General features: G+C 42.9%; 37 protein-coding genes (2 of these 37 only partly in view). 5 read left to right on the forward strand and 32 right to left on the reverse strand.

The window, feature by feature from the left end; all coding sequences use genetic code 11:
• The 6 genes from ACT89M_RS16990 to ACT89M_RS17015 all read right to left on the reverse strand — a co-directional run.
• A protein-coding gene (locus ACT89M_RS16990) for an amino acid adenylation domain-containing protein (RefSeq protein WP_487344759.1) crosses the window boundary here: on the reverse strand, window positions 1–4,385 show its 5' portion. It extends 5,437 nt beyond the left edge of the window; only the first 4,385 of its 9,822 coding nucleotides appear in the window; it begins with the start codon at window positions 4,383–4,385; the stop codon falls past the left edge of the window.
• A 37-nt stretch (window positions 4,386–4,422) separates the two neighbouring features.
• The gene (locus tag ACT89M_RS16995) at window positions 4,423–16,386 is read right to left on the reverse strand and encodes an amino acid adenylation domain-containing protein (protein WP_487344760.1); all 11,964 of its coding nucleotides are present in this window, start codon (window positions 16,384–16,386) and stop codon (window positions 4,423–4,425) included.
• A 266-nt stretch (window positions 16,387–16,652) separates the two neighbouring features.
• Window positions 16,653–17,858, reverse strand: a complete 1,206-nt coding sequence (fabD, locus tag ACT89M_RS17000) for an ACP S-malonyltransferase (RefSeq protein ID WP_154890506.1) — start codon at window positions 17,856–17,858, stop codon at window positions 16,653–16,655.
• A gap of 199 nt (window positions 17,859–18,057) precedes the next feature.
• Window positions 18,058–18,912 carry a Cof-type HAD-IIB family hydrolase gene (locus ACT89M_RS17005; protein ID WP_186809721.1) on the reverse strand — a complete coding sequence of 285 codons (855 nt, stop codon included), beginning with the start codon at window positions 18,910–18,912 and terminating at the stop codon, window positions 18,058–18,060.
• 51 nt (window positions 18,913–18,963) lie between these two features.
• Entirely contained in the window at window positions 18,964–19,422 is a 459-nt protein-coding gene (locus tag ACT89M_RS17010) for an SMI1/KNR4 family protein (RefSeq protein ID WP_487344761.1), read from the reverse strand.
• A 17-nt stretch (window positions 19,423–19,439) separates the two neighbouring features.
• A complete protein-coding gene (locus ACT89M_RS17015; RefSeq protein WP_341180999.1) occupies window positions 19,440–19,961 on the reverse strand; it encodes a GNAT family N-acetyltransferase in 522 nt (173 codons plus the stop codon).
• Window positions 19,962–20,159: 198 nt separating this feature from the next.
• Here ACT89M_RS17015 and ACT89M_RS17020 point away from each other — a divergent pair, with 198 nt between their 5' ends.
• Complete coding sequence (locus tag ACT89M_RS17020; RefSeq protein ID WP_253493789.1) at window positions 20,160–21,320, forward strand: S8 family peptidase; 1,161 nt, start codon at window positions 20,160–20,162, stop codon at window positions 21,318–21,320.
• A gap of 135 nt (window positions 21,321–21,455) precedes the next feature.
• Here ACT89M_RS17020 and ACT89M_RS17025 read toward each other — a convergent pair whose 3' ends face one another.
• The 8 genes from ACT89M_RS17025 to ACT89M_RS17060 form a co-directional block, all read right to left on the reverse strand.
• Window positions 21,456–21,854 (reverse strand): RidA family protein, encoded by a 399-nt coding sequence (locus tag ACT89M_RS17025; protein ID WP_154890508.1) that lies wholly within the window; start codon window positions 21,852–21,854, stop codon window positions 21,456–21,458.
• Window positions 21,855–22,154: 300 nt separating this feature from the next.
• Window positions 22,155–23,597: a 6-phospho-beta-glucosidase gene (locus ACT89M_RS17030; protein ID WP_276539692.1), complete on the reverse strand. Its 1,443-nt coding sequence runs from the start codon at window positions 23,595–23,597 to the stop codon at window positions 22,155–22,157.
• Between the two features lie 63 nt (window positions 23,598–23,660).
• A complete protein-coding gene (locus ACT89M_RS17035; RefSeq protein ID WP_090916892.1) occupies window positions 23,661–25,574 on the reverse strand; it encodes a beta-glucoside-specific PTS transporter subunit IIABC in 1,914 nt (637 codons plus the stop codon).
• Between the two features lie 340 nt (window positions 25,575–25,914).
• Window positions 25,915–26,754 (reverse strand): BglG family transcription antiterminator LicT, encoded by an 840-nt coding sequence (gene licT / locus ACT89M_RS17040; RefSeq protein WP_090916894.1) that lies wholly within the window; start codon window positions 26,752–26,754, stop codon window positions 25,915–25,917.
• A gap of 156 nt (window positions 26,755–26,910) precedes the next feature.
• A complete protein-coding gene (locus ACT89M_RS17045) occupies window positions 26,911–27,216 on the reverse strand; it encodes a hypothetical protein (protein ID WP_154890510.1) in 306 nt (101 codons plus the stop codon).
• 75 nt (window positions 27,217–27,291) lie between these two features.
• Window positions 27,292–27,852 (reverse strand): AAA family ATPase, encoded by a 561-nt coding sequence (locus ACT89M_RS17050; RefSeq protein WP_154957495.1) that lies wholly within the window; start codon window positions 27,850–27,852, stop codon window positions 27,292–27,294.
• A 206-nt stretch (window positions 27,853–28,058) separates the two neighbouring features.
• On the reverse strand, window positions 28,059–29,147 hold the full coding sequence (locus ACT89M_RS17055) for an acyltransferase (protein WP_154890512.1): 1,089 nt from the start codon (window positions 29,145–29,147) through the stop codon (window positions 28,059–28,061).
• 126 nt (window positions 29,148–29,273) lie between these two features.
• Window positions 29,274–31,964 carry a family 78 glycoside hydrolase catalytic domain gene (locus ACT89M_RS17060; RefSeq protein ID WP_154890513.1) on the reverse strand — a complete coding sequence of 897 codons (2,691 nt, stop codon included), beginning with the start codon at window positions 31,962–31,964 and terminating at the stop codon, window positions 29,274–29,276.
• A gap of 137 nt (window positions 31,965–32,101) precedes the next feature.
• Here ACT89M_RS17060 and ACT89M_RS17065 point away from each other — a divergent pair, with 137 nt between their 5' ends.
• Window positions 32,102–32,983, forward strand: a complete 882-nt coding sequence (locus ACT89M_RS17065) for an AraC family transcriptional regulator (RefSeq protein ID WP_154890514.1) — start codon at window positions 32,102–32,104, stop codon at window positions 32,981–32,983.
• 34 nt (window positions 32,984–33,017) lie between these two features.
• Here ACT89M_RS17065 and ACT89M_RS17070 read toward each other — a convergent pair whose 3' ends face one another.
• From ACT89M_RS17070 to licT (ACT89M_RS17085), 4 genes are all read right to left on the reverse strand, one after another.
• On the reverse strand, window positions 33,018–33,590 hold the full coding sequence (locus ACT89M_RS17070) for a 5' nucleotidase, NT5C type (protein WP_487344762.1): 573 nt from the start codon (window positions 33,588–33,590) through the stop codon (window positions 33,018–33,020).
• Window positions 33,591–33,728: 138 nt separating this feature from the next.
• Window positions 33,729–35,192, reverse strand: a complete 1,464-nt coding sequence (locus ACT89M_RS17075) for a glycoside hydrolase family 1 protein (protein ID WP_487344763.1) — start codon at window positions 35,190–35,192, stop codon at window positions 33,729–33,731.
• Window positions 35,193–35,208: 16 nt separating this feature from the next.
• On the reverse strand, window positions 35,209–37,134 hold the full coding sequence (locus tag ACT89M_RS17080) for a beta-glucoside-specific PTS transporter subunit IIABC (RefSeq protein WP_154890517.1): 1,926 nt from the start codon (window positions 37,132–37,134) through the stop codon (window positions 35,209–35,211).
• A 124-nt stretch (window positions 37,135–37,258) separates the two neighbouring features.
• Entirely contained in the window at window positions 37,259–38,101 is an 843-nt protein-coding gene (gene licT / locus ACT89M_RS17085; RefSeq protein ID WP_090916914.1) for a BglG family transcription antiterminator LicT, read from the reverse strand.
• Window positions 38,102–38,368: 267 nt separating this feature from the next.
• Between licT (ACT89M_RS17085) and ACT89M_RS17090 the strand changes: the two genes are divergently transcribed.
• Window positions 38,369–39,385: a hypothetical protein gene (locus tag ACT89M_RS17090; protein WP_308721641.1), complete on the forward strand. Its 1,017-nt coding sequence runs from the start codon at window positions 38,369–38,371 to the stop codon at window positions 39,383–39,385.
• Window positions 39,386–39,443: 58 nt separating this feature from the next.
• Here ACT89M_RS17090 and ACT89M_RS17095 read toward each other — a convergent pair whose 3' ends face one another.
• The 4 genes from ACT89M_RS17095 to zwf form a co-directional block, all read right to left on the reverse strand.
• The gene (locus ACT89M_RS17095) at window positions 39,444–40,547 is read right to left on the reverse strand and encodes a metallophosphoesterase (RefSeq protein ID WP_308722000.1); all 1,104 of its coding nucleotides are present in this window, start codon (window positions 40,545–40,547) and stop codon (window positions 39,444–39,446) included.
• A gap of 281 nt (window positions 40,548–40,828) precedes the next feature.
• Window positions 40,829–42,247, reverse strand: coding sequence for an NADP-dependent phosphogluconate dehydrogenase (gene gndA, locus ACT89M_RS17100; RefSeq protein WP_154890519.1), 1,419 nt, complete (start codon window positions 42,245–42,247; stop codon window positions 40,829–40,831).
• 66 nt (window positions 42,248–42,313) lie between these two features.
• Window positions 42,314–42,979: a fructose-6-phosphate aldolase gene (fsa, locus tag ACT89M_RS17105; protein ID WP_090916923.1), complete on the reverse strand. Its 666-nt coding sequence runs from the start codon at window positions 42,977–42,979 to the stop codon at window positions 42,314–42,316.
• Between the two features lie 45 nt (window positions 42,980–43,024).
• Window positions 43,025–44,548: a glucose-6-phosphate dehydrogenase gene (gene zwf / locus ACT89M_RS17110; protein ID WP_154890521.1), complete on the reverse strand. Its 1,524-nt coding sequence runs from the start codon at window positions 44,546–44,548 to the stop codon at window positions 43,025–43,027.
• Window positions 44,549–44,660: 112 nt separating this feature from the next.
• Between zwf and ACT89M_RS17115 the strand changes: the two genes are divergently transcribed.
• A complete protein-coding gene (locus ACT89M_RS17115; protein ID WP_154890522.1) occupies window positions 44,661–45,566 on the forward strand; it encodes a LysR family transcriptional regulator in 906 nt (301 codons plus the stop codon).
• Window positions 45,567–45,683: 117 nt separating this feature from the next.
• Here ACT89M_RS17115 and ACT89M_RS17120 read toward each other — a convergent pair whose 3' ends face one another.
• The 5 genes from ACT89M_RS17120 to ACT89M_RS17140 form a co-directional block, all read right to left on the reverse strand.
• Complete coding sequence (locus tag ACT89M_RS17120) at window positions 45,684–47,690, reverse strand: chemotaxis protein CheW (protein ID WP_308723353.1); 2,007 nt, start codon at window positions 47,688–47,690, stop codon at window positions 45,684–45,686.
• Between the two features lie 14 nt (window positions 47,691–47,704).
• A complete protein-coding gene (locus tag ACT89M_RS17125) occupies window positions 47,705–48,130 on the reverse strand; it encodes a chemotaxis protein CheW (protein ID WP_154890524.1) in 426 nt (141 codons plus the stop codon).
• Between the two features lie 22 nt (window positions 48,131–48,152).
• The gene (locus ACT89M_RS17130; protein ID WP_154890525.1) at window positions 48,153–49,745 is read right to left on the reverse strand and encodes a methyl-accepting chemotaxis protein; all 1,593 of its coding nucleotides are present in this window, start codon (window positions 49,743–49,745) and stop codon (window positions 48,153–48,155) included.
• 566 nt (window positions 49,746–50,311) lie between these two features.
• On the reverse strand, window positions 50,312–50,986 hold the full coding sequence (locus tag ACT89M_RS17135; RefSeq protein WP_154890526.1) for a hypothetical protein: 675 nt from the start codon (window positions 50,984–50,986) through the stop codon (window positions 50,312–50,314).
• 171 nt (window positions 50,987–51,157) lie between these two features.
• Window positions 51,158–51,742 carry a cupin domain-containing protein gene (locus tag ACT89M_RS17140; protein ID WP_090916939.1) on the reverse strand — a complete coding sequence of 195 codons (585 nt, stop codon included), beginning with the start codon at window positions 51,740–51,742 and terminating at the stop codon, window positions 51,158–51,160.
• A 245-nt stretch (window positions 51,743–51,987) separates the two neighbouring features.
• Here ACT89M_RS17140 and ACT89M_RS17145 point away from each other — a divergent pair, with 245 nt between their 5' ends.
• Window positions 51,988–53,526: a hypothetical protein gene (locus ACT89M_RS17145; RefSeq protein ID WP_154890527.1), complete on the forward strand. Its 1,539-nt coding sequence runs from the start codon at window positions 51,988–51,990 to the stop codon at window positions 53,524–53,526.
• Between the two features lie 83 nt (window positions 53,527–53,609).
• Here ACT89M_RS17145 and ACT89M_RS17150 read toward each other — a convergent pair whose 3' ends face one another.
• From ACT89M_RS17150 to ACT89M_RS17170, 5 genes are all read right to left on the reverse strand, one after another.
• On the reverse strand, window positions 53,610–54,119 hold the full coding sequence (locus tag ACT89M_RS17150; RefSeq protein ID WP_154890528.1) for a hypothetical protein: 510 nt from the start codon (window positions 54,117–54,119) through the stop codon (window positions 53,610–53,612).
• Between the two features lie 85 nt (window positions 54,120–54,204).
• Window positions 54,205–54,576: a hypothetical protein gene (locus tag ACT89M_RS17155; RefSeq protein WP_308723354.1), complete on the reverse strand. Its 372-nt coding sequence runs from the start codon at window positions 54,574–54,576 to the stop codon at window positions 54,205–54,207.
• A gap of 23 nt (window positions 54,577–54,599) precedes the next feature.
• Window positions 54,600–55,343: a hypothetical protein gene (locus ACT89M_RS17160; RefSeq protein WP_308723355.1), complete on the reverse strand. Its 744-nt coding sequence runs from the start codon at window positions 55,341–55,343 to the stop codon at window positions 54,600–54,602.
• A complete protein-coding gene (locus tag ACT89M_RS17165) occupies window positions 55,343–56,650 on the reverse strand; it encodes an SPFH domain-containing protein (RefSeq protein WP_154983609.1) in 1,308 nt (435 codons plus the stop codon). Before ACT89M_RS17165 ends, ACT89M_RS17160 begins: the two co-directional genes overlap by 1 nt.
• A 273-nt stretch (window positions 56,651–56,923) precedes the next feature.
• A protein-coding gene (locus ACT89M_RS17170) for an ankyrin repeat domain-containing protein (RefSeq protein WP_308723356.1) crosses the window boundary here: on the reverse strand, window positions 56,924–57,671 show its 3' portion. It continues 320 nt past the right edge of the window; 748 of the gene's 1,068 nt are visible here — the last part of the coding sequence; its start codon lies beyond the right edge, outside the window; its stop codon occupies window positions 56,924–56,926.

Raw genomic sequence — 57,671 nt, forward strand, 5'->3', positions numbered from 1 at the left:
AGTGAAAGACACCAGCCATCCATTAAAATATGATGATAATTCCAAATGAAACGATAAGTTTGATCATCCGTCTGCAAAATCGATATCCGCATCAACACATCCTTGGACAAATCAAAACCTTTATGTTTATCTTTTCGAATATAAGCTGCCACATATGCGTCACGATCTTCTTCCTTCATTTCTCGCAAATCTTCATATAGAATCCCGTTTGGTTTATGACGGTAAACCACTTGCAGGGGACCGTGTTTCCATTGGCTATGAAAATTCGTTCTGAGAATCGAATTCCGCTCGATCAGTTGATCCAAACTTTTCGCAAATGCTTTCACGTCTAACAATCCATGAAGATCCAGTGTCGTTTGAAGCACATAAGCTTCAGAATTCGAATGCAGTAAACCATGAAATAACATTCCATTTTGCATCGGAGACAGCGCATATATGTCTTCAACTTCACCAATGAGTTCAATTTCGCGAACCAGACCTTCTAGCTCTTCAATGGTCATGCCTTTCAAGGATAGATCACTTGGTGTTAATTCCGGCTTCTCTTTGCTTAAGCAATGCTTGGTTAATTCTCGCATATGGTTCTTGAAATAGGCCCCCACTCGCCCCATCGTTTCTTTATGATATTGTGTACGGCTGAACTTCAAGGACAAGGACAATTTGCCATCCATAATCAAAGCATTAACATCGATAAGGACATTTCTTCTATGATTCTCGCTTGCTGCGGCTCCACCGGAATAAGGAGACATTTGCATCCCGCTATGTTGCAGGTCCTGATCGAATTGTCCCAAATAGTTGAAGCTAATTTCAGGATTCAAGGTAAATGGAGTCTCTTTCCGATGTGTGCTTAAATATCTTAAAATCCCGTATCCAATCCCTTTTTTAGGGATATTGCGAAGGACCTCTTTGTTGGTTCTAATGAGCAGAGATAGATTGGAATGTTCTTTCATGTTAAGCAAAACAGGGTATTGGCTTGTAAACCATCCGACCGTTCGTGTAATATCAAGATCCGGAATAATCGATTCTCTGCCATGTCCCTCTAGATTCACAAGAATTTGATCACTGCCCGTCCATTGATAAATAGACATACCTAATGCAGTAAGCAGAAGATCGGTAATCTCCGTATTATACGCACGATTTGCATGTTTCAATAGCTGTTCTGTTTCCGCTGGCGTCCATTCCAGCGTTAGTTCTTCGCTGTCTTTTTCCAGGGCATCGTTCGTTCTGAAATCGGTCGGTAATGGCGTAAAGGAGGTTTGTTCCATTTCTCTCCAGTAGTCCAATTCCTGTTTCATAACTTCGCTGTCCGCATACAACTGAAGCTGCTCCGCCCATAATTGAAACGATGCCGTTTTCTGTGGTAGCTGCATCGGTTTTTCAAGCATGAATTGTTCATAGCTCTTTGATATATCTTCAATCAGAATTCGCCATGAAACCCCGTCGATCACCAAATGATGGATCACAATCAATAGATGATCACCGTCTGCGCATTGAAATAAACACAACCTCATCAAAGGGCCGCGCTCCAAGCTGAGCAACCGTTGCAGTTCATTGGCTTTCTTCTCGATTGAATGAGATGGATCTGCTAACGACGTAAAATCCATCGTTTCAAACGTATAGAATGATTTTGGTGAGTCCAGCTCTTGATTCCACGGTTCATAACCTTGTTCGTTGTAATGATACTCCATGCGTAGTGCATCATGATGCTCAATCATTTTATCGAACACCTGGCGCAGAGCGGCCTCGTGAAAACCTTCTTGCCGATATAGCATAATGGACTGATTATAGTGATGGGGATCCACCTTGTACTGCTCAAAAAACCAATGTTGGATAGGCGTCAATAACACTTTGCCCGAAACGGTTCCCTGTTCTGATTTAATGCTTACGGGCTGAACATGCGGAATCAAGCTTGCAATGGTTGGGTTCTTAAACAGCTGTTCCATCTGTACCTGATAACCGTCCTGATATAACCTCGACGATACTTGAATGGATTTAATCGAATCCCCGCCCAGCTCGAAAAAATTATCCCGGAGTCCGATGTTTTGTACCCCCAGCACACTTTCCCAGATAGATACTAGCTGTTGTTCCATGATGGTACGCGGCGCTTCGTATTGCATTCCCTTCAGCATATGTTCTTTGGGAGAAGGCAGTGCTTTGCGATCCACCTTTCCATTGGACGTAAGCGGCATCTGATCCAGCTGTACAAAATAGGATGGAATCATGTAGCTTGGCAAATGCCAAGCTAACTCTTCCCGTAGCTCCGCAATGGTCATTGCTTCGGCTCCTACGAAATAGCCACATAATTGCTTTGTTCCCGCCTCATCTTCAATAGCGATCACGATAGCCTCTTGAATCCGGTTTATTTTTAAAAGGGCACCCTCCACTTCACCAAGTTCAATCCGGTATCCACGAATTTTCTCTTGATGGTCCATTCTTCCGATATATTCGATATTTCCATCGGGCAGCCATCTTGCAAAGTCACCCGTCTTGTACATCTTCGCTCCAGGTACAAACGGATCATCGACAAACTTCTCTGACGTCAGGTCAGGACGATTCAAGTAACCTCTGGCAATTCCCGCTCCCGCAACACATAATTCTCCTTGTACTCCAACAGGCTGCAATTCACGGCGTTCACTTAAAATGTAGACTCTATTGTTCGCAATTGGCTTTCCGATCGAGATATATTGCTCCGTCGAGTTAATCGGAAGTACGGTAGATACCACACTATTTTCAGTCGGGCCATACTCGTTACATACTTCGATCCGTGGATTAATATGTTTCAATCGATGTATTAAGGAAGGTACGATTTTCTCTCCCGCTGCGACTACATTTTTCATCGAAGCCCAATCCGCAGCTTGCGCTTGTTCCAAAAGAGTCATCAAGAAACTCGGCGGGCTTTGAATATGCGTAATGGCCTGTGTTTTGATCATCGAATTGATGGCTACCGCATCTTTACACTGCTGCCCGTTCAATACGTATACGGTTGCTCCAGAGATGATCGGGCCAAAAAAGTGAGTAATGAACGAATCAAACACAAAGGGATTCAGCATTAACACCCGGTCGTTTCCGCTAAAATGATAAAAGTCCGCTTTCCATTGCAGGGAATTTACAATGTTGGCGTGTTCAATCATGACACCTTTGGGGTTGCCCGTTGTTCCTGACGTGTAGATCATATATGCCAGGTCACTGTCACTGACCGAATACTCCAGATTCGAATGGCTGTTGCTGCGATGGGCATCATCTTCGAGAAAAACAGACGTACCCTCATATGATCCAGGTATTTGGATGTGACTGTGATGAAGCAACCAAGCCGCATTTGAGTCCTTAAGGATAAACTGGATACGATCTGCCGGATATTCCGGATCAATGGGAACGTATGCCCCCCCAGCTTTCAGAATACCCAATAATCCCACAATCATTTCCAGCGATCGTTCTGCCATAATTGCAACAAATTGCCCTGGCTGCAATCCCTTTGCTTGAAGTGTGCGAGCCAATTGATTGGACTGTTGATTTAATTCTCTGTAGGTTAATACACTGCTCTTAAATACGACTGCAGGATGATCCGGCGTCCGCTCCACCTGTTCTTCGAATAATTGATGCATTAACTTATGCTGTGGATAAACCACTTTTGTATCGTTAAAATCAAACAACAGTTTGTTCCGCTCGGAAACGGACAATAGTTCGACGCGATTTAACTCCAGATCGGGCTGGTTCAATAAGATAGCGAACAATTGATCGAGATGCTCTGCGGCTTGAACCATATAATCTCGATCATAACGCTCTGCGTCATAGGTTAATTTCAATTGAACAATCCCGTTCTCCAGGTCAAAGTGAAATAACGTGGCTGCTCTTACGTTATTTTCATCAGAAACCGTTTGAGCTTTCCCTAATGAAACCAATGTATGAATCATTGGTGCATGATTCAAATCGTAGTCAATGCTTAAACCTTCAACCATTTTTCGGAAAGAGATTCGTTGATGTTGAACAGCCTCACTGAAACTGACCTTCATTTGATTAAATATGGACTTAAAAGACATCGTATGATCGATATTATTTTTTAAGAGGAGAACCTTATTGGAGAGCGCCAGGTCACTGTTCTTCTCTTCCATCGCTCTCATGCCCATAATGATTTGGGTTTCATGGGTGTATTTATATAAAAGACACTGAACTCCGGATAATAATATCGTGTACATGGCCATGGGATTGTTTCTAGAGATAGATTTGATTTTATTAGATACTTCGACTGACAATGGCTTATACATATAATTTTGTCGGTTAGTATCGTGTGGGTGTTTGAAATCTATCTTGCAATAAGGCAAATGAACAAGAACATCTTCTTCTTCAAATCGGCTTGCCCAATACATTTCTTGTTTCTTAAATATAGACATACGGCACCCCGATCACTATTTATATTTACAGTTCATTTTAGAAAAAATCCATCTCGATCAGATTGGTCAGTGTATCCTCATTCGTGTATTCGTCAGCCAATTGGATCTCATTGATTTCTATATGAGGCTCGCGGCATATCGTTGTCAGAATCAGCAGTAAATTTTGTGACATGGCTTCAATCGTTGTTTTATCAAACAAAATCGTGCTATATTCAAAAGCGGCATCGAATTGGTGATCCGACTCAGTGACATACAGCGTTAAATCAAACTTGGATACGCGATTATTTGGAGCATAAGGCTTACAGGTGATGCCATCCATGTGAATCTCTGATGGACCTGTATTTTGTAATACAAGCATGGTGTCAAACAACGGATTCCGCCGTGCATCCTTGTTTAGATCAACTTTTTTGATTAATTCCTCAAACGGATAATCCTGATTCTCATAAGCGTTCAGCATATGTTCTTTGACTTCCAGCAGATATGCTGCAAATGTTTTATCTGCCGCAGGCTGATTTCGAACAGCTAGTGTATTCACGAACATGCCCATCACCGGCTCCAGCTCCGCATGTGTTCTTCCCGCAATCGGCATACCCACGATAATATCCTCTTGTCCACTATATTTAGACAATAAAATGGTATACGCCGCGAGCAGGATCATGTATAACGTTGCTCCTGTCTGAGTTTCCAATTTTCTCAAGCTTATGACCAGCTCTTCGTTCACATCGATATCCAATAAATCTCCCTCATAACGCGGCGATTCAGGTCTTTCATAATCTATCGGCAATTCCAATAGTGGAATCTTTTCACTGAATATCTCGAGCCAATACTGCTCCTGCTTTTTCATCCAATCACTGTGAAGTTGGAATTGCTGCCATTCCGCATAGTCCTTGTATTGAATCCGAAGAGGGGATAACTTTTCTCCGCGATAGAACTGACCGAGTTCGGTCATTAAAATCTGCACGGATAGCCCATCTGCAATGATATGGTGCAGATCCACTAACAGCACATGGCAATCCTGTCGAAGTTTAATCAGCCCTGCTCTCATAAGCGGTGCTTGTCCCAGATCGAAGGCACGAACAAATTGCTCTACCTGGTCTTCCACCTCTTCTTCCACCGCCTGAATGGATTCAATGACAAACTTCACTTCAGGATATATGATTTGTTTGGGTTCTCCGTGGATGACTTTGAAAGCAGTCCGGAGCGATTCATGACGATCTACCAACTGCTGAAAAGCTGCGTCCAATCGTGTCCGATCAAGCGCTCCTTCCAGCATAAACAGGCCTGACATGTTGTAGGTGAGCTCCTCACCGGCTTTCATGCTCATAATGTACATTCTCATTTGTGCAGAAGAAATAGGATAATATTCTTTTTCCGTCGCTTGTGCAATAGATTGGTTAACCTGCTGCTCCATCTGATTAATGTACTGGGCCATTTGTTCTATCGTCTGCCATTCAAATACGTTTCTGACTGAGATACGAACACTCAGGTTTTGATTGATTTTGTACGCCAGCTTTGTCGCGCGTAAAGAGTTGCCTCCTACATCAAAGAAACTGTCTCTGATGCTGATTTGATCTATACCAAGTACGTCCTTCCAGATGGGTAGTAACGTTTTTTCCAAGGATGTCCGGGCTTCGATATATTCACTTCCCGTTTGTATGTTTTCTAGTGGAGGAGGGAGTAAACGTCGATTAATTTTTCCATTGGAGGTCAAAGGCATATTATCGAGCTGTATAAAGTAGGCTGGAACCATATAATTGGGCAGCAGAGTAGCAAGATTTTGTTTCAACTCTCCAACGGTCTTTTCGGAGTCCGCCGTAAAGTAGGCACAAAGAGATTTGTCTCCGTTCTCATCCTCATGTGCAATCACGATGACTTCTTTCACACCCGCTACAAGTAATAATGCTGCTTCAACTTCGCCCACTTCAATTCGATAGCCTCGAATCTTAATTTGATGGTCGATTCGCCCCAAATACTCGACATTGCCATCAGGCAGCCATCTCACCAGATCTCCCGTCTTATACATCGTCGCGCCTTGGACGAAGGGATCGCGCACGAATTTTTCTGCTGTCAGTTCAGGCAAGTTCAAATATCCTCTGCCTACTCCGTCACCTGAAATGCACAATTCCCCGACAACACCCACAGGCTGTACCTTTTCATGATTGTTCAATACATACAGACGGTTATTGCCTAATGTTCGGCCAATCGGTAGATGATTTTTTCTGTTTTCTGTATCCAACTCCTCCGGAACAACATGATATGTCGCAGCATCGACACAGCATTCAGTCGGACCGTAAACGTTAATTATGGTTGGCGTCGAATGGTGGAGTGAAAATAAAGCAAGTAATTCAGCTACACTTTGCTGAGAAAGAGCCTCTCCGCCAATGAGCATATATTTTAAAGAACTTCCGTGAACGTCTCTTGCCCTGGCAAGTAATTTCAAGTGAGCGGGTGTACCGTCGGTTACCTCAATTTCATACCGCTTGTAATAATTCATTAGCTCTTGTCCATCCCCAACCGTTTCCTTGTCTACAACAAACAAGGCATGCCCTGACAGCAGCGCGCCAAAAATCTGTTTGACCGATGCATCGAAATAGTAAGGAGCTAGTAATGCAACATGCATACCGTTATGTGTTTCTTTCATAACCTGGTTGTACAGCGAGGTAACTAAATGTTGAACCTGACGATGTTCGATCATGACGCCTTTTGGCATCCCCGTTGTACCGGAAGTATAGATTACATAGGCCAGCTGGCTGGAGTCGCCTACCCGTTCTAAGTTGGACAGATTAGGTGCGTAGCTTTTTTCATCGTTTAAATCCATAACTTTTCCATCGAAAATGACCCTTTGTTTCAGATGTTCTTGTGTGACCAACACCATCGCTCCTGAATCACGCAAGATATGCTGGATACGCTCTTCAGGAGAATTCGGGTCAAGCGGTACATATGCCCCGCCCGCTTTGATAATGCCCAAGATGCCAACAATCATATCAATGGAACGGTCTGTCATAAGGCCTACGAGTTGATTCGCGCATACTCCTTCGGCTCTTAGCGTATATGCCAGCTGGTTCGCCCGTTCGTTCAATTGACGAAATGTTAATTGCTGCTGATTACCATAACGAACAGCTAATTGGTCAGGTGATCGTTCTACCTGTGCCTCGAAGCGTTCCTGAAGGGTCTGATCCCGGCAATAGTCGATTGCACTATCATTAAAATCATGTAATAGAACGTACTGCTCCTGCCTAGACAGCATTTGAATATCCGACAATACAACATCCGGTTCGATCACGATGTCTCTAAGAATATTCAGCAGATGTGTCTTCATTCGGTCGATGGTATTCCGTTCAAATAGATCTGTCTTGTAATTAAAGTGCATCTCCAGACACTCGTGATCATCTTCAACGATGAACATTAGATCGTATAATGATACGCCAACGTTGCTCTCTCTCACTTTAAAAATGCAATCTTTTTCCTGCCTTTGGTTTAACTCTGTATTTTGAAAAATATACATGGTATTAAATAATGCTGTTCCTGTCGACTCGCGATGTACGTTTAATTTTTCAACAAGATGGTCAAATAGATAGTCTTGGTTGTTCAATGCATCAAGGGATTGAATTTTGATCTCCTCGAGATAGGATCGGAACGACTTATTTGCCTTAGGCTGTGTGCGAATCGCCACCGTCTGAATAAAGACACCTACAATATGCTCGACATCTGGATGATTTCTTCCTGAGGTTGGCGTCCCTACAATAATGTCCTCTTGAGACGTATACCGATGAAGTAGCACATTGTAAGCGGCTAACAACACCATAAACAATGTGGCACCTGTCTGTTTGGCAAAACTGTTCAGAGAATCCTTCAAGTGGTGATCCAGAACAAAGGACAGTCTTGAACCAGCCGAAGTCACATAGGGTGTTCGAACAAAATCGGTAGGCAGATTCAGACTCGGTATCTCCCCACTGAATTGATCCAGCCAATATTTCTCCTGCTGCCTGTAGTTTTCACCTGTCATGTAGTCTTTCTGCCAAGCAACAAAGTCCTTGTATTCAACCTTGATTTCCGGCATGTTTCTTCCGTCATACGCATCGATAAGTTCATTCGCTAGAATACCAACGGAATACCCGTCGGATACAATATGATGCATCTCAATGAGAATTTCTGCATGATCATCGTTAACACGAATGAATTCCGCACGTATTAACGGCGCTTGGGCGCAATTAAATGGTTTGGTAAACGCCTTGATATGCTGTTCAAATGAGTCATAGCTATGCTCTGAGCGTTTCACTTGAAAATCAATAGAAGGGGCAATGGCTTGATAAAGTTCTCCTTCAACCAGATGAAAACTGGTGCGAAAAGCTTCGTGACGCTGCACGATTTGTTCTAATGCATCAATTAATCTAGCTTCATCTATGTTTCCTCTAACGGTCAGATGACCGCACATATTCTGGAACACACTATTGGGCTCGAATTGATCCAGAAAATAGATTCGTTGTTGTGCAGGAGAAGTCTCGTAAAGTTCTTTGGCCTCCAGTGGTCTAATCGGAACGAGTGGACTTACGTTCTCGTCTGTAATCAGGCTGGCGAGCTCCTTCAGATGTCTATTCTTGAATAATTGAACGATCGAAATATGTTGTGCAAACTGCTGATGGACTTTGGAGAGCATCACTGTCGCCTGGAGAGAGTTACCTCCGAGATCAAAGAAGTGATCATTTCTGCCCACTTGATCTATAGACAACACGTCCTCCCAAATCCGCGCCAGTTTTCGTTCAATATCATTGACCGGATACGCAAACTCGGCAGTACGCCTAATGCTAACAGCACGTTCCGTTTTAAACTGATTGTACATATCGTCTAATTGTACCTGTTGTTGATCTGTAAATAGTGTCAACGACGAAATCTCAGCTTCAGGGCGACTGACCATATGTTGCAGTAATCCTATAAACCCTTCAGACCACAATTTCATGATCTCATATCCAATCAGATCGGTATTGTAATCAAAATCTAGATGAAGTTCATGGCTTACATCCGTGATATTGAGAAATAAATCATATGAAATATGTTTGATCGGATACGACACAAGCTTCGTTTCAATATGATCGAATTGCAGGTGATGAAACGTTCGATCCATATTAAATAAAATGCGGGTCTCCGGTGTTCTCGTAGGGGCAAGCTGCTCGGATACAAGCGTTAATGGAACATGCTGATGTTCCATTACAATAGCGAGCCTCTCCTTAAGCTGAACAATATGGTCCGCAACAGTCTGCTCCGTTAACAAGCTATGATGAACAGGTACAATATTGACGCAGTTGCCCATCAAAGCATTTTTCCTCATATGAGACTGTCCTGCCGTAGGCACTCCAATCACAAGCTGAGATTGCCCTGTGAGCCGATGCAAATATAAATGAAATGCGGCAAACATCGTGACAAACAAACTGTTTTTATTACTTATACTCAATGTTCGCAAGGAAGCTGTTAAGGAATGATCCAGTTTCATGGAGTATCGTGCGCCGGAATATCCCTTTTGCACTTCAACGGACTGTGCCGTTGGTAGAACCGCATTCGGATAGGATAAGGAAAATTGCTTTTGCCAGAACTGAATCCCTTGGTCATACGCACCTCTGCCCTGTTCAAGCCGTTGCCAAGTTAAATACTCACGAAATGGAGTGGCTTCTGGCAATTGAACTGGAGTTCCTCGAATAAGAGAAGAATAAATCTGTTCCATTTCTTGAATAAATAAAGCAATCGACCAGCCATCTGCAATAATATGATGAAAGGTAAGCACCATAACATGTTGATCCGCTGCCTGTTTAAGCAACGTAATTCGAAACAAAGGTTCCCCGGATTGCAGATTGAATGCTTCATTTGCGTCGGTAGATAACCAAGCGGATAGTTCCTGCTCTTGCTTCTCTCCAACGTACACGGAGAAATCCAGCCATGTGCAGTGAAATTCCATTACTTCCCTGATTTGTTGTGTCTCATGATCCTCATGAATAACCGTTCGCAGAGCTTCATGACGCTGTACAATATGATTCACAGCCTGTTCCAGAGCGGACCGATTCATCTGGCCCTTCATTTTCAAAATAACACTCTGATTTAATGCCGCATTTGCATCTTCACCGTGTAGTGTAGTTAGTAATAATTGTTTTTGCTCCAAGGACAGCGGAACTTCCATAACAGGTGAAGCACTAGGAATAAAGCCCAGTTCCCGCAATTCACTGATCGTCTCTTTCACAATCTTAATGATTGTATTCATGTCATCCATGGAATGAACTGTAGATATAAAGCAGTTACGTCCTTCCCAAATATATAAACCTTTATGGATTAGATGGTAGAAAAACAACTCCATATCTCCAAAGGAAATAAATCTAAACAGTGATCCAAAGTTCACCATCTGCATAGGCACATTCGATGTTTTAAAAAACTCATTTAATTCATTAACAAGATAATCTGTTCTATCATTTAATTCTTTGTACACAGCTCCTGCTTCGGATTGAAGGTGCTGCAGTACAGCTAGCGTTACTCGCATAGTAAGCGGGTGGGTACAGAATGTTCCACCAACAAAGGTTTTTTTGTCTGCGTCGGAAGGAAAGGAAGAATCACCAAAATTCCAGATGCCTCCGTCTACAGCATTCATAAATTCAGCTTTGCCCGCAACGATGCCAATTGGCAGCCCGCCGCCAACCACTTTTCCATAGGTAACCAAATCCGCCTGAACTCCAAACCATTCCTGTGCTCCTCCCAACCCGATCCTAAATCCAGTTATGACTTCATCAAAAATAAGTGCAGTACCGGATTGCGTAGTAATCTCTCTAAGTTCATGTAAAAAAGGCGTTGGTTGCAGATCAGGTCTTCGACTCTGTACTGGCTCAACAAGCACAGCAGCCAATTCATCACCCATATGACGAATCAGTTCAAGGGTTTGCGGATGGTTATAATTCAGAATGATCAAATCTTCCATAGAACTTTGCACAATTCCAGGAGCCATGGGCAATGCAGAAGATAAAACTTCTTCGGGATTCGCTACTCCAAGTACGCCGTCATGTGTACCATGATATGATCCGGAAAATAATACAACTTTGGAACGTCCCGTTACTGCTCTTGCCAAACGCAGCGCAACCATGACAGCTTCAGTCCCTGAATTATAAAATGCGACACGCTCTACACCTGTCAGCTCTGAAATTTTCGCTGCAACATCTCCTGCCAGATCAGACATAGGGCCTAATGGGGGCATCTGTTCTTGAATGCTCTCAGCCATAATATTTTGAATAAAGGATGGATTATGACCAAATAAATTTACACCAAACCCCATCGTCAAATCCAAATATTCGTTCCCGTCTACATCCCATAACTTTGACCCAGCAGCACGTGCAGCAATGATGGGATACACCATTTCTTTCCAATAAGAACGAAATCCAGCAACATTACGATTGTTGGCATGTACATAACGGGTTAGGTCTGTTTTTAGCTTAGAGCCTTTGGTTTTAGCAGTATACTTGGCTATAAATTGTTCAATATATTGGTTCTGCAAATCAGAGAATGGACTTTCTTCTTGAATTTTCAGTGATTGATAGGGTATAAACGGCTTGATTTCCTTGGAATCGAGATTAGATGTAACGCTTTCCGTTCGAATCCCCTTACTGTTTTCAATGTTTGCTTTCATATTAGGCATTTCTCTGACCTTTTTAACTTCATTAAGTTCATTAACTTCATTGAGTTCATTGTGTTTAGGATGTTTCATTTGTGAATGATTCACTTGAGCAGCTGTTTGCTCACCCAATAGCAAATTCAAGCTTTTTAATTGGGATTCCATCAGCTGAATGGCAGACATCAAAATTTGGTCTGAATTCGCTGATGATCTGGCCGGATTTGTATGAGGCACCGATGCAAGATGTTGTTGTTCGGAATGTTCCTGTTCTGGCGCATCATCTAACTGTGCAGACATATCAAAACCTTTTGTATTCTCTGACACATATTGCACTAAGGAATGGATATTCGTAAGATTCTCAAAAAACATCTCCATCGGAATATCCAGGTCAAACTCGTCTAATATCTCTTTCTTGATTTGCACAAGAATGATGGAGTCCAGTCCCATCTGAAGAAAATGGGCATGTTCATCTAGTTCTGCCAGTTTCAAACCGGATGCGCGACTGATGCTTGTCTTAATTTTCAATTGCACGTCGTTTGTTTTTTCCTCCATTGAAACCCCATTCCTTTCTACCTTATGTTTTGCAGATACCGGTTGTTTAACTTCGATCCAACACCTTTTCTGCTCAAATGGATATAAAGGTAATGGAATTTTAGGGATGGTCTCGCCTTCATACAGCCTCTCCCAATCGATCATTGCCCCTTGTGTAAATAACTCACCGAATGAACGTAATGATTCTGCCTTTGTCAATGCATAGAGATGTTCGGAAGCGATTGCCCTGTCTTTTTTGGCATAACCAAAATAAACATCGGAAATCTTGTTTTCTCCTTGTGCGATTTGTTTCAATTTCCCATACAGTTCCTGTGCACTCTTTACAACGACAGCAATCCGATAATCCAGACTAGCCCTTCCCCTAGCTGCTGTGTAACAGATTTGTTGAATGCTAACGTTGCTGTGCTCTTCTATATACTGGATATACATTTTGATCAGGTCATTCAGTGCCCGTTCATTAAGTACAGATAACACAAATAGGTGAGGCTCTTGGTCCGAAGTTTGTTGTATTGTCTGTGATGGAACATATTCTTCAAGAACCACATGCGCGTTTGTGCCGCTGAAGCCAAACGAGCTGACCCCGCATCGTAAAGGTCGATCTTCGTCAGTCAAAGCCATCAATTCCTGATTCACATAAAAAGGAGAAGTTTCAAATTTCAGTGCCGGATTAGGCTTGTTAAAGTGAACCAACGGTGGAATCGTCCTATGTTGTAACATGAGAACAGATTTAATTAATCCGGCGATACCGGCTGCTTCAAAGCTATGTCCTATGTTGGTTTTAGCGGAACCGATCGCACAAAATTGTTTTCGATCCGTATATTTTTCAAAAGCTTTACGTAAAGCATTAAATTCAACGGGATCACCCAATTTGGTGCCTGTTCCATGTGCTTCTATAAAATGCATTGTATCTGGAGAGATTCGAGCCTCTCTCCACGCCTGTTCAATGACATTCGTCTGTGACTCGGGATTAGGCGCTGTAATACCAACCGTTCTACCATCTTGATTAATCGCACTTCCTTTGATTACGCCATAGATATGGTCGCCGTCCTGCATGGCTTGTTGCAATGGCTTCAACATAACCGCTCCAGCACCTTCACCAAAGCCTGTACCGTTCGCATCTTCGCTAAATGTCCTTGTCAATGCATCTGGAGATTCCATATCCAGTCCGATACTGATCGGTAACAAGGCGGTTCGAATTCCTCCTGCAATAGCCATCTCACAATCTCCTGCAAGCAAACCTTTACATGCCATATGAACCGCAACAAGTGAGGAAGAACAAGCTGTATCAATTGTTAGTGCCGGACCTTTCAAATTTAAAAAGTATGCGATTCTACTTGCCAGTACAGATGGTAAATTTCCAATAATATAGTGTTTGATCTCCGAAGGATAACTTGCCGTGATAAGTCGTTCATAATCATAGCCAACTTTGGAATAACCCACATACACGCCAACATGACTTCCATTAATCCCTGTACCTGCATACCCCGCGTCTTCGATCGTATGCCATGCCGTTTGCAAAAATATTCTTTGATTTGGGTCCATAAATTGGGCAGTTCTCGGGGTTAATCCAAAGAATGAATAATCAAATTGATCGATTTGATCTAAATAACCGCCTTTGATCCATTCCAGTTGATCCGTTTCACTTCGAATTGACTGAATATAATCCGCTGCGTCTTGTATCCGATGCTCAGGATAATCCTGAATGCAGTGCTTTCCCTCTTCCATGACACGCCAAAAATCACTTGCATTTGATGCTCCAGGAAAATTCATAGACATACCGATGATGGCGATATCATTTGATGATGACTCATGTTCCCGAGCGGGATAAGCTCTTTTATTTTCACTGCGACTTCCAGCCAAATATCCTGCTAAATCCGTTATTGATGGATAGGTAAAGAGATCCGTAACGGCTAACTCTTCTCCATATTTCTCTTCGATACGTTCAGCGATCTGGGCCAGCTGCAATGAAGTTGCACCCATATCGAAATAGCTGTCCTCAACTTTAATCCTCTTCCCCACCAAAACTTCAGAAAATAGGGATATCAGTTCCCGTTCCAGGACTTGTACAGAAACAGTTTCCATTTCTTTTCCTGCATCCTTCATAAGTGCTTCTTGGATAAGTGCAGATTCTGTTGAAAACTTTCCAGCTTCGTATTGCTTGGCTAACTGATAGCGCTGAATTTTTCCACTCGTTGTTTTCGGTAATTTTTTAATAGGCAGTACTTCCTTGACGCTCCATCCTCCATGGATATATAAATGCTTTTTAATGTCTTTTACGAGTGGCAGAAAGTGTTCGATCTTTTTTTTATAAACGACAAAAACAATAATTTCTTCACTCTGACTATTCGAATCGTACACACCGCAAGCGGCAATTCTGCCGAGTTCAATCTCGTGCAATTGAATAGCTACACGCTCGATGTCATGAGGATATATATTTTTACCATTCATGAAGATAATGTCTTTCTCTCGTCCAGTGACCACAAGATTGCCGTTCATAGTGAAACCTAAATCCCCTGTAATTACCCAACCATCACGAGTAAATACGTTCTCTGTTGCCATCGGATTGTTGTAGTATCCTTGAGTGACGTTATCTCCCTGGATTTGTATCCTGCCGATAACATAATCTGGAACGGGATTCATGTCCGCATCACATATTCGGACATGACAATAGTCCACAGCCCGACCAACGACAGCAAACGATGCCACATGCTCTGCATCCTTCTCGACTTCAATGACATGCTCACCAAAATTCAGATGATCGCGGTGCACATATACCGCAGCAAATTCTTTCTCTATTGGAGGAAAGCAGACTGCCACGGATGCCTCTGCTAATCCATACACGGTAAACATAGCCGTTTTCTTCAACTGATAGGCTGATAATACATTCAGAAACTCTTGGCAAACCTCTGGTAATATAGGTTCGGCACCATTATAGATGACTCTGACACATGACAGATCCCATCCATCGGCCTTGTCTTCACGTAAAAAATTCAAAAAATACTTGTAACCAAAGTTAGGAGAGGACAGTATAGTGGCTCTATGTTGATTGACTTTTTTCATCCATAGAATTGGCTTTCGAATAAATAACTCCGTGGGGATCAGATATTGATGAATACCTGCCACGAATGGAACGAGGTGGAATCCGATCAAACCCATATCATGGGTGAGCGGCATCCAAGAGAGGAAACGATCATCCGAGCTGATTTTTGTACTATTGATTGCAGCACACGCATTGTATATCAGATTTCGATGAGTGAGCATAACACCTTTGGGATCACCGGTTGATCCAGACGAAAATTGAATAAATGCCAGGTCTTCCGGCTTGGGCTCGTTATATCTAACAACATCATACTTATATACCTGGTCATGTATTATTTCGGCTCTCTTCTCCAGCTGATGATGAAAATCTGACATTTCATGCTCTAAAGCAAATTTTTTCATTTTATCCAGCACTTTCTCAGATGCAATCATGAAAGGGTCCTTCAGCAAATCCCAAATACGGTATACTTTCATATTTTGTTCGTGATCTTCACCAATACTTACAGGTATAGGTATCATTCCACCCAATATACAAGCCCAAAATGCGACAATAAATCGTTTGTTTTCTTGAATCTGAAAAATAATCTCCTGCCCTGGTTTTATGCCGATTTCTTGTAGATATCCCAAATAACCTTTGGCTTCGTTAAATAATTGATGATAGGACATCAAAGTTTCCATTTTATCAGAATCAATAAAACGAATCCCTCGGTCTGTTATTTTACTTCTGTCGCGAATAACGTCTACGAGTGTTTGAAATCGACTGGTATACATATCTCTCCTCCAAATGAATCATCTCTATGTAACTTATCTAATTAGTTACACATATTTACTGCAAAATTTTACCATAGAAATATATGTATTTTCAAGAAAATTATTGTTACTATTTGGTAAAATGTAGTTTTTAAACAGGAACATCTTTTCACGCTTACATGACAAAGCACATACATTTTTAAGCACATTCAGTATAAATCTAACGGCAAATAGGCTGCCTCAGATGAGGCAACCTGGAGTGTATAACAATTGGTGGAGCCGGAAAACTAAATCGTACTTATCATCGCTTTTGCGTTCATTGGGGAATGCTTGGCTGCAAAAATCTGCTCACACAGCACAATTGAATCCTGTATTTCAGCTTCGTTAAGTTCATGGCTATGATTGTCTAGCCGCTCTTTCATCCGTTGTAATTCAGGAAATAATGGCTCAACCGTTTTGTTGTATATTTCTGCGTCCTGACTGTAATTCCGCGATGTGAGTGCTGTGCTCATCAGTTGAGACAACTTATGTTTGCGTATGGCTAGGAGTTTGTCTTGTCTTGCCTGTGAATTCGCGAGTATCGTTAAATCGGAAGGTTGACCTAAAGAATAAGGTACAATGTTCTTCGCTATTTTATTCATAAGACTCACTAACACTTGTTTCGGACCCAGTTCAATGACCTCCGTAACCCCTTGTTCCATTAAGTACTGCATGGACTCTAACCATCTTACTGGCCAAGTCATTTGTCTATTCAAATAATCTACAACGGATTGGTCCGACGGATAGGGCTTCGCTGTGACATTGGAAATGATCGGATATGCTGCATGACCATAGTGATATTGATCTAATTCGATCTTGAATTGGTCTGCCGCATTTTTCATCATGGGAGAATGATATGGACCGGAGACCTGGAGATATGAATGTTTTGTTCCTTTGAATGTCGTTCTTCTTATAACCTCTTGTACAGATTGGCGATGGCCCGATATAACAAACTGCTGGTTCGCGTTTATACAGGCAACGCACACAGGTCGTTCGTTTACAGACACTTCTTCGCATATTTTTTGAAGCGTACCGATTGAGATATTGGAAATAGCCGCCATGGTACCTTGCTGATCTGGGTCTGCTTTGTGCATAATCATGCCTCGTCGTCTTACAAGTTGAACAGCTTCTCGAAAAGATATAACGCCTGTGCATACCAGAGCCGAATATTCTCCCAGGCTGTGTCCGGCCATATAAGCCGGTTTCACTCCAATTTCCTGCATATAGATCTGAAATGCAATAACACTAACGGTTAGCAGTGCGGGCTGTGCATTCATCGTTAACGTCAATTCATTCATGTTTCCTTCAAAACACAGCTTTTTTAAATCGAAAGAAATAGCGTCACTAGCTTCTTCAAATAAATACCTGGCTACACCAAAATGATTCCAGAAGTCTCTTCCCATCCCAATGATCTGAGAACCTTGTCCAGGAAACAACAGGGCGATATTACTCATCTGGTGTCCTCCATGTATTCAAATTCATATTCCATCCAACCTCCATTTAAACCCAATAAATTCCTTGTTTTCAAAATTCATATTATACTTTCATGCTGAGATATGCAATAAACTCGGGTATAAATAAAAACAGACACCTCCAACTACAGAGATGTCTGTCTTAACGGATTGAATCTTAAGATTCTCTTTTTCTCAAGCTTTAAATTAACCCATGCTTTACAAAACTATGATATAGTCCATCTTCTTCCACGGAGCCCGTAATATCATCGGCAATGGCTTTCAACCCAGGCTTCGCATTGCCCATTGCAATCCCTACAGCACAGAACTCCAGCATCTCGGCATCATTCATGCCATCGCCGATGGCCAATGTATCTTCTCTCGACATTCCCAGATGCTCTAACAGATCAGCAATCGCAATCGCTTTGTGAATTCCCGGAATCATCAATTCTCCACTACCTTCTCCGAAGACAGGCACGGTACACTGAATTACTTCAAATTTGCCTTCAAACTCCTGTTTAATTCGTTCAAAAGGAACCTCCGAGCTTTCTAAAAAACAAACCTTGTTGACGTCATCCTTATACAAATCGGCTTCACCGTAGGTTAACCCTGCAATAAACGGATGAGGTTTTGTTTCCTTTTTCTCCCGGGCAATCGGATCATTCTCGATATCGCCATAGATACGCCGTTCCAAATGGGATTGAAGATTACTGCTTGCGTACAATGCCGAGTTGGATTCAAGATAGAAATCAATGCCGTGTTCATTGAAGAAATCGACCATATGACGAACATCTTCTGCCGTTACTTTTTTATGATATAACACGTCAGAACCATACTCCACGTATCCACCGCCTGCTCCAATCAATCCGTCAAAGCCTACATCCCAGATCGAATCATAGATCTCAGCCTTAGAGCGGCCTGTGCATAAATACAGCAGATGTCCATTCTTACGCGCTTGTTTACAAGCCTCTTGAGCAGACAATGGGATATTACCGTCATCGTCTACCAACGTGCCATCAATATCAATAAATACGATTTTTGGTTTTATGTTGCTCATCTGTTATTCCCCCAGTTGTATTCTCTGTCTGCAACCTTACGTTTTACTGTACTAAGCGTTCCGAGGTGTTCGTTGATCAATCAACTTTACTAGAAATTCGGCAAAAGAATCCGCATACACTTCAGGCTCTCCATTAAAGTAATCTAAACGCATCACCTTGAATTCTCCGCGTGCATCAGCCATTCTTGTATCGAAATAGTAATATTCATCCTCATCCGGGATAAACAATTCCAGCTTGCCTTCCTGCTTTGCCTGTTCATCTGCAAGTCTGTAGATATAGAGAATGTCCGTATCTGTGTACTCTCTGTGCTCTGATGAAGTAATGGTTAGAATTCCTGTCCCGCTCAACATCGCTTGTCCATAATTGAGAAGCCACCATCGGTAGGAAGGAGGCAATGAAAAACCCAGCTCCTGTTCAACCTCGACAATCCAGCTTTCCTGAACTTGATGGTTCGGGAACCATTTTAACGCCTTTCTGTGGGCCAGTTTCTCAATCAGACTTGTGTACATTCCTACATCTCTCCGATCTAAATGTTGATGGGTTTATCCATATGCACGATTTGCCATTCATTTTGCTCTTCCGTAATAGATGTAAACCCTTGACGCTCCCAGAAATTCACGGCTCCTGGCAGAAAACGATGGGTATGCAAATATAACGTTGTATACTGCATTTTAGTCACGATCCGTTGCAGTTCTTGTACCAATCGTGAACCAATGCCATACCTTCGGTAGGCAGGATCAACGTAACATTTTACAATCTCAGCTGCGGTATGAGCCGAGTAACGACCTTCAATAACCTGAATTCGCCCATCATAAGGTACAATACCAATCGAACCGATAATACCTGCTTCATCCGATCGTGCAATCACAAAAACAGTATCATTCCGGTTCATGTAATATTCGTCGAACTGCTCAAAATCCTTAGGCAATACGCTATGACTCATCATCGGAAATACTTCACTACGCACACGCATAGCAAAATCAATCGCTTCCTGAATTTCATAGGATCGAACAGGTCTTACTTCGGGCTTCACCTGATGTTCTGTCAACCATATCACATTCCTTATTTTCTTTTATAAAATACTTCTCTTCATCTTAACGAATTCTTATAAACCTATCAATTAACTATATTCAAACCTATGAATCTATCTATACTCACGACCAATTTGGAAGCAAGCCCGCGCATTTTCATAGATTCCGCATAGGATAAGGCGTGTCAGAATCCAATATGGAAAGGGGTAAAGCCGATGTGGTTATGGTTAGGCATCTTGGCCGTTTTCATTTTGATCTCCACCTGGCTCACCCTTCGTTATATCGACCAAAGGGAAGCAAATACATTTGATCCTCACGCCCCCCATCAACTGTTACTCAAGTTCAAAGAAGGTACAACCCCTGATCAGATGCACACCCTTCATCGAAAAACGAAATGCAAAGTCGCCGAAACCTATGAAGACCTCGGGTGGTACCGAATCGAATCTCGCAAAAAAATGCACAGGATGCTCAAGCAGTACAAGGATCATGATCTCATTGAACATGCACATCCCAACTATCTGGTTGAAGCTTCATTCATACCCAATGATCCCTTCTTCCCTTATCAATATAATCTCACCAAAATCAATGCACCTGCTGCATGGGATATCACTCAGAGTAACAGCTCGATTAAAATTGCCATCATTGATACGGGTGTACAGTTGAATCATCCTGAACTTGCATCCAAGCTCTTGCCCGGTTACGATTACGTCGATTATGACAACATCCCTGAGGATGGAAATGGACATGGCACCCATGTTGCCGGTATCGCTGCTTCCATGACCAATAATGGTGTTGGGATTGCGGGCACAGCACCTCTCGCTTCCATCGTACCGCTTCGTGTGCTCGACAACAACGGCCAAGGGACGATTGGTAACGTGGGCAATGGGCTTGTTTTTGCAGCCAATAACGGCGTTCAAGTGATCAATCTGAGTCTGGGTGGACCGACAGGAGATGCTTTCCTTCAGGCTGCGGTTCAGTACGCATGGGATCGGGGAGCTGTCATTATTGCAGCAGCAGGTAATGACAATACGTCATTTCCGATTGTTCCAGCATCGTATGCTAACGTCATCGCTGTTGCATCCACCAACTCATCCGACCTGAAATCGAATTTCTCCAATTACGGTTCTTGGGTGGATATGGCTGCACCGGGTGATACTATTCTCTCCACGTACCTTGGTGGATCGTACGCTTACCTTAGTGGAACGTCTATGGCCGCTCCGCAAGTTGCTGGCGTGGCTGCTTTACTCGCATCCCAAGGCAAAACGAACGCCCAAATTCGGGATGCCCTATGTTTCGCTTCAGACCCCGTATCGGGTTCAGGCATCTATTGGACGTACGGGCGGCTGAATGCCAATCAAAGTGTGCAAGTCCCATAAAGATGCGTGTGTTCATTTACCGCTAACCTATTAGGTTGACCCTTGTTGCCTTATATTTCATAGTCAATATGCAAATAAAACGATGGAGCTTCTACAAGATAGAGCTCCATCGCATTTATAGAAATATATTTGGTTTTATAGTTTTGCAGCCCAAATTTCGATTTCAATCTTGATCTCAGGCAGACCTAACTCTGTAATATATCCAATCGTCATTGCAGGATAATCATGATCGAATAATTGCTCCCATTCGCTGTACAGGTAATCCCAGTCTATTTTCTCCGTTGCCCACACATTCACTTTTATAATATGTTCAGCATGCAAATCTTCGGATTGCATAACGGTTTTGATATTGTGAAATGTATTGGTGACTTGTTCATTCAACGTATTCGGAAATTGACCATTCACATCTACGCCAACCTGCCCTGATGTCACAAACAACTCTGCATTTCTCGGAATTTTTGTGATATGCGTATAATTCCCTACAGGGGATGGCATATTGGTTGGATTTTTTCTCGTAATTTTTTCATTTGTCATGTTCATTACCTCATCATTCCTAAGGTTTTTCTACGGTTTTTCATTATTTTGATCTCCATTTGGGCAGACTTGTCCCGTGTTTTGGATTCTAGAAAAATACCGCAGTGGAGTATCCATATCCTGAAGATATAAACGCAAGTGATTTTTTCTTCATGACTGACCACTCCTCCTTCTTAGTTGACAAGATTTTCTACATTTATAAATTATAATAAAACCCATAACACGAGTCAAACGGACGTCAAGCCATTGATTCCTTATCAAAACCAAAAACAATCCCGTGCGAACGGGACTGTTCTTGGTCTAGAAATATTTTGCGCCATTACTTGCAATAACCTCTTTGTACCAATGGAAGCTTTTCTTTCTTACCCGACGAAGTGTTCCGCTTCCATCGTTATTTCTGTCTACATAAATGTAGCCATACCGCTTCTTCATCTCACCCGTACCTGCGCTAACCAGATCAATGGGACCCCAACTGGTGTACCCGATCAGTTCTACACCATCCTGAATCGCTTCGGCCATCTCAGCGAAGTGGCTATTCAGATACTCAATGCGATAGTCATCTTCAACCGTGTCATTATCCAGCAACACATCGGTCGCACCGAGTCCATTTTCGACAATAAACAACGGTTTGCCGTAGCGATCATGAAGCTGGTTACACGTAATACGAAGCCCTTTGGGATCAATGGTCCAGCCCCATTCGGACGCCTGAAGATACGGATTCTTCACCGATCCAAACACGTTGCCTTCGGTGGAGTCCTTCAACACTTCAGGATCAGCACTTGTACAACGGCTTGCATAATAGCTAAAACCAATGTAATCCACTGTATGATGCTTCAAAATTTCGGCATCTTCTGGCTGCATCTCAATACGGATATTATTCTCTCTGAAGAAACGTTTGGTATAACCCGGGTACTCTCCTTTGGACTGTACATCAATAAAGAAGAATGATTCCCGGTCTTTATCCATCGCTTTCCACACATCATCCGGATGTGAGCTGTAAGGGTACACCGTACCCGCGGCCAGCATGCATCCAATCTGTGCACTCGGAATAATCTCGTGACAAGCTTTAACTGCCAGTGCACTTGCAACCAGCTCATGATGAGCCGCCTGATACAACACTTGCTCTTTGTCCTCGCCTTCCTGAAGCACGATCCCCGCACCAATATAAGGCAGATGAAGCAGCATGTTGATTTCGTTAAATGTCATCCAGTATTTCACTTTATCTTTGTAACGAGTAAACAGTGTTTTGGCATAGGTTTCGAAAAAGCCGACCATCTTGCGGTTTTTCCAGCCCCCGTAGTTCTTCACCAAATTCACAGGTACATCAAAGTGACATATGGTCACGACGGGTTCAATATTGTGTTTTAACAGTTCATCAAAGACATCATCATAAAACTGAAGCCCCGCTTCATTCGGCTCTGCATCATCACCGTTCGGGAAAATCCGTGCCCAGGCTACCGAAAGCCTGAGGCACTTGAATCCCATTTCTGCAAATAAAGCAATATCTTCCTTGTACCGATGATAAAAATCAATCGCGTCATGTGAAGGATAGAATTCTCCTTCTTTGGGTTCAAACGAATCCAGATTACCCAGCGCAATCGGAAAACGATTGGCTCCAATCGGGATCAGGTCAACCGTAGTTAACCCTTTCCCCCCTTCAAGATAAGCACCTTCCAGTTGATTCGCTGCCGTTGCTCCTCCCCAGAGAAAATCATCTGGGAAGGCCTTCATTTTTTCAACCATTTGAATAATTCCTCCTATTCATCATAGGCATTTATGATCCAGTTCGATCCGTTCAAGCACGTATTAGTTCAGTACTGTCAGCAGTTTATCCTGCTCGTTCACAGTCTGACTTTTAGTAGGGACAACGTCGAGATAACTGGAAGTATTGGTGATGATTACCGGGGTTACGATCTCGTATCCCGCATCTTTAATCGCTTGCAGATCAAACTCCATGATCAGATCACCTGCATTGACACGGTCACCATCTTTGACATGTGCAGTAAAGTGTTGGCCTTTCAATTGCACCGTATCTTGACCAATGTGAATCAGCATCTCTACACCATCATCTGTAACAAGACCAATTGCGTGTTTGGTACGATACACGGTTTGCACAACACCTGTTATCGGGGACACAACTCTACCACTGGTTGGACGGATGGCAATGCCTTTACCCATATGTTCTCCCGCAAACGTAACATCGTTAATTTCTTTCAGTTCAACCACTTCACCAGCCATTGGGCTAACGATTTCATAACGGTTATTCGGGTTAGGGTCAAGTACAGGTGCCGGAGCGGCTGTTTTTTCAACTGGATCTTTGAAGCCCACAACATAAGTCAAGATGAAACCAAGAATGAATGCGATAATTGTAGCTGCTACAACCCAGAAGAATACGGAATTCATTCCTTCTGTAGGGCTTACATAGCTCGGATAACCGAAGATCCCTAGACCACCAATGATGTAACCTTTCGCTCCGAACAAACCAAGGATACCTCCACCAATACCACCAGCAATACAGCTCATGATAAATGGTTTTTTGAGTGGTAGTGTCACACCGTAAATCGCTGGCTCAGTTACACCGAATATACCGGAAATGAATGCAGGTGCACCGAGTGTTTTCACTTTTTGGCTTTTCGTTTTCAGCATAACCGCCAGCACTGCACCGATCTGAGCAAAGGAAGCTGCAAAAGAGAGTGCCAGAATCGAATCATAACCAAGCGTTGCAAGGTTAACGAATACCAATGGAACGAGTCCCCAGTGGAGCCCGAACAAGACGAATACTTGCCACAAACCACCGATTACAAGACCTGTAAGTAACGGACTCAGTCCGTAAATGGAAGATGTAAATGCACCTAACAGTTGACCTGCCCATGTCGCAATCGGGCCAATAACCAAAAATGTAAGGGGTACAATAACGAGCAACGTACAAAATGGAACCAAGAAGTTACTGACTACTTTAGGCATAACTTTTTTGAAGAAACGTTCAATTTTAACCGCGAAGAACGTGGCGATAATAATCGGGATAACGGATGAAGCATAATCCATCAGAATGACCGGAATACCTAGAAACTCAATCCGAATCGGTGATTCAAACAAAGTGCCTGCAAATAAAGTGTACATCGGTTCCCCAGCGCGTATTCCCGCAAGTGTCGGGTAGACTAACGATGCACCGATGGCCATACCCAGGAACGGGCTTCCACCGAATTTTTTAATGGCCGTGTATCCAAGGAAGATCGGGAAGAAGTAAAATAAACAATCTCCAATAGCGTTTAACAACGCATACGTACCTTCCGTATTGTTAATCCAACCAAGGGACACGAACATCGCCGTGAAACCTTTGATCATCCCTGTTGCTGCAAGCAATCCGAGAACCGGAGTAAATACACCGGAGATCATATCGACAAAACGGTTAAACAAATTGCCTTTTGGACCGGAGTCTGCATCATCCGCATCGACTTGACCCTCAGCAGACAGATTGCCTACTTTAACCACAGCTTTATATACGTCCGGCACTTCGTTGCCGATTACGACTTGATATTGTCCTCCGCTCTGCATAACGGTAATTACACCAGGCATATTTTTCAGTTCTTCTGTTTTGGCTACGCTTTCATTTTTCAGTTTAAACCGCAATCTCGTTACGCAATGGAATACACTGTTTACGTTCTCAGGTCCACCAACCCGTGACAGAATGTCTTTTGCTAATTGATCGTAGTTGCTCATTGTCATTCTTCCTCTCTAAGTAGACTCCCCATGCTTGTGAAACAAAGAAAACCTGAACTACTGAACAATCACAACGTACCGGAGATCCGGAAATCAGTCATGTTATTCAGCAATTCAGGTTTTGCCCTTAACGGTTGCAACCCTGTAAGGCTGTACACATTGATATTTGATTATAAACTGCAAGCACATTGATTCATCCTCAAACCTTTTGGCCCGGCATTGCCTGATTGAACAGTAACAATCCGTTTGGATAATGTATGCGCTTACTTCTTGACATCATCATAGTACATCCGCACTATGTTTGCAAGCACTTTTTTAATTTATTGGTTAATCGTCATGATTATTCAGACGTTGCATTGACCACTCGCTCAATATGAATGGTTAAATACATCATTTCTTCGTCAGTCAGTTGATAGGTGTAGTTATTTTCAATGAATTTTTTGATTTTAACAGAGCACTTGTATGCATCCGGGTATTTTTTCTGAATCATCTGAAACAATTCATCATCATTGTTGCTCTTATAGTGTTTCCCCTTCACCATCCGCTGCGCGAAATACTTCAGGTGTGTAACAAAACGAGTATAGTTCAACGCATTCTCATCAAAGTCTATTTTGAAGTGATATTTAATAACGGTCAGAATCTCCTGCATCACCTGCGTCATGCTACGTATATTGGGCATCTCTTCGTTAAGTGCTGCGTTCACAAAATGCAATGCCATAAATCCGGCCTCATCCTCCGGCAAAAGCACTCCAAATTGATCACAAATCATATTTAACGCTTCGAGACCAACTTCATACTCGTCTTTATACAACTGCTTGGTTTCCCATAACAACCCATTCCGAATCGGAAGATTATTGCGGTACCGCTCAATGGCAAAATGAATATGATCCGTAAGATGCAGATAGATACTCTCATTTAACTTCTTCCCAAGCTTCAGCTTGGCATACGCAATAATTTCTTCGGACACTTTCATATACTCAAGTGGAATGCTGGCAATTAAAGCCTTGAAGTTTTCCTGAATATCTTCATTCTGTAAAGTAAAGATCTTGTCAACATGCTGGTCAGAGATCAGATCACCCGCCTTTTTTTGAAAAGCGATACCTCTACCAATAACAATAACTTCCTGTTCATCTTTGATGGCGACTACCGCATTATTGTTTAACACCTTCTCAATTCTCAATTCATCACTCCAATATACAGAAAAAGGCAAACCATACCTGCGCCTTGAGGTTACTGGACATGCCCTTATCTCTTCAATGTGAACTATATGTGCGTTCATGGTATTACATTTCACTGTTTTATGCAACTAGAAAACGCTAACAGTCTCTGATTGGGATTACGTTTTTTTATGTTTGCTGTCCCGCTCCAATTCCGCCTCAATCTTACGATTAATAACTTCCATTCTCTCGGATGAGATTCGATCTATATCTTTGTATGCCTGATCCGTCTCGTAATCTTCTGACTCTTCTTTAGTCATTAATTTCAGATGATTTTTGATCGTCTTTATATCTTGACGCATATACATCGTCTGCCTGTATTGATCAATAACAACGGCAAAGACGATACCTCCAACGATGATTGGGCCATAAGGAAACATAATACACAAAACAATGCCTACCAATACAAGCATTAAGAAATACATTCGTATCCTCCTGTTTAGTAGAGTATTTCAACCTTAGTATGCATATTCTTAAACAAGCTGGTCAGTTGTATTAAACTACAAATTAAAGTGTTGCCGAATCCATTGCGCCGATTGCTCAGCACTTTGATTTGTATTATCTATTCGAAGATAATGCTCATGTTTAACTTCTCCCGGTTCGGAATTTAATCGGTATTTTCTCATAGAATGCAATAATTCTCCCTCAGACCAAGCAATGTCTCTTTTGGTTGGTTTATGAAGTAAACGATTGGAGCTTTTGTTCCTTTCCAGTCGTTCTGCAACGTTCGCTTCTAGTTCTACATAACATACTTCCGCACCTTGGGAAACAAACATATCGGTAAGATGACGAATATAGGCATGATCTTGCTCCACGTCAAAAGCCCATACAAAAGTAAAAATAAGACCCGGAAGCTCACTCTGAGCAACCGCACGAAAGATCTCCTCCCGAAACAATCCTACAAGTCTCTTCCCCTCTGAAGTGCTATAGCTAAAATAGGGGGATACAAGATCGATCGTCATATGATTATGAAACAGCTTCAGATCGGTGATCTTCTCCAGTTCCTGTCCAACGGTCATTTTACCAACTGCTTGCGGTCCAAAGATAATAATTAGTTTCATTGGTTTCCTCCACCTAAATATAATCGGATGCGAATCCTTAAACAGTATATATTTAATCTATTTTCCCATTCATTTCTTTTTAAGGGTATTCTATCATCATACCTTTCTTGTAATAAATAAAAAAGAGATTTCAAAATCTCCTTGTTAAAAGGGATTGAAATCTCTTTGTACTTTTCCACATATTTTATTTAAAAATGAACATATCATTACCGTCCGATGAGAACCCATCCCCATTTTAGTCGGCGTAATCCCACCGCACAGAGCCATGAAAGCAACAATGATGCGATAAATGATAACACAACGCCTAGGCTGAAGTGACGGGCAAAATCGTCGGTGAGCACAAGCCTCCAGATCATCAAAACTAAAGGATGAATTAAAAAGATTCCAAATGCAACTGTGCCCAGAGAGTCTGTGAAGCGTGACACTTTATATTCGCTCCTGCGGCCTCTCGTACCCACTTTCTCACTCAAAACCAAGAGCACGAGACAAGCAGAAAGTGTAAATATATTTCGTACAATAAACAACACACTGTACATCAAAACCGGCCATTCGATTAACGTTGTTTTAATGATGCCAGAGGCGTACATCGAAATCGCTGCTCCGCTTATAAGTGCAACCAGCAGCACATAACGCAGGCGCATCATTTTATTCATCAACCATTCGAAGTTCAGTCCCATCCATGCTCCAAACCCGATCACTATCAAATAACTGGGTAACAGACTGCCTGTTCGTTCGAAGTCAAACTTTACATTCAATACGTAAAACAGCCCTTGCGCTGCAATAAAATACAAAGGTAAATATTTTCTAAACCATGGTTTCCTTGTTAAATATAATATCCATGGAAAAACGATATAAAACTGGAGAATAATCAGAAAAAAGTACAAATGTGTATGAGCGGTCCCAAGGGTTAATTGCTTCACAAACTGAACACTGTATGCTAATGGTTCCTTTCCTGCAATCAACTTCTTGATGACAAAATAGATCAGCGACCACACGACATACGGCACAAATATATAGAACATTCGCTTCTTATAAAAGGAAATGATCCAGTCCTTCTCGTTTAACTTAGCACTGTAGTTATAGAACAGAACCAGTGAAGATAAAAACAAGAACGCCGGAACTGCAAATTGCAGAAATGTATTCCAGAAATAAAACAGATCATGATCCCATGTATTTTTGGGATAATGCGCAACAGCAGTTGATGTTGCGTGGATCGCTACAACTGCCATAATCGCAATAGCGCGATAGAGATCCAGATACTCTATGCGTCGGGGGCGATTAACCGGTGGACTCATACTTGTAACCTCACTTGTGTCTGATAATAGAAAGATAGTCTCCGTCAATCCAGATTCCAAATCTTATTTTAATCAGCTAGCGAGGAGATTACAATCTTAATTTGTAGTATATTCAATTAACAAGGTTTAGCTACACTCACCCTCTTCAGTAATCATCCTGTAGGTGAATCGATATTTCCCAGATCCTACAGTCATAGCTACATCTGTGCCTGATTTGTTTAAAAATACATAATCAGCAGATTGATGAATCAGGCTGCCGTTCTCCTTAATCGTTCGACGATCGGCATGTGGCAGATGTATCTCCGCTCTCGTATTGGCAGGAATCTGAACACAAAGTTCCATTTCCCCATGTGTCTGTCGACGCCAACTAGACTTTACTTGGCCATACATACTCTCAAAACTAGCTTCTGCCCATTCCAGTCCCGGACCTGGATATGGCTTGATACGAACCTTCTTAAATCCGGGTTGCTTTTCATCAGGCTGAATCCCTGCCACATAACGATACAACCATTCTCCTATAGCACCATAGGCATAATGATTAAACGAATTCATGTCTGCACTCCACAGGCTCCCATCCTCTCTCATGCCATCCCAATGCTCCCACACGGTTGTTGCTCCCTGCGTCACCTGGTATAGCCAGGACGGATAATCTTCCTGCAACAATAATTCATAGGCTAGATCATTCCTGCCCATATCACTTAATACCGGATTCAAATAAGGTGTTCCTACAAAGCCGGTTGTAAGATGATTCTGTGTTTCTTTTAATAGTTCAGTCAATTGAGCAGCAACACGTTTAGAGGCTGATGTCTCCAGCAAATCAAACTGTAAGGCGAGCACATGCGCTGTTTGTGTCGGAACCGCTAGTCTGCCTGCAGGAGTGACATATTCATCTTGAAATGCCTTGACAATATTTCGATGCAGCTCATCATAAACCTTAACATCTTCCAATTTACCGAGTGCAGCCGCAGCTTTACGAGTCAATGAAACGGAGTATGCATAAAATGCAGTTGCGACATAATGAATGTCCGTCGCCCCAACGTAACTGCCTGGCTTGGAATCCAGTGCAAGCCAATCCCCGAAATGAAACCCTGTATTCCAGAGGAAGACATTCTCTCCCTGATCATAAATATACGCAATCCATCTCTGCATACTTTCATATTGCTCCTTGAGCAATCGCATGTCCCCATACATTTCGTACATGACCCATGGACAGATCACCGCCGCATCTCCCCAGGCAGACGAGGAATGACTTGTATCTCCCCAGCCTTCAGAGGTCGAATTTCTCAGGTCCGGAACAAAAAACGGCACGCCCCCATCTTCCCCTTGCTCTGCTCGCAAATCCCGAAGCCACTTCGTAAAAAAGGGGGCTGTATTCATCAGATAAGCGGAGGTTCTAATGAACATCTGTGCATCCCCTGTCCATCCCAGCCGCTCATCCCGCTGCGGACAATCCGTGGGTACGTCAACAAAGTTCCCTTTTTGTCCCCATAAAATATTGTGATGGAGTTGATTAACCAACGGGCTGGAGCAAGAGAAGTGGCCCGTGCGTTCCATGCTGGAATGAAGGACAACTCCTGTAAACTGATCTAAAACAACCTCTTCCGGGAACCCAATTAATTTCACATAGCGGAATCCTTGAAAAGTAAAATGAGGTTCATATGTCTCCATCCCTCCTCCTTTGAGAGTGTAATGTATCCTTTGTTTGGCAGCACGTAGATTATCGATATAAAAATTCCCCTGGTGATCTAATATTTCGGCATGGTGCAGTTCAACCGCCCACCCTGCATCCCCCTCAATACTGAATCTCACCCAGCCTACCATGTTCTGTCCCATATCGAGTACCCGATCTCCTTGCGGTGTTGTCAGTAAAGCTATGGGCTGTAGTTGCTCTATCTGCATGACAGGTACATTCTCTTGCGCAACGATGATGTCCTTTGGATAGGAAAGGACCTGAGCAGGTAACCATGCACCTTGAGATTGATCCCCCCAGTCGCTCTCCATACGCGCATCATAGGTTTCCCCCATATAAATGTCTGACATGCAAATGGCACTTGGTGCAGTAGACCACTCCTCATTCGAACCGATGATCTCCTCCGAGCCATCAACATATCGAATGTGAAGCTCCATCAGTAAAGCAGATGTAGAACCGTAATTCTCTCGTTCAATTTTCCAACCAAGATGCCCTAAGTACCAACCATCTCCAAGATAGGCTCCAAGCACATTTTCTCCAGTCTTAAGCTGATGAGTCACCTCATAAGTCTGATATTGCAAACGCTTACTATAAGTCGTCCAACCTGGCGTAAAATAATCTTCACCTACCCGGGTATGATTCAAATGTAACTCATACATTCCAAGTGCCGTAGCATAAATGGTTGCACGTAGAACAGGTTTCACAATGTGAAAGAATCTTCTCATGCGTGGACAGGATGATTCAGGTTCACCAGATCTGTTGGCTGTAATCCACTTTCCGGTCCAATCGGTGCTGAGTTCCATGCGTCCCATCTCAAAATATGCGGCATCAGACCACCCTGAGGAATTTTCAAATGCATCCCAAACCTGAACCCGGTAAAAATACCGTGTTCGAGCAGCCGGTTGAAAACCTTCGAGCTCGACATGAACAGACTGATCTGATTGTAGCTCTCGTGAATCCCATATGATAACTGCAAAATCAGGTGTATGAGATAGCTGAACCTGATAAGACGCCTGTATACAATTCCTACGATCTGATTCCAACTTCCAGCTCAGTCGGGGCGATTTGACATCCAGACCAATTGGATTCAACCGATATTCACACCGAAGGTCACTGATCTTTAACATATTGTGATCATCCTCTCCATCATGGCTTCCCTTGGTAGGTTACGATATAATTATATCGATTCCAGGGTGTGAATTATCCGGTAAAACGGACTCTTTTACCCCCTTATACAGCCATCTGTGGGAAGGAGAAACGGTGTATGAAAAGGTCTGTAGAACTATTGAAAAGCGAAGCATTCCTGAACCGTCCACTACAGTTATTCGTTAATCGCTGCTTTGAGAACTTTATAATGCCCTTTCACACCCATGATTTTGTTGAATACAGCTATGTTGCCGAAGGTAGTGGGTTTCACCACATCGGTGAAGATATTGTACCTGTCAACAAGGGCATGTTATTTGTCATTCCTATCGGAATCCCTCACGTCTTCCGCCCCGTGAGTACAGATGCAACAAAAACACCCTTGGTCATCTATAACTGCTTGTTTAACGCCGAATTAATACAATCTTTGAGACATATTCTTCGGGATGAGGACATTATGCAACATCTGATGGACCTTGAGCAAAATCGGCAGAAGTATATCTCCGTCACAGATCATACAGGACGTTTGGAAGAATTAATGCATCAGTTATACCGTGAATTCTCCGTTCCCGGACCAGGTTCACTTGCGATGTTAGACACACTGGTTAGCCAATTAATTATCATGACTTACAGACAGGATCAACAGAAGAAGTGTATGGACTCCACTCCACATCCCCCTATGTTTCATGACCTGGAAGCCATTCTTCATTACCTCAGGCAACATCTTGGCGAACGTATCCTTATGAGTGATTTGGTTCAGTTATCGCGGTGGAGTGAGAAAAAGATTGGAAGAATGTTCGTCCGTTATACCGGGCAGACATTTAGATCCTATGTACAACATCTACGCATTCAAAGAAGTTGTGAGCTGTTAAAGAGATCGGACCATAAAGTGGGTATGATTGCTGAAATGGTTGGTTATCAGGATATGGATTCCTTTCATGCTGCCTTCAAAAAAATAACGGGTGACAGCCCGCTAGCCTATCGCAAAAAATCCAGAGTATGACTTCTGCTCTGGATTACGGTAGTATTTTTTAATATTAAATATGAAGAACTGAAGGCAGCAACATCTCATCGATGTACAGCTTCGCATCTTTCCAGGACGACATTAGAGGAAAGCCATACTGCTCACGATGTAGTCTGTTCCACGGATGTGGAATACAGATTACTTTCCGACCACTTTCTACAGCCGGAATCAGATTATGTGGCCCATCATCGATTAAAAGATCAAATGTGAGCAAGTTTTTGCGTTTACACGTAATGAATTGCTCCAGTTTAATAAACGGCATATGTAGTTGCAGCCAATTCCACTTCTCATTAACCGTTCTCGGTTCTGCCGCTGTAACAATAATGAGATCATATACCTCGTTTAACTTCTGCATCTCTTCTACCACATACTCGTCATATAGTTCCAGTTCTTCGAACAGACCAGGACGCCCGTAAAATACCTCATGTGTACTATCAGGGTGACGCAAGTGCGTTGTATCCCAGTCGACCATATCTTCATATTGGAGAGGGTGCGTCGGGAAACTCCTGTTGTTATGGTATATAGCCCGTTTAACCAATTGACAAATCGTGTCATCCATATCTACGGCAATAATCGATTTTCTCATTTTCATTCCTCCCTGATACGAACACAGTATATCATCTCATCCGGGACTCAGTCATTCATTTTCATAGGAACAATCCGAAAAAGGCTCTGCTCCGTAGCAAAATTCTACGAAACAAAGCCCTTTAAGTTCGTTCTAGGATCAATCCATATCCTCGCCGTTTGAAGCAATTACTTTTTTATACCAACCAAAACTTTTTTTCTTATACCGGTTCAATGTCCCCTGTCCGTTATCATCCTGGTCCACATAGATTACACCATAACGTTTGGACATTTCCGAGGTAGATGCACTGATAATATCAATGGCTCCCCAGTTCGTGTATCCCATCAGTTCTACACCGTCCATGACCGCTTCCTTCATCTGTGTAATATGTTTACGGAGGTAATCGATTCGGTAATCATCCTGAATGGAACCATCCTTCTCTACTTTATCTTTCGCGCCGAGCCCATTTTCAACAACGAACAACGGCAATTGATAACGATCATACAGCTCCTTCAGTGCAATACGCAGCCCAACCGGATCAAGCTGCCAGCCCCATTCCGTACGCTCCAGATTCGGGTTTTTGATGGTACTGTATAAGTTCCCGCCCGTAACCCCATAATCCTCAGGATTCACCGCAGACACCAACGAAGTATAATAACTGAACGAAATAAAATCTACCGTATGCTCACGTAGTATTTGCTCGTCTCCAGGCTCCATGACCACGTTTATTCCATGATCTGACCAGTAACGAGTCATAAACGCAGGGTAACTGCCGCGAACTTGTACATCCGTATGCAACAGGTTGAGTTGATTGTCGATTTGAGCTTGTAGCACATCTTCGGGATTGGACGTCGCCGGGTAATGGATCATACGGGCCAGCATACATCCAATCTGGAACTCTGGGTTAATCTGCCGTGCTCTCTCAGTCACCAAACTACTGGCTACAAACTGATGATGAAGCGCCTGGTAGGACGCCTGCATAACGTTATCCACCCGATCCTCGATGATGCCTCCACCTGTAAACGGCTCAATAATCGTCGTGTTGATCTCGTTGAACGTTAGCCAATATTTAACCTTATCCTTGTACCTAGTCATGACCGTTTCTGCATATTTCACAAAATGCTCAATAACTTCACGACCTACCCAACCGTTATATTTCAGTACAAGTGACATTGGCATCTCGTAATGAGAGAGGGTTACCAGTGGCTCAATATTGTAATTCCGAAGCTCGGAAAATACCTCATCATAAAAACGAAGGCCTTCTTCGTTTGGCTGCTCATCATAACCGTTCGGGAAAATACGCGGCCAGTTGATGGACAGACGGAACGTTTTAAAACCAAGCTCGGCAAACAGGGCAATATCTTCTCTGAAACGATGATAAAAATCAATACCATATCGTTTCGGATAACCTTCCGAACTGTGATGTGCCATTGCCTTCTCCACCTTGGCAGTTGTGACATGCATCAACTCTCGCAAATTGGTATAATCCTTCTTCTCAAAATAAGGAACCATGTCTGCCGTAGACCAGCCTTTTCCTCCGACATCAAACGCCCCTTCAGCCTGGTTGGCAGCGATTGCGCCGCCCCATAAGAATCCTTCGGGAAATCCTTGTCTATTGTTCATATCAATCTCTCCTTGTTCACAGATTTGCTTTCAATACCTTCTCACCCATTTGCATATTTCCAAGTTGTATAGGCATAATCTCTTTATAATCGGCTGTATTGGTCACAACCATAGCAGTGGTTATGTCATATTCCTTCGCAATCTCATCCAGTTCAAAGGTTAGCAATAAATCACCAGCTTGTACGCGAGTCCCCGTTGCTACATGAGCTTCAAAGTATTGTCCGCGTAGTTTCACCGTGTTGATCCCAACATGAATAAGAAGCTCCATACCCTCATCACTGCGGACAACAATCGCATGTTTGGTTTTGAATACGTTCATCACCGTGCCTGTAACCGGGGACACCAGTTCACCCAAAGTAGGAACAAACGCCACACCTTTGCCCATCAATTCATCACCAAATGTCGGATCATTCACTTCTTGCAATGGGATGGATCTGCCTGTCATCGGAGCATAAGCGATAGCATCACCCGTGGGTGCAGGGACACCAAGATCCTCTATGTTGACAGGCGCGTCAACCATGTTAGCCTTATCTGTTGATGAGGTAGCGTTAGAAGCACCTGGAGCGAATTGGGCCAGCGCCTCTGCATCACCCTCTTCTTCCTTAATTCCGAACAGAATGGATACAATCGTACCTACAACAAAAGCGATAATCATACCTCCAAAGGAATACAGGAAGGTCTGTCCAACAAGGGACGGTAACCCCGGAAGTCCGCCATTCCCCGCGAGTACATAGGCTTTAGCGCCAAAAGCCAAGGCGAAACCGCCACCTACTGCACTACCGATCATCGCAGCGGCAAATGGCTTTTTATATTTCATATTAACCCCGTACATCGCCGGTTCGGTTACACCCATCAGAGCCGTGAAACTCGTGGATAAGGCCACGGTTTTGAGTTTTTTATCTTTAGCGCGGAAGAATACACCGAGTGTTGCACCAGCCTGACCCATATTGGAAATGAACGTCAGAGGTAGGAATTTGTCAAAACCAAGTGTAGCAATATTGCTGAGAATAATCGGTACTAAAGCGTAGTGCATACCGGTCATGATAATCAGTGCCATGGCACCGCCAAGTACGATACCAGCGATCAAACCACCTTCGTTCAGTAGCCAGTTAATCCCACCGGACAAGCCATTACCAACAAATGTACCCAATGGACCAATCGCAATCAGTGTGACTGGAACCATCACCAGGAGCGTAATCAGTGGCACAAGCAAGAGTTTGAGCGCTGCAGGGATGATCCGATCCACCCATTTTTCAACATAAGACATCAACCATACCGCCAGCAAAATCGGAATAACCGATGAAGCATAGCTTACCGCCGTGACCGGAATGCCTAGAAATGCCACCGTTTCTCCGCTGGAGAGCAAGGCCCCCATGTCGGGATACATCAAGGCTGTACCTAGTGCAATCGCTACGAATGGATTACTGCCAAACTTGCGCGCAGCGCTGACTGCAATTAGCAGTGGCAAGTAATGGAACACACCGTCACCAATCGCGGACAGGATACGATATGTGTCTGTACCAGCGGACATCCATTCCAGTGAAACGAACAGGGCCAGTAACCCTTTTAACATACCTGCGGCTGTTATGGCCGGCAGCATGGGAGCAAATACACCAGCAATCGTTTCGAAGATGTTCAGGATTACATTTTTACTTTTCTCCGGCTTAGCCTGCTTGTTATCTGCGTTTTGCTGAATGGACGGTTCTTCCTTCACCATCGCATCAAACACTTTGGACACATCGTTACCGATAATGACCTGGAATTGATCCCCCGAAATGTTAGTACCCATCACTTTGTCCAGCTGTTTGAGCGCGCCGTTGTCGACTTTTTCATTACTTTTCAGATCAAAGCGCAGCCTGGTAACACAGTGATAAACCGAGTTAATATTGTCTTTTCCGCCAACGGCTTTGATGATCTGCTGTGCCGTGTCTTGATGTTTCATCTTCATTTCCTCCTTAATTTCCCCATAAAAAATACCCGAACAAAAATACGCAGATGTACCTGCATACTTTCATTCGGGTATTGCCTGATTGAACAGTAACAAGCCCATAGCGTTTAGGAAAACGTTACGTTTCCCGTTTTGTTTTCATGAGACGCTCCAGATGCAGGGTAAGGTACAACTGCTCCGAGTGAGTCATATCGTATTGATAATTTTTATGGATAAATGTCTCAATCTTGCCGATACATTTAAAGGTCTCCGGATAGTTTTTCCGGACCACCTCATACAGATACTCCTCCGCATCATCATGAGTCGAATGTGTAATGACTCGCTGACAGAAGTATTTTAGATGTGTGATAAAACGGAAATAGTTCACGCTATCCTCATCCAGTTCGACATTAAAGTGATATTTGATAATGTTCATAATCTCCTGCAGCAACTGCATCAGATGTGTAACATCATTCATGGAGTCGTTGACTTCCGCATTGATGAAATGCAGTGCAATGTTACATATTTCATCTTTAGGGAATTCGATATCCAGTCTTTCCTTTAGCAAGGTCAACGCCTCTTTGGCCACATCGTATTCTGCCTTATAGAAATGTTGCACTTCCCACGAGAGCGGATTGCGCGTAATCATTCCCTTCTCCAACCGCTGAACAGCAAAATGAATGTGGTCAGACAAGGAAACATAAATCCCGTCACTGATCGTTTTACTCAGCTGCGTTCGTGCCAGCGTTACAATGTCATCGGTTGCCTGCAAAATCTCAATTGGTACTTCAGCTACAATGGATTTGAATTTCTCATAAATCGATGTATCCTGAAGACGAAACACCTTTTCGATTCGCTCTTCGTCAATCTCATCGCCAGCTTTGAACTTAAATCCGATACCCCGGCCGAGGATCAGCAATTCCTGATTTTTATCATCTACTGTGCTGACGATATTGTTATTAAATATCTGTTTAATAATCATAATGGACCCACCTGGTTTATTTTGAGACATAAAAAAGGGCAAAACCAAAATAGAAATAATAAGATCATTTCCATTGTGGTTTTGCCCGCTTTACCGGTAACAAGCCTCGCAAGTAGTCTAGCACAAGCTGAAAACGGTGTCAACTAAGGGCATAAGTTAAAAATATAGAGTATGCAACATTTTCCTTTTCATCCACGTTAATAGTGTATCCAACTACAAATATCTAATGCAATCACAATTACATTTACGTAACAGGAGGAATACGTCTTGAAAAAATTGATTTCTATCACCGCAACGGTCACTTCTATGTCACTATTATTATCTATAGCTCCCGCCGCTTGGGCAGAATCAAGTCCTACTTCCGTGGTTCAGGATGTTTCCAATACGCTGAATCTCGATCAAAAAGTGACTGAGCAATTAACCGATGCCATCACAGCACTGGCTGGAAAACAAACGATTCAATTCACATCGGCAGACACTGCATTTGAAGATTGGATGGTTAATAGTACATTAACTGGCTTAGCCGAGGCCGATGTCTCTCAAAATTATAATTCCAAAATGGGAAAAGTTACTTCTACCCTAATCAATTATAAAGCGGATGATCTTAACAAAGTATTGGATCAAGCTTTATACACCAAAATACAATCGTTCCTGAAGTCTTTCGACAAAGACAAAAAATTTAAAGCGGATGCCTTCTGGCGAGTTAAACAAGATGTAAACGACAGCGGACTCAAAAACTACTGGGTGATCTGGGGACATGACCAAAGTTTATACGTTGATGTGGATCATAACAACCAATTGTCAGCAAGTATTCTGTATGATCTTAGGGATGCACGAGCTACACTTACGAACAAAGCCCGAAACTCACTCAAAATGCTTGGCATCTCATCCGTTAAGGCATTTGATTATTCATTGCTTACCAAAGAAAACAAAGATACACTCTGGGTATATCAGGATGATAGTAGTATAAACTCAGTGCATATTGGAAGTAGCACCGGCAAGGTGTGGAAGGTAATCAACGAATTTGGCACGGACTGGAACAATGATGCTGATTTTAAAAAGTCTTTTGCCAAACCTAAGCTGAGTAAAAAGAAAGCCCTCTCCGCCGCAGTGCCAAAAGTAAAATCGATCTTTGGCCTGAATTTGAAAGGATACAGCGTTCGTATCCAAGATAACCAATACACCTTTACAAAAAAAGGGGCCACCACCCTCATCGGTAAAATCAACAAAAAAGGCGCTTTTTATTCGTTTGAAGCGATTCCCGTAAATGGAGTACGGAACTAACTGTCCGTTTGTAGAACTAAGCAAAACAGCCCCTTCTATCACGAAGGGGCTGCTTTGTTTATTGCCTGAAGGTCACGTTGATCTGCACAATTTCGGAACGGCTACTTGTCCTGATTGGTGGCCCCCAGAAACCGTATCCCGAGGTGACAATCGAGTGCATGGACCCCTTTTGCAGATAACCCCAATCATTCTCATAGATCGCTTGTGTTATGAATTGTGCCGGTGCAATCTGTCCCCTGTGGGTATGACCCGATACGACTAAATCAACGTTGTTCTTCTCGGCGATATCCAGATCGTACGGCTGATGATCCAGCATGATTACAGGCTGATTCAGATCTGCATTTTGCATAAGCGTTGCTACGTCTGCCCGATCTTCTTCCGTTCGGTCTTTCCGTCCAATCAATGTGATTTTGTTGTCCAATACGATCTTGTCGTCATAAAGCACCTGCATATTGCTTTTCTCCAACGCAGCGATTAAATCCTCTATAGGACCGTCAAACTTGTCATGGTTCCCCAGTGAAGCATATACGCCATAAGGAGCCTTGATTTCACTGATAATGTCGGCAATACCACTCTTCTCATACATCGCCAGATTGTCATCAATCAGATCACCTGGATATAAGACGAGGTCAGGTTTGAGGGCATTAATCTCCTCTACCATTCGTTTCGCATGAGCAGGACCAGACAACAGTCCAAAATGCATATCCGCAGCCATGACAATATTCAGCTTATCGACGCCTTCCACCTTTTTATCAATCTGAATGTTATATTGTCTGACGACTGGACTGTACGCGTTGAAAATTCCGTATCCCATTGTAGAGATAAGAAAAACCAGCGTAACTACACCCGCCCATTTATGAGCGTGATGTCTAGGAATTCGCGTCAAGCGCAGAAGCCACAACGTCAGGTGCACAACAGGTAATATGAGCAATAATAGCGAGAAAACCGCCAGCCAATAGGAACCGATGACACCGAGAAACGAAATGCTGCCAAATATGCGCGCCAAAATAAAGGAAGCCGCTAGAAAAACTAGTGCTACGATATACAACCAGCGAAATCTGGCTGCCACTACGGGTTTCATCCAACTCCAGCCGCTCCAGCCTATGTAGAAGACTAATAATCCATATACGAGCAAAAACAAAATACCTACGAGTACAAACATGCCTGGCCTGACCCCCACCTTCAAAAAGTTATATACTGCAATTTTAACGGATACAGTTCCGTCTGAACTAGTATAACGTAAATAGAGGTGCCCCAGCATCTTTTACAGACTCCAGATGGGTACATTTTATTACAATTTGATGATATTAAATTTTGAAGAGTCTCCACCTCTGTATTATCAACCATACATACCGAAGTTGTGCCAAAACCAAAAAAACACCTCTGCAACTCTCCCCTGAGTAAACTCAAAAGGATTGTTGCAGAGGTGCTTATATTTAAAAATTACTCGTTAGTATCCATCCATTGGAAGTGGAATGAACCTTCTTTGTCCACACGTTGGAATGTGTGTGCGCCGAAGTAGTCACGTTGTGCTTGCAGCAAGTTTGCTGGCAAACGCTCTGTACGGTAGCTGTCGTAGTAAGACAACGCGCTAGAGAAGCCTGGTACCGGAATACCTTGTTTCACCGCAGCGGCTACCACTTCACGCCATGCATCCTGATAGGATTCCACGATGTTTTGGAAGTATGGATCAAGGAGCAGGTTTTTCAGGGCTGCATCTTTATCGTATGCTTCCTTGATGTTTTGCAGGAACTGCGAACGGATAATGCAACCGCCGCGGAAGATCATCGCGATGTTGCCGTATTTCAGATCCCAGCCATATTCGTCGGATGCGGCTCGCATCTGTGCGAAACCTTGAGCGTAGGATACGATTTTACTTGCGAACAGCGCTTTGCGCACGTTCTCGATGAATGCTTTTTTGTCACCAGAGAATGCTTCGGCCTTAGGTCCGTTCAGGATTTTGCTTGCAGCGATACGCTCGTCTTTCATCGCCGACAAGAAACGGGAGAATACGGATTCCGTAATCATGGACAATGGTACGCCGAGATCCAGCGCGCTCTGGCTTGTCCATTTGCCTGTTCCTTTTTGTCCAGCGGCATCCAGAATAACGTCAACCATTGGTTTGCCTGTTTCTGGATCGTATTTGGAGAAGATATCCGCTGTGATCTCGATCAGATAGCTGTCAAGTTCACCTTGGTTCCACTCTGTAAAGATTTCATGCAATTCTTCTACGGAAACGTTCAGTACGGATTTCAGCAAGTGGTATGCTTCACCAATCAACTGCATGTCACCATACTCGATGCCGTTATGCACCATTTTAACGTAGTGTCCCGCACCGTCAGGTCCGATATACGTACTGCACGCATCATCGCCAACTTTGGCAGAAATTGCTGTGAGGATCGGTTCTACAAGCTCATAAGCACTTTCCTGACCGCCCGGCATAATTGCAGGACCTTTCAGTGCGCCTTCTTCCCCACCGGATACACCTGCACCGATGAAACGGAAACCTTTGGCTTCCAGCTCTTTGCTACGACGCTGTGTATCAGGGAAGTACGCATTACCGCCATCGATAATGATATCTCCTTGATCCAAATGAGGAAGCAATTGCTCAATAGTAGCATCCGTCGCTTTACCCGCTTGTACCATGATCAAGATTTTGCGTGGTGATTCCAAAGAAGCTACGAACTCTTCAATGGAAAACGTTCCGATCAGGTTTTTACCGTCTGCTTCTTTCAGAAGATCATGTGTTTTCTCCGGTGAGCGGTTAAATACCGATACCGAGAAACCTTTACTTTCAATGTTAAAAGCCAGGTTTTTCCCCATTACTGCAAGTCCAATGACACCAATCTGTTGTTTACTCATTATGTCCTCCCGATACTCCATGATTTATATATATTTTTCGTTAAACCTTATCCACACGTATGGCTATTATTGTACTGTTTTTTTCCAGTCTGCTGCAAATTTCTCCATCCCTTGATCTGTCAGCGGATGTTTGGAAATTTGTTCAATGACTGCAAATGGAACTGTTGCAATATGTGCTCCAGCCATCGCTACACGTGTAACGTGATCCGGATGTCTAACGGATGCAGCAATGATCTGTGCATCGAGATTATGTGTGCGGAACAGTTCAGCTACTTTGGCTACCAGTTGTACGCCGTCTTCGGAGATGTCGTCCAGACGTCCCAAGAACGGAGATACGTAGGTTGCACCTGCACGAGCTGCAAGCAACGCCTGATTCACAGTGAAGATCAAAGTCACGTTTGTTTTTACACCTTTTTTAGTCAAGTAACGGCAAGCCTCCAGACCCGCAAGCGTCATTGGCAATTTAATCGTAATGTTTTTGTCGTTGTTGTTGATTTTGATCAATTCATTCGCTTGGGCAATCATTTCTTCAGCAGTCAGCGCATCTGGCGTTACTTCAGCGGAAACAGACTCCACTTCAGGCACAAGCTTCAGAATTTCTTCGATGCGGTCTTCGAATTTCACGCCTTCTTTGGCTACCAGGGAAGGGTTAGTTGTTACACCAGACAATACACCGATTTTGTACGCTTTTTGAATGTCTTCCACGTTAGCTGTATCGATAAAAAATTTCATGATTAAATAACCTCCGATTAGTTTGATTTTTTAAGTTGTTTTGAATTAAATGTTGCCGTTAACTGCGATCGGTACATCGCTGTCTTGCTCGGAAATCAGTTCACTTGGTTCATCAAACCACCAATGATGACCTTCCGCCTCAAGCATGGCATCCGACTCCGCTGGTCCATAGCTTCCTGCCGGATATAAGTGAAGTGGTAGCAGATTTTCATTGAATGCGTCCAGAATCGGTTGCACCCAAGCCCAGGATAACTCAACTTCATCCCAATGTGCAAAAAATGTCGGATCACCATGCAACGCATCGCGAATCAAGTTCTCATAAGCTTCTGCCAGATCTCCCTGATTAGGAGCAAGATCAATGTGAACGGGTTTGAACTCCCCTTTATTTTCAGGATCACTTGCGTTCAGTTGCAGTGTCATGCTTTGATCCGGGCTCATCTCAATCACAAGCAGGTTCGGCTTCGAACCGTTGTTCTTGATCAGGTGACCTTGGCCAGAAGGTTCTTTGAACTCAATCACGATTCGTGTTGATTTCTCCTTCATTCTTTTACCCGTACGGATGTAAAACGGAACACCTCTCCAGAAGAAATCATCAATTTGCAGCTTCGCGGCAATAAATGTGTCATTCATCGTGTTCTCGGCAACACCTGGTTCATCTGCATAAGCATGTACCGGTTTTCCTTGAATGCTGCCTGCAGCGTACTGTCCACGGATGATGCTTGCTCCGACTGTTTGTTTCTGAAGGGGCTGAATGGACTCCATAATGTGTTTCTTCTTCTGGCCCACATTTTCGGAAGTGCTGTTATATGGAAGCTGAATCGCCATCATCATAAGCAATTGCAACATATGATTCTGGAACATGTCACGCACAGCACCTACATGATCATAATAGGATGCGCGTTCTTCGACACCTACAGTCTCATTTGCCGTAATTTGCACGTTAGAGATGTAACGGTTGTTCCAGAGAGCCTTCATAATCGGGTTGCTTTGATGAAGTGTCTCTAGCTTCTGAACCATCGGTTTACCCAGGTAGTGGTCAATCCGATAAATCTCTTCCTCTGTGAAGGATTCACTCAGCTTGCGGTTAAGGTCACGTGCTGACTGCAAATCATGACCAAATGGCTTCTCGATGACGAGCCGTTTCCACCCTTGCGTTGAACCAAGCCCGCTTGCCTGAATATTTTCAGCGATCGGTTCGAAGAATTCCGGACCAACCGAGAGATAAAACAAGCGATTGGATGGGATGCCCAGTTCAGCTTCTCTTTGCTCAACCAATTGAAGCAACTTTATATAATCTTCCTTATGTGTGATATTCAATACACTGTAGCGAAAAGCTTTTACAAATGATTTTACTGATTGATGATCTCCTTGACGTCTGGAGAACTCATGTAAAGATTTTTCCACTTGAGCTTGGAAAAATTCATCCGACCATTCTCTGCGGCCCATGCCGATCAGGGAGAAGGTTTCAGGAAGCTTTTTCTCAAGGTACAGATTATATAGGGCAGGATATATTTTTCTTTTGGCTAAATCTCCAGTAGCACCAAATAAAACAATTGTTGTTGGTTCCATCTTACCGTGCTCCTTCCAAGTAACTCTGGTTTCTTTGTTGTAGTTACACTATAATACGTTTTATAGCTATACAAGTAATTAATATATTTCACAGGAGCTATAGACGATATCTATGACAACAAATTATGAATTATATAAAGTCTTTTACTGGGCTGCCAAAACAGGCAGTCTGACCCAAGCCGCCAAAGCCCTTTACATCACACAACCCAGCGTCAGTCACGCGATCAAACAGTTGGAAGACAGCTTCGGACTCACTCTTTTCTATCGAAATTCCAAGGGGGTTGCATTAACCCAGGAGGGTGCCAGCCTGTACTCCTATATTGAACAATCCCAGATTCTCATCTCCCTTGCAGAAGAAAAAATGGCTGCGCTAAAAAATCTGGATAACGGGGAACTTCGGATTGGCGGTAGCGACTCCCTCTTCAAACATTACATGTTATCGTATCTGGAGGAGTTTCACATTCAGTACCCTAACATCAAGCTGCATCTAAGCCATGGAACGACGCCTGAAGTCATCACGTTTCTGAAAGAAGGCAAAATCGATCTTGGCGTTGTGCGTATGCCCATCGTTGACCCACAGCTGGAAGTGCGGGAGAGCATTCAACTAAAGGATTGTTTTGTTGCCGGCGAACGATATGCCCAGTTGAAGGGAAAAGTGTTGACCCTTGAACAACTGCTTGAACATGAGCTTATTCTGTTTTCCCGGAACAGCCGGGTTCGGATGGCTATCACAGAACTCTTCAATCATTATAATTACACGTTAAAACCAGAAATAGAGGTCGGCAGCGTTGACCTCCTGATTGAATTTGCTCGCCGCGGCTTGGGAATCTCTTATGTCACACGAGAATTTATCTCCAAAGAGCTGGAAGAAGGCTCTCTCTTTGAGATTCAGCTCGACGTTCCTCTGCCTCCATCTCATGTAGGGATCATGACAAAACGCAATATGCCGATCTCTTCGGCTGCGAATCACTTTATGGACTTAATTTTCAAAGCACAGGCGGACACCTCGAGAACATGATCCGTTGAGAACAAGATAAAGAGCCTCAAGGCCCTGCATGCAGGATCTTGAGGCTCTTTATCTTCTTTATTTTAAATAAATTATAGTGATTACTGAATGAAGTGAGTTCTTTAACTTTTAATGGCTGACTAGATAAGAAGCGTCCAGAATGAGAGCCACTTTACCGTTCCCCAGAATGGTTGCACCAGATAGATGATTCATTGCTCCGAGGTATGTTCCAAGCGACTTAATCACCACTTCCTGATTTCCGATGATTTCATCCACTGCATAAGCCGCAATTTTATCGACAGAACGCACAATGACGAGTGGAATCGTCTTGGACTTACGGTCGTTACGCGGGTACTGCAACTTGTCACACAGTCGGTAGAAAGGCACGATACGTCCATGATTCAAAATGGATTGCTGTCCCTGAATCATCTGAATCTCTTCCGGTTTAATGCGCACGATCTCCGCTACGTTGTACATTGGCAAAATCAATACCCTGCCAGATACATTCACCAGAAGCCCTTTGATAATGGCTAAGGTGAGCGGTAACCTAATCGTAAATGTCGTTCCGATACCAACCTCTGTATCAATATCTATGATGCCATTCAACCTTCCGATCTGGCTTCTTACGATGTCCATGCCAACACCTCGGCCAGATACATCACTAACGGTTGAAGCCGTAGAGAACCCTGGTTCAAAAATCAGATGAACGGCTTCCTGTTGATTTAAACGAGCCGCTTGCTCTTCAGTTATAATGCCTTTTTTCAATGCGGAAGCTTTAATTTTCTCCCCATCAATACCCTTGCCATCATCAGAGAAACGTATGACCACATGATTTTCCTCGTGGTATGAGGTCAGTTTGATTCGTCCTTTGGCAGGCTTGTTCTGTTGGGCCCGAACCTCAGCACTCTCAATGCCATGATCTGCACTGTTCCGAATTAGATGGATTAACGGATCACTGAGTTCTTCGATAATCATGCGATCCAGCTCAGTCTCTCCGCCTTTAATGACCAGCTCAATATCTTTGCCCAGCTTCTGCGACAAATCCCGAACCAGCCTCGGGAACCGGTTCAACAATTGATCAATAGGCAACATCCGCGTCTTCATAACTCCGTCCTGCAGTTCCTTAATGACTCTACCCATATGGTCGGACACTCCACCAATACTTTGAATCACTGGGGAGGGCTCCTTACGGGCACCAGTACGGCTCAAATCAGCAAGAGAGGTCTGATCAATAAGCAGCTCACCGACGAGGTTCATCAAATGATCCAGTCGCTCCACACTTACGCGAACCGTAGGCTGGGTTGACTTCATCTTATCTTCATGAAGAGGCACTGACGTGTCGCTTTTTTCTTTTCCAACTGTCATTTCAGTCTCTATTAATTCAGATGTTACAGCAACCTCTTCTGTCGCCAAAATATATGGACCGACATCCACGCTCCGAATATCCGAATCTCCGGATAACGCACTCTCAATCTGAGCTTGATCCAGAGAAGATGCTGTAACGATCACAAACTCGTTATAGTGCGCTTCTCCCAGTTCCTCATCAAGACCCTGCTTTTCAATGGATGTCGCTAGTACACTGCCACATACATCTTCAACCCGTTTGCACAAAATATGATATCTAGCTGCTTTCATCAAACAATCTGAGCTTAATACAATGCGAATGGAAAAAATCTGCTGACCTGGTTCAAGTACTTCATCGAACAGATTCGACTCCACAGACTGTAGAACGGGTGACTTAGTCTGCTGAGCCAAGGCCGGTTGATGAATCATGTCTTGTATTTCTTTAACCACTGCACGGAAATCAGTAAAACTTTCGCCTTGCACGTATTGATCCCTAAGCACTCTCATGGCATCCAACGAACGAAAAAGGGTGTCAACGAGTTGTGCGGTAATTTCCGGTTTCTTGGATCGCACCCATTCCAATGCATACTCCACTTCATGTGTCAGATCACTTAATTCACGAAAATCCATAGTCGAAGCCGAGCCCTTAATCGTATGAGCCGCCCGAAATAAGGTCTGCACAAGTTCCACAGAAGGTGAAAGCTCAAGTGCAAGCAAGGACTGATCCATCCGTTCCAACTGATCATTCAGTTCTTCGATAAATATGTCGCGATAGGCGGACAAATCCATCATTGGTGCATTCCCTCCTAACCGCCCAATATTTCATCCAGTTTCAATATACCAACCAGACTGTCTCCCTGTTGGCCTACACCCTGAAAAAATATCTCAAGGTTGCGTCCATGACCTCCAGTAGGCGGATGTATTTCCGAATAAGTTGTGACTTTGCTGACTCGATCTACAATCAAACCGATATACTCATCTTGATAACGTACCACAATGATTCGGGTCGCCCGGGTTGCCGATTCGTCTGGCATGCCAAGCAAATTGCGCAGGCTCATGACGCAGACAACTTTACCACGTAGGTTCATGACTCCTTTGATTTCGGTACGACTAAACGGAATATCGGTAATACTTTGCATTTTTATAATTTCATGAATTTCTTCGATTCGAATGGCACAGGTCTCTGCGCCGACAGACAGTTCGATATATTGTTCTTTCTGAAGTGAAGACATTCGTTTCACCCTCAATTCGTTATTATGACTGTGTTTTGAAAGCAGACGCAGATACAGACAATTCTTCAGCAAGGTGTGCGAGCGATTGACAAGTTGCAGCCGTTTCTTCCGATGCCGCCGCAGATTCCTCACTGGATGCAGAGATCGACTCTACCGAGCTCATCACCTCCGCAGCTTGTGCAGCCTCTTCTTCACACGCAGCCGCGATTTCATTGACTTTCTGGGAAGAATTATTCACCATCTCAATGATCTGATCAAAGGCTTGTCCTGTTTTGGATGATTGTTCCACACTATCCGAAACGGCTTGTACGCTTTGTCTCGTATTCTCCTGCATCACTTTGATAATCGTAGTGATTTCTTTGGTCGCTTCGCCACTGCGTTCAGCAAGCTTGCGAACTTCATCAGCTACAACAGCAAATCCTCTTCCTTGCTCTCCTGCACGGGCTGCTTCAATCGCCGCATTTAACGCAAGCAAGTTTGTCTGCTCCGCGATGTCGTCAATAACTTCGATAATGTCGCCAATTTTGCGTGAATCTTCTTCGAGCTTCGCCATTTTCATATTCACGGCTTGCATACCTTCCAAGGAAGTCTGAACAACATGACCGCCTTCACGCGCTGTTTTCACCGTATCATTAGATAACTCGGCAGCTTCTTCAGCACTTGCAGCTACAGAGTTGATCGCCAGAGACAACTCTTTAAACAATTCGGAGATGTTTGCTGCTTCACTCGATTGACTTGTGCTTGTACTAGCAATTTCCTGTGTGCTTGCCGAGATTTGTTCAGACGATGCTGCAACGCTCTGTGAATTCATGACAATGTTATTAATTAATTCTCGCAGATTGTCTACCATGCGATTAAGCGCAAAGGCCAGTTGCCCAACCTCGTCTTTTGAGGAGATATCAGACTTGAGGGTAAGGTTTCCGTTAGAAACTTCTGTAGCTAGACCTAGCATAGCCATTAGAGGTCTGGAGATGGAACGGGAGATCACAAATCCAATGATAATACTAAAAATAATCGAACCAATGACCAAAACAACGGTAACTGAGAATGCACTTGTGTACGCTGCTTCCGACTTTGAATTGTTCTGTTCCGCCAGTTTAACGTTCAGATCCACCATTTCACCCATCGTAGCGAGGGCTTCATCACCAGGCGGTTTGAGTGTGTCTTTCAAGAAAACGATAAATCCTTGATCGTCATCACTTTTTGCCAGCTCTATACCTTGCTCAAAGATTCGCATGTAATTTGAGTACTGTGTATCGAATTTGCTAAGGAGCTCAGTTTCTTCGGGGGTCGTTGCCAGAGGACGATAGCCTTCAATTTGACTCTCGATGTTACCTTTAATGGTATTAATATTATCGACAATGCGAGTTTGCTCTGTGGCATTTTTCTCAAAGTTGAGATCACGAATGTTAACCCGCATCCTCTGGTAATTCATTTGTGCTCCGCTCAATTCTTTTACTGAAATCAGATTGCTGTTATACATTTCTTTCATGTGCTCATTGGTACTTCTAAGTGTCGTGATTGAATACACTCCCAGAATCGCAAGAATCAGAGATACTACCAAAAATGCTGAGATAATCTTTGTTGCTGTTTTCAAGTTGCCAAACCACTTCATTTTATCTCCCCCTAAGTTTCTTCGTGTCTAGTTATGTAAATAAAGTTTGCTAATCCATTCTATGGATCGCTCTCCAGACAACATACGATGTATTTCGACAGAAATATTAGAAAACTGAATAGATAAATTTTATTTTTGCAAACTTTCGTTTTTATGTAAAATTTTTATGATAAATAAGACTCTTGTGTTTATATTATTAAATACTATTAATCTAAATTTAATAGAATAAACATTCATATTAACGAAATTTATATATACATTTTTGTACATATCTCTTTTTTTGATGATGGACGATCAATGTTATCTTTTTTACTTGGACCTATATGTTAGTTCATAGTTCTTTGGACTAATTCATATGATAACTATATCGAGATAGTTCTACTCACCTGTTCAAAACATCTAATAAATACGACTTAAGACTAATAATAAAATTAAAATACATGATTCAATTGAACTAAAAAAACAATCAAATTCACTATACAGGAGTTTGATTGTTTTCTAGATTCATATGCAATTTTTTAGCAATTTCTGAACAATAAACTCAAATCCATCCACTATCATTCATATTAATAAATCTGCTCTAGCTCTGCTAGACGATTTTTAATTCGCTGTGGAATAAGTTCAAACAGCTTGTCCCATGTCATAAACATCTCCGGTTTCAACAAATACTCTTCAAACTGCATCGAGGGTACAAATGCTTTGGTTTGCAGATATTTTTTGACACGGGCATCGATCTGTTCACTGGTTTGGAAAAACGGTTCAAACATTTCATTTACAAGCAAGCCATCACATCCTGCCTGGGCGCCTGCTACACTATACAGATTGGGCAACAATTCAAATACAATCGGCAATGGTGAAAAGGCGTGTTTCCCCGGCTGGGAGTAAAGGCAAACATGATGACCAACCAGATTAACTCTATCTTTTAACAGCCCTCTTAATACTCTCCCATGAAAGCTGGCTTCGCAATCCACGACTTCTCCATCATGTCCCACATACACCCATACATGCTCCAGCTCATAGAGATGTCCGATCTCGTAATCCCACCATATCGCATATTCGATAACATACTTTACTGCTTCAGAAGGAAACTGCAGCTCTCTACGAAAAGAAGGAGACGGCCCAGAATGCTCAAGCACGGACACGCCAACGAAATCCGGATAAAAAGGCTCATTCTGATCAAACATGATTACTGGTGCATAACTTAATGCTGTTTCCAGCCATTCATTTTTAGCAATAGTCATAGAAGAATCCTCCATTTTCATTGTTGTTACTCCTATAGTAACAGAGAGAGGGTGAATGGCGTCAACTTATGTAAATGTAAAAACCTGCAACCGAATATACGCAGTTGCAGGTTAGGGAATAATATTCAATTAAGACAGGTTAAACAGCCCGGATGATTTCGGTTATTAACGTTATTCCCTTGGCGCCTTAGAAGCCTTGGAAGCTTGAACGGAGGTATCCGAAACGTCTGTTCCACAACCAATATTAGGGCCAAGAATGGCATCATTCTGGATGGACGCAACCGCTTTGGCATAAGCTTCTTCATCCAGACAATATGCACGGTGAGCAACCTCCGGCGGTGTAGCCGCAAGAAAATCTGCCCCAAATACAATATCCGGTGTCGGTTGATCAAATATGGTCAGCACATATACGCCATCGGTCTCCGCAACAAACCAATGAAACCAGCCTTTTGGAAAAACAACCACTTGCCCCGGCTTCAAACGATACGTTATCCGTTCACGTGTGAACGGATTGAACACGGAAGCTGTAATCTCACCGCTGATTACCACGACCATCTCGGTTACATTGGGGTGCCAGTGGGGTTGCACAATAATCCCTTTACTCAGATAGACATTAAAAAAACCATTCTCAATCGTTGGCAACTGCTCTCCAAATAACTGAGTGACGTAGTTGCTTGAATCTCTCCGGTAATTCACCACAGCATTGGAATCAGCAGCAAGCGGAACATTGGGGGATTTCAAGATCGGATTGATCATCGGTTATATTCTCCTCCTTGGGCAAACATCTCGTTGTTGTACTGTATGCTGGGACATCATGAGATAATACTGCACTCAAGCTCTGGCGTATAACTAAGTCAAACTGTGCGTGCTGCGGATAAGAAGAACGTGGGCTGTGCTTGCCTTGAATTGGAAGTTTGTGAGGCTTAGATGATATAATTCTGATAACGAATTGGGCTTCATTTTTTTCCAATGTACTCTTTATATGTTGAGAGGAGTTTATTATGTTTCCATCTATCGGGGATATATACTGCAGCTTTAATGAGCAAATGCAACAATATACGGCCTGTCAGATCACTGCTTTGAAAGAAACAGAAGATAAAAAACCACGTCAACTAGCCGCGATTCTGCAATTGAACTGGTCTGGAGATCAGCTCCCAACGGAATCCGAGCTTGACGTGATGAAACCACTGATCTGCAATTTCTTTTTTTGGAATGGTACCTTAGAGCATAACTATGTAAAAGCGGATGTTCCTGTATCCTATATTTTAGTCGGCAACCGACCTCCCCTAATTACCGAAGAATCACGAAGTTACAGTTCGGGTTGGCCGGCCGGAGAAAGCCTGTATCGTCAGCGGCAATGGGAACTCATCAATGAAAGCCGCAGAACTCTTTTTAAGCAGGCAGCTCATGACCACAGTGACATCACCGCCCGCGGGATTAAAATGCGACGTAACACCAGCACGATTCGTAACTTTATTCCAACTTCAGCTGACGATGTAGCTGAACTTGAGGCACTTCCGTGTCTGACTCATATCGAGATGAATGGGTACCACGAGGCTATCATTCCTTTTCTGAAGGAGAATCCCTTCGTTTATGAACTTCATGTACAGAACCACGGGCAACGTATACTGAATTTCAGTCAAACGCATTTGACCCGGCTTGTTGTGGATGCTAGCGGGATGGAAAAGATTATACTAAATGACATGATGGATTTCCTAAGTCTCACTGGCGAGATCAGTCCAGGTCTTCTTATTGATACTACTGGAGACGGACATCGGCTGACCTTAAGTATAGCGGAAATTTTTCCGGAAATTCGCGGTCTTTCTCGTCTAAGTAGCCTTCAATTGTACAAAATCAAGGAGCTTGATATTGAATCTGTCGTTCAAGCATATCCTGAACTTTCCGAATTACGCTTGTGGGGTAAACCCGGCACAGTATCCGGTATTCATTCCATTCAACATTTAAAGTCCTTGCAAATGTTCAGCACGAATGATCTATTTGGTTTTGAGGGAGATCAATTTCCAAGTCCCGAGCAACTTCCTGAATTACATACGCTTTGGATGAGCAGTCTCCCGGCAGAAGCAGCCAAGTCGATCAAAACCCGATATAAAAAAGTTGCCGAAACCCGAATCGATCTCGATATCACTCAGCCTCGTAAACCGGAATGGCTCGCTGAAAATCTGAACAATCCATTTCGGGATTGGGACGGAAGGGAACAGATCAAGGCAGTACATGCCAAAAAAGCCGCGCAGTTGTATAAACAATCTCTGAAGCGGATTCGTGAATTGAGCCAGAGAAATGATTATGAAGACACACTCTCCGATCAGCTCATTTCTTTCACTCAGGAGTATACACAGACGTTTAATCAAATGGATGGCATATCGGAATGGATTGAGACGATTGAGCGTGAAGAGATTGCTACGGCGCTTGCAGATTTGATCGATCAACTAGAGGATCAGTTGAAAACAACCCAGTCAGGTTCCTTCAAGATTGATCGGGAGCAGTTATACGAAGTCTTCGATCGGACTAGAGACTTTTAGAGCAGATTATAAAAAGAAGACCACAGCCTATCCCCTATTCAAAGGGACAAAGCTGTGGTTCTCTTTATATTTATTCTACTGATTTATGAAGCTTCAACCGTTGTTCCACAGTACTCACAATCCGTGAACTGTTTCCGATACACCTTTACCTTCGCCCCGCACCCCGAGCAGGTCACTGAAACTTGCCTTGGTGCTTCTTCAACCTTCTCTTCAACCTTTCCTTCTTCGTCTTTAGCATACTTGTCGCTGTTTATATTTATCTCTGTGTAGCTATATGACTGGTTATTTGTATAATGCACCGTATTACTATTGTAACTTGAGTAACCATTTCCAATTTCTTGGGGCCGATAAGTATTTTCTAGTGCCGGATCTGAATCTCTCCCATAGTCCCCTCCATAAAATTGTTTTTGAGGAACCTTTTTTCTTTGGAGTAATTTAATCGCTGAAAATATAAAAATAAATTCTAATACAAGGAGACACATAAAGATAAAAGGCTCACTCTTGATTTGTTTGTGATTACCTGCATTAAAAAAGGCAATAGGCATACCAATTGCATAGATCAAAAATATCAGTCCAAAAAACGCTCTGATCATGATAATTCCTCCAAAGAACACTCTGTAAGCACTCAAATAATCTATCACAAGTCTTCATTCTTAAGCTTCAAGCAAGTCAGTGAAACTACGAAGTTCTTACCGTTGTCCCACAATACTCACAATTTGCCGAAGAATTAGGATATACCTCTACCTTAGCTCCACATCCAGAGCAATTTATCGAAACCGGCTCTTTTTGCTGGGTATGGTTTTTATCAAGGTACACATCCTTATAATGTTCTTTAACACTAGTCGGATGTTGATCATTACGAGCCGATTTAGAACGAGACTTAGGTCGACCACACATTTTTATTCCCGTAACCAATACAATAACACCAGGAATAAAAAGTACGATTAAACTAAACAAGGCTAGACCAGCTTCATCCGCCATCATCATTAATGAGAATAGAATGGTTATAAACGAGATGATGATTAAAATAATTCCAAAAAACCTCTTCACTTGCTTCTCCCCCTAAAACATGGTTAAGATTTGAGCGAAAGAATCTGTTGATTTCTTTCTTTTAGACGAGACATCAATCGGGATAATTGCATAGCCACACGTTCACTATTTACTACTTCTCCTGCCTCATACTGAGTAGACAGTTCTTCTCTCAACAATTCAATATCTATAAGAATCTGACGATCATTATACTGCACGGCAGCTGGAGCGATTGGATCGCTATATTTAACCAGCTCAATGATGGCTTCTACTGACTTCCTGTCCTTTTCCACATTCAACATTGGATGTCTATCCATCATATCAAGCAACTGATACATGGCGTTCTCAATTGATTTCCAGTCGTTAATATTCAATTGCTCGTTGGCTTCATGCTCACTTCCTGATCGAATATAGATCATTAAAATAGCGCACAAAATGAAAGCAAGAGCCGCAGTGATTACATGTAACAAAACAAACCAGCGCAGTGCATAATCTGCGAAACCTACGAATAACGCATAAAAAATGACACACCCCAGATAAATGATTAATACAATGCCTATAGCTGTGTAACCTGGGACAAAACGTTTAAAGCGATCCATATTTTGCATCACATGACGCGCATAAATCCACAAAGTCGTCATCGCAACGTACGATGCGGCAAGATTGATCCAGAATGGAAATGATAGAATATCGTTGCTAAACATCGTAAATGAGATGATCGAATTTAAAATTAAACAGACAAGATAGATTACATCTAGAATAAAAATGTTGCTCCGTTTCACCATCACTAAGCCTGCCCCCCTTCTTGCAGATTATTTCCGCAATCGAGACAGAATTTCTGACCAGGTTGTACTTCATGTTGACATTGATTACACTTCAACGTTAAACCTGTACCACAGTTTCCACAAAATTTAGTGTGAGGCCCATTCATGTGGTTGCAATTAGGACATGGCCTTGGCATCGGCTCGTGACACTTCACGCATTCAGACGCATTCTCCGCATTATCAGCCCCACATGAAGGACAAGCATAATATTTGTCACCGCAGTTCGGACAAAACTTAGTTCCTTTCTCCATCGTGTGACCACAATTATTACAGTCCGTCGTTGCAGATTTTTCAGCTAATGATTTGCCGCATTTACTGCAAAAAGAGCTCTGTTCCTGATTCGGATGTTGACAATGCCCGCACAAGCGTACGGCAGGCGTTTCTGTTGTTGTAGACATGACTTTGGACATTTCAGACATTCCGCTACTAAACGAACCTCCCAAGCCAACGCCCATGCCCATACCAAGACCTGCGCCCATAATATCAGACTGCATGCTTCCTTCATTCTTGGCTGCACCTTCAAGCGTGTCGAATGAGCGTTCCTGCTGATAGGTGTATCCAATGATATCCATTTCCGCTTTGCGCGCGAGTGCTTCCCGTAATCGAATGACCGATGGGTCTTCTTCGGGCAAATTGACATTATGAATGTATAGATTGATAAGTTCAATTCCAAACTCGTCAAATGTAGAAGCGATGTTGTCCGCAAAGTGTCGTGATATTTCAGCGATATAGGCATTAATTTCTAACACACTTACTTTTCTATGTATTAAATAGGAAGATAGCATCGAATTGATATTCATCGTAATTAATCCACGGAAGTAGTTCACCATATTGAGCTGATTAAACTCTGGCAGTGTTCCTACAAGTTTAACTAAAAATTTTCGTGAATCTGAGATTTTCATGCCCATTTGTCCAAAAGCTCTAACAGGCACAATAATATTATATTTCGGGTCCTGAACCTGAATCGGATTCGCAGTTCCCCACTTGACGTCCATAGCACTTACTTGATTCACATACCAGACTTCTGCAGCAAAAGGAGACTTTCCTCCGAATGGAAGGTTAATAAGTCGGTTTAGTATCGGGATGTTCGCTGTACTTAACGTGTGCCTGCCTGGCCCGAACAGATCAAGGGCCCTTCCATCCTTAAAGAGTATAGCCTGTTGAGATTGATTTACAATTAACTGAGTCCAAGTTCCCAATTCAGTCTCCGGATGTTTCCAGGCAAACACGTCGGGCGAACCGTCATACTTGATTACATCAATAATAGCCATATTCTATTCCTCACTTTAGCTTAAAATACTAGATTTCAACATCTATGATCCCAACCAACACAATCATAAGATATATTAATATTCGTCAATTATCGTGTTTTTTCATGTTTAGGCATTGCTATTTTACCATTTCTAACCTTCTTACGCACTAGTATAGTTCATATTTCATGAGATATTTTTCCTATTTAGGCACCACTTTGAGAAAACTCAAAAACCTCTTGCAATCGCAACCGCGTTATGCAAGAGGTTTCACAAATCAAGACACCACTGTTTCTAATTCAAAAGCCGTTCAATGTAAACCTCAGGTTCGTCCAAAAATTGTTCAAACGTGCATAATGTGCCCTGTTCCTGATGTTCAATATCGGCATAACCTATCATCTTTTTGCTTGGATTCCAGACGATGAGCATATGAGAGTACTGATCCAGATCAGAGGATAAACGCAATAGCTTCTGCCTGCCCATCTTCATCTCCACCGTATCTGTCAACGAAAAGAATTCAATATAACCAACGCCAGCGGGACAGCTTGGCATGTCTATTCGGCGTGAACCTTCGGTCAGAAAACGGATTAACGTTTCCGGAAGCTTGTAAGGTTTTAATGCATGCAGTTTATTGCTCAGATTATGGAACTCCTCAGGCTCGTGTGATTTCAAGTATTCAGCCATTTCATTATTTTTCTGACTGACCGCAATCGTGTAGGCCCGCTCCCCATCCTTCTCCTGCAACGTCACATCCGCACCTTGTTCCACCAAATATTTGACCATTCGCATACTGTTCTGCCGTGCAGCTACGGTGAGCGGTGTCGCTTTGTACGGATAAACCATATCCGGCTCGTTGTAGTTGATGTCCACACCCTCATTCAGCAGGTATTGAACCGTTTTCATATCATGATCCGATACTGCTTTTCGTAACGTTTTGCCGCCATATTTGCGGATGTCCAACCCAAGGTCGTTCAACACCGTAATATTCTTTTTGTTCCCGTAGTATGCCTCATCGTATGCACTTGATTTCAACCGGCTTACT

It is taken from the genome of Paenibacillus sp. NN59 (genome assembly GCF_057597225.1).

Bases quoted from the DNA above. Each gene is read 5' to 3' on its own strand.
- ACT89M_RS17025 (WP_154890508.1), bottom strand. From the start codon at position 21,854: ATGACAAATGAAAAAATTACGAGAAAAAATCCAACCAATATGCCATCC.
- ACT89M_RS17030 (WP_276539692.1), bottom strand. From the start codon at position 23,597: ATGGTTGAAAAAATGAAGGCCTTCCCAGATGATTTTCTCTGGGGAGGA.
- ACT89M_RS17005 (WP_186809721.1), bottom strand. From the start codon at position 18,912: ATGAGCAACATAAAACCAAAAATCGTATTTATTGATATTGATGGCACG.
- fsa (WP_090916923.1), bottom strand. From the start codon at position 42,979: ATGAAATTTTTTATCGATACAGCTAACGTGGAAGACATTCAAAAAGCG.
- ACT89M_RS17150 (WP_154890528.1), bottom strand. From the start codon at position 54,119: ATGATCAGAGCGTTTTTTGGACTGATATTTTTGATCTATGCAATTGGT.
- ACT89M_RS17010 (WP_487344761.1), bottom strand. From the start codon at position 19,422: ATGTACACAAGTCTGATTGAGAAACTGGCCCACAGAAAGGCGTTAAAA.
- ACT89M_RS17045 (WP_154890510.1), bottom strand. From the start codon at position 27,216: ATGTATTTCTTAATGCTTGTATTGGTAGGCATTGTTTTGTGTATTATG.
- ACT89M_RS17070 (WP_487344762.1), bottom strand. From the start codon at position 33,590: ATGAGAAAATCGATTATTGCCGTAGATATGGATGACACGATTTGTCAA.
- licT (WP_090916914.1), bottom strand. From the start codon at position 38,101: ATGATTATTAAACAGATATTTAATAACAATATCGTCAGCACAGTAGAT.
- ACT89M_RS16995 (WP_487344760.1), bottom strand. From the start codon at position 16,386: ATGTATACCAGTCGATTTCAAACACTCGTAGACGTTATTCGCGACAGA.
- fabD (WP_154890506.1), bottom strand. From the start codon at position 17,858: ATGAGTAATATCGCCCTGTTGTTTCCTGGACAAGGTTCTCAGATCATT.
- ACT89M_RS17145 (WP_154890527.1), top strand. From the start codon at position 51,988: ATGTTTCCATCTATCGGGGATATATACTGCAGCTTTAATGAGCAAATG.
- ACT89M_RS17130 (WP_154890525.1), bottom strand. From the start codon at position 49,745: ATGAAGTGGTTTGGCAACTTGAAAACAGCAACAAAGATTATCTCAGCA.
- ACT89M_RS17050 (WP_154957495.1), bottom strand. From the start codon at position 27,852: ATGAAACTAATTATTATCTTTGGACCGCAAGCAGTTGGTAAAATGACC.
- gndA (WP_154890519.1), bottom strand. From the start codon at position 42,247: ATGAGTAAACAACAGATTGGTGTCATTGGACTTGCAGTAATGGGGAAA.
- ACT89M_RS17065 (WP_154890514.1), top strand. From the start codon at position 32,102: ATGAAAAGGTCTGTAGAACTATTGAAAAGCGAAGCATTCCTGAACCGT.
- ACT89M_RS17075 (WP_487344763.1), bottom strand. From the start codon at position 35,192: ATGAACAATAGACAAGGATTTCCCGAAGGATTCTTATGGGGCGGCGCA.
- ACT89M_RS17135 (WP_154890526.1), bottom strand. From the start codon at position 50,986: ATGACTATTGCTAAAAATGAATGGCTGGAAACAGCATTAAGTTATGCA.
- ACT89M_RS17060 (WP_154890513.1), bottom strand. From the start codon at position 31,964: ATGTTAAAGATCAGTGACCTTCGGTGTGAATATCGGTTGAATCCAATT.
- ACT89M_RS17095 (WP_308722000.1), bottom strand. From the start codon at position 40,547: ATGTTTGTACTCGTAGGTATTTTGTTTTTGCTCGTATATGGATTATTA.
- zwf (WP_154890521.1), bottom strand. From the start codon at position 44,548: ATGGAACCAACAACAATTGTTTTATTTGGTGCTACTGGAGATTTAGCC.
- ACT89M_RS17020 (WP_253493789.1), top strand. From the start codon at position 20,160: ATGTGGTTATGGTTAGGCATCTTGGCCGTTTTCATTTTGATCTCCACC.
- ACT89M_RS17125 (WP_154890524.1), bottom strand. From the start codon at position 48,130: ATGTCTTCACTTCAGAAAGAACAATATATCGAACTGTCTGTCGGCGCA.
- ACT89M_RS17120 (WP_308723353.1), bottom strand. From the start codon at position 47,690: ATGATGGATTTGTCCGCCTATCGCGACATATTTATCGAAGAACTGAAT.
- ACT89M_RS17115 (WP_154890522.1), top strand. From the start codon at position 44,661: ATGACAACAAATTATGAATTATATAAAGTCTTTTACTGGGCTGCCAAA.
- ACT89M_RS17140 (WP_090916939.1), bottom strand. From the start codon at position 51,742: ATGATCAATCCGATCTTGAAATCCCCCAATGTTCCGCTTGCTGCTGAT.
- ACT89M_RS17165 (WP_154983609.1), bottom strand. From the start codon at position 56,650: ATGGCTATTATTGATGTAATCAAGTATGACGGTTCGCCCGACGTGTTT.
- ACT89M_RS17035 (WP_090916892.1), bottom strand. From the start codon at position 25,574: ATGAGCAACTACGATCAATTAGCAAAAGACATTCTGTCACGGGTTGGT.
- ACT89M_RS17080 (WP_154890517.1), bottom strand. From the start codon at position 37,134: ATGAAACATCAAGACACGGCACAGCAGATCATCAAAGCCGTTGGCGGA.
- ACT89M_RS17055 (WP_154890512.1), bottom strand. From the start codon at position 29,147: ATGAGTCCACCGGTTAATCGCCCCCGACGCATAGAGTATCTGGATCTC.